Origin of the sequence: Dokdonia ponticola (assembly GCF_042653865.1) — a bacterium.
GTDB lineage: Bacteria > Bacteroidota > Bacteroidia > Flavobacteriales > Flavobacteriaceae > Dokdonia > Dokdonia ponticola.
The window spans coordinates 1-57,671 of the sequence record NZ_JBHSFV010000016.1 but is presented as its reverse complement, the minus strand read 5'-3'; the positions used below and the strand labels follow the sequence as shown (position 1 = coordinate 57,671).

49 protein-coding genes and 1 tRNA gene (1 of these 50 running past the window's edge) are annotated in these 57,671 nt (G+C 36.4%); 18 read left to right on the top strand and 32 right to left on the bottom strand.

Features of this window, described 5'->3' with window-relative positions; all coding sequences use genetic code 11:
• From ACFO3O_RS20120 to ACFO3O_RS20105, 4 genes are all read left to right on the top strand, one after another.
• Positions 1-766, top strand: partial view of a glycosyltransferase family 2 protein gene (locus ACFO3O_RS20120; protein ID WP_379982218.1) — the 3' portion only. The gene continues 86 nt to the left of window position 1, outside the view; 766 of the gene's 852 nt are visible here — the last part of the coding sequence; the start codon falls outside the window, past its left edge; its stop codon occupies positions 764-766.
• A 71-nt stretch (positions 767-837) separates the two neighbouring features.
• Positions 838-1,968: an alkaline phosphatase gene (locus ACFO3O_RS20115; protein ID WP_379982216.1), complete on the top strand. Its 1,131-nt coding sequence runs from the start codon at positions 838-840 to the stop codon at positions 1,966-1,968.
• A gap of 74 nt (positions 1,969-2,042) precedes the next feature.
• Positions 2,043-2,780: an MlaE family ABC transporter permease gene (locus ACFO3O_RS20110; RefSeq protein ID WP_379982214.1), complete on the top strand. Its 738-nt coding sequence runs from the start codon at positions 2,043-2,045 to the stop codon at positions 2,778-2,780.
• Positions 2,780-3,544: an ABC transporter ATP-binding protein gene (locus tag ACFO3O_RS20105; RefSeq protein ID WP_379982212.1), complete on the top strand. Its 765-nt coding sequence runs from the start codon at positions 2,780-2,782 to the stop codon at positions 3,542-3,544. The genes ACFO3O_RS20110 and ACFO3O_RS20105 overlap by 1 nt, the downstream gene beginning before the upstream one ends.
• A gap of 45 nt (positions 3,545-3,589) precedes the next feature.
• Here the strand turns inward: ACFO3O_RS20105 and ACFO3O_RS20100 are convergent, their stop codons facing one another.
• From ACFO3O_RS20100 to porU, 11 genes are all read right to left on the bottom strand, one after another.
• A complete protein-coding gene (locus ACFO3O_RS20100; protein WP_379982210.1) occupies positions 3,590-5,008 on the bottom strand; it encodes a DUF389 domain-containing protein in 1,419 nt (472 codons plus the stop codon).
• Positions 5,009-5,029: 21 nt separating this feature from the next.
• On the bottom strand, positions 5,030-6,118 hold the full coding sequence (locus ACFO3O_RS20095; RefSeq protein ID WP_379982208.1) for a mannose-1-phosphate guanylyltransferase: 1,089 nt from the start codon (positions 6,116-6,118) through the stop codon (positions 5,030-5,032).
• A 12-nt stretch (positions 6,119-6,130) separates the two neighbouring features.
• Positions 6,131-6,727, bottom strand: a complete 597-nt coding sequence (locus ACFO3O_RS20090) for a SprT-like domain-containing protein (protein WP_379982206.1) — start codon at positions 6,725-6,727, stop codon at positions 6,131-6,133.
• Between the two features lie 88 nt (positions 6,728-6,815).
• A complete protein-coding gene (locus tag ACFO3O_RS20085) occupies positions 6,816-7,313 on the bottom strand; it encodes a flavodoxin family protein (RefSeq protein ID WP_379982204.1) in 498 nt (165 codons plus the stop codon).
• Between the two features lie 12 nt (positions 7,314-7,325).
• Complete coding sequence (locus ACFO3O_RS20080; RefSeq protein ID WP_379982202.1) at positions 7,326-8,006, bottom strand: SDR family NAD(P)-dependent oxidoreductase; 681 nt, start codon at positions 8,004-8,006, stop codon at positions 7,326-7,328.
• A gap of 36 nt (positions 8,007-8,042) precedes the next feature.
• Positions 8,043-9,086, bottom strand: a complete 1,044-nt coding sequence (locus ACFO3O_RS20075; protein ID WP_379982200.1) for a M28 family metallopeptidase — start codon at positions 9,084-9,086, stop codon at positions 8,043-8,045.
• Between the two features lie 72 nt (positions 9,087-9,158).
• Positions 9,159-10,856: a pyruvate dehydrogenase complex dihydrolipoamide acetyltransferase gene (locus ACFO3O_RS20070; RefSeq protein ID WP_379982198.1), complete on the bottom strand. Its 1,698-nt coding sequence runs from the start codon at positions 10,854-10,856 to the stop codon at positions 9,159-9,161.
• Between the two features lie 3 nt (positions 10,857-10,859).
• Complete coding sequence (gene pdhA, locus ACFO3O_RS20065; RefSeq protein ID WP_379982196.1) at positions 10,860-11,858, bottom strand: pyruvate dehydrogenase (acetyl-transferring) E1 component subunit alpha; 999 nt, start codon at positions 11,856-11,858, stop codon at positions 10,860-10,862.
• A gap of 215 nt (positions 11,859-12,073) precedes the next feature.
• Positions 12,074-12,556 carry a cytidine deaminase gene (locus ACFO3O_RS20060; RefSeq protein ID WP_379982194.1) on the bottom strand — a complete coding sequence of 161 codons (483 nt, stop codon included), beginning with the start codon at positions 12,554-12,556 and terminating at the stop codon, positions 12,074-12,076.
• A 35-nt stretch (positions 12,557-12,591) separates the two neighbouring features.
• A complete protein-coding gene (gene porV, locus ACFO3O_RS20055) occupies positions 12,592-13,743 on the bottom strand; it encodes a type IX secretion system outer membrane channel protein PorV (RefSeq protein WP_379982192.1) in 1,152 nt (383 codons plus the stop codon).
• Between the two features lie 47 nt (positions 13,744-13,790).
• A complete protein-coding gene (gene porU / locus ACFO3O_RS20050) occupies positions 13,791-17,615 on the bottom strand; it encodes a type IX secretion system sortase PorU (RefSeq protein ID WP_465251767.1) in 3,825 nt (1,274 codons plus the stop codon).
• A gap of 218 nt (positions 17,616-17,833) precedes the next feature.
• Here porU and gldJ point away from each other — a divergent pair, with 218 nt between their 5' ends.
• Both gldJ and ACFO3O_RS20040 read left to right on the top strand, forming a co-directional pair.
• Positions 17,834-19,489, top strand: a complete 1,656-nt coding sequence (gldJ, locus tag ACFO3O_RS20045) for a gliding motility lipoprotein GldJ (RefSeq protein ID WP_379982188.1) — start codon at positions 17,834-17,836, stop codon at positions 19,487-19,489.
• A gap of 65 nt (positions 19,490-19,554) precedes the next feature.
• Entirely contained in the window at positions 19,555-20,835 is a 1,281-nt protein-coding gene (locus tag ACFO3O_RS20040; protein WP_379982186.1) for a UDP-N-acetylmuramoyl-tripeptide--D-alanyl-D-alanine ligase, read from the top strand.
• Here the strand turns inward: ACFO3O_RS20040 and ACFO3O_RS20035 are convergent.
• Positions 20,836-20,913, bottom strand: a tRNA-Val gene (locus tag ACFO3O_RS20035).
• A 199-nt stretch (positions 20,914-21,112) separates the two neighbouring features.
• Here ACFO3O_RS20035 and glpK point away from each other — a divergent pair.
• From glpK to def, 6 genes are all read left to right on the top strand, one after another.
• Positions 21,113-24,295 (top strand): glycerol kinase GlpK, encoded by a 3,183-nt coding sequence (gene glpK / locus ACFO3O_RS20030; protein ID WP_379982184.1) that lies wholly within the window; start codon positions 21,113-21,115, stop codon positions 24,293-24,295.
• A gap of 126 nt (positions 24,296-24,421) precedes the next feature.
• On the top strand, positions 24,422-26,176 hold the full coding sequence (locus tag ACFO3O_RS20025; protein WP_379982182.1) for a solute:sodium symporter family transporter: 1,755 nt from the start codon (positions 24,422-24,424) through the stop codon (positions 26,174-26,176).
• A gap of 222 nt (positions 26,177-26,398) precedes the next feature.
• Positions 26,399-27,418: a UDP-glucose 4-epimerase GalE gene (gene galE / locus ACFO3O_RS20020; RefSeq protein WP_379982180.1), complete on the top strand. Its 1,020-nt coding sequence runs from the start codon at positions 26,399-26,401 to the stop codon at positions 27,416-27,418.
• 187 nt (positions 27,419-27,605) lie between these two features.
• Positions 27,606-28,301, top strand: coding sequence for a hypothetical protein (locus ACFO3O_RS20015; protein ID WP_379982178.1), 696 nt, complete (start codon positions 27,606-27,608; stop codon positions 28,299-28,301).
• A gap of 250 nt (positions 28,302-28,551) precedes the next feature.
• Positions 28,552-29,829, top strand: coding sequence for a carboxypeptidase-like regulatory domain-containing protein (locus ACFO3O_RS20010; RefSeq protein ID WP_379982176.1), 1,278 nt, complete (start codon positions 28,552-28,554; stop codon positions 29,827-29,829).
• Between the two features lie 72 nt (positions 29,830-29,901).
• A complete protein-coding gene (gene def / locus ACFO3O_RS20005) occupies positions 29,902-30,426 on the top strand; it encodes a peptide deformylase (RefSeq protein WP_379982174.1) in 525 nt (174 codons plus the stop codon).
• Between the two features lie 336 nt (positions 30,427-30,762).
• Here def and ACFO3O_RS20000 read toward each other — a convergent pair whose 3' ends face one another.
• The 20 genes from ACFO3O_RS20000 to ACFO3O_RS19905 all read right to left on the bottom strand — a co-directional run bounded on the left by ACFO3O_RS20000 (position 30,763) and on the right by ACFO3O_RS19905 (position 53,195).
• On the bottom strand, positions 30,763-31,017 hold the full coding sequence (locus ACFO3O_RS20000; RefSeq protein ID WP_379982172.1) for a hypothetical protein: 255 nt from the start codon (positions 31,015-31,017) through the stop codon (positions 30,763-30,765).
• 1 nt (position 31,018) lies between these two features.
• Positions 31,019-33,115, bottom strand: a complete 2,097-nt coding sequence (locus tag ACFO3O_RS19995) for a phage tail family protein (RefSeq protein ID WP_379982170.1) — start codon at positions 33,113-33,115, stop codon at positions 31,019-31,021.
• 359 nt (positions 33,116-33,474) lie between these two features.
• Complete coding sequence (locus ACFO3O_RS19990) at positions 33,475-33,819, bottom strand: hypothetical protein (protein WP_379982168.1); 345 nt, start codon at positions 33,817-33,819, stop codon at positions 33,475-33,477.
• 257 nt (positions 33,820-34,076) lie between these two features.
• The gene (locus tag ACFO3O_RS19985; RefSeq protein WP_379982166.1) at positions 34,077-34,502 is read right to left on the bottom strand and encodes a hypothetical protein; all 426 of its coding nucleotides are present in this window, start codon (positions 34,500-34,502) and stop codon (positions 34,077-34,079) included.
• Between the two features lie 47 nt (positions 34,503-34,549).
• Entirely contained in the window at positions 34,550-35,734 is a 1,185-nt protein-coding gene (locus ACFO3O_RS19980) for a DUF2586 family protein (protein WP_379982164.1), read from the bottom strand.
• Between the two features lie 268 nt (positions 35,735-36,002).
• Positions 36,003-36,179 (bottom strand): hypothetical protein, encoded by a 177-nt coding sequence (locus tag ACFO3O_RS19975; RefSeq protein WP_379982162.1) that lies wholly within the window; start codon positions 36,177-36,179, stop codon positions 36,003-36,005.
• Between the two features lie 21 nt (positions 36,180-36,200).
• Positions 36,201-36,815, bottom strand: coding sequence for a hypothetical protein (locus tag ACFO3O_RS19970; RefSeq protein ID WP_379982160.1), 615 nt, complete (start codon positions 36,813-36,815; stop codon positions 36,201-36,203).
• Positions 36,816-37,174: 359 nt separating this feature from the next.
• Positions 37,175-37,597: a TIGR02594 family protein gene (locus tag ACFO3O_RS19965; protein WP_379982158.1), complete on the bottom strand. Its 423-nt coding sequence runs from the start codon at positions 37,595-37,597 to the stop codon at positions 37,175-37,177.
• Positions 37,598-37,899: 302 nt separating this feature from the next.
• Complete coding sequence (locus ACFO3O_RS19960) at positions 37,900-38,295, bottom strand: hypothetical protein (protein ID WP_379982156.1); 396 nt, start codon at positions 38,293-38,295, stop codon at positions 37,900-37,902.
• Positions 38,288-38,650 (bottom strand): hypothetical protein, encoded by a 363-nt coding sequence (locus ACFO3O_RS19955; RefSeq protein WP_379982154.1) that lies wholly within the window; start codon positions 38,648-38,650, stop codon positions 38,288-38,290. The genes ACFO3O_RS19960 and ACFO3O_RS19955 overlap by 8 nt, the downstream gene beginning before the upstream one ends.
• A 108-nt stretch (positions 38,651-38,758) precedes the next feature.
• Positions 38,759-39,226 carry a hypothetical protein gene (locus ACFO3O_RS19950; RefSeq protein WP_379982152.1) on the bottom strand — a complete coding sequence of 156 codons (468 nt, stop codon included), beginning with the start codon at positions 39,224-39,226 and terminating at the stop codon, positions 38,759-38,761.
• A 228-nt stretch (positions 39,227-39,454) separates the two neighbouring features.
• Positions 39,455-42,286, bottom strand: coding sequence for a PKD domain-containing protein (locus tag ACFO3O_RS19945; RefSeq protein ID WP_379982150.1), 2,832 nt, complete (start codon positions 42,284-42,286; stop codon positions 39,455-39,457).
• A gap of 125 nt (positions 42,287-42,411) precedes the next feature.
• Positions 42,412-43,287 carry a hypothetical protein gene (locus ACFO3O_RS19940; RefSeq protein ID WP_379982148.1) on the bottom strand — a complete coding sequence of 292 codons (876 nt, stop codon included), beginning with the start codon at positions 43,285-43,287 and terminating at the stop codon, positions 42,412-42,414.
• 11 nt (positions 43,288-43,298) lie between these two features.
• Positions 43,299-44,291, bottom strand: coding sequence for a hypothetical protein (locus tag ACFO3O_RS19935; RefSeq protein ID WP_379982146.1), 993 nt, complete (start codon positions 44,289-44,291; stop codon positions 43,299-43,301).
• 115 nt (positions 44,292-44,406) lie between these two features.
• Complete coding sequence (locus ACFO3O_RS19930) at positions 44,407-44,709, bottom strand: hypothetical protein (protein WP_379982144.1); 303 nt, start codon at positions 44,707-44,709, stop codon at positions 44,407-44,409.
• Positions 44,696-44,983 (bottom strand): hypothetical protein, encoded by a 288-nt coding sequence (locus ACFO3O_RS19925; protein ID WP_379982142.1) that lies wholly within the window; start codon positions 44,981-44,983, stop codon positions 44,696-44,698. The genes ACFO3O_RS19930 and ACFO3O_RS19925 overlap by 14 nt, the downstream gene beginning before the upstream one ends.
• A gap of 145 nt (positions 44,984-45,128) precedes the next feature.
• Positions 45,129-45,272 (bottom strand): hypothetical protein, encoded by a 144-nt coding sequence (locus ACFO3O_RS19920; protein WP_379982140.1) that lies wholly within the window; start codon positions 45,270-45,272, stop codon positions 45,129-45,131.
• Between the two features lie 8 nt (positions 45,273-45,280).
• Positions 45,281-47,224: a hypothetical protein gene (locus ACFO3O_RS19915; RefSeq protein WP_379982138.1), complete on the bottom strand. Its 1,944-nt coding sequence runs from the start codon at positions 47,222-47,224 to the stop codon at positions 45,281-45,283.
• Between the two features lie 780 nt (positions 47,225-48,004).
• Positions 48,005-49,030: a hypothetical protein gene (locus ACFO3O_RS19910; RefSeq protein ID WP_379982136.1), complete on the bottom strand. Its 1,026-nt coding sequence runs from the start codon at positions 49,028-49,030 to the stop codon at positions 48,005-48,007.
• A 40-nt stretch (positions 49,031-49,070) separates the two neighbouring features.
• Complete coding sequence (locus tag ACFO3O_RS19905) at positions 49,071-53,195, bottom strand: glycoside hydrolase family 108 protein (protein WP_379982134.1); 4,125 nt, start codon at positions 53,193-53,195, stop codon at positions 49,071-49,073.
• A 269-nt stretch (positions 53,196-53,464) separates the two neighbouring features.
• Here ACFO3O_RS19905 and ACFO3O_RS19900 point away from each other — a divergent pair, with 269 nt between their 5' ends.
• From ACFO3O_RS19900 to ACFO3O_RS19875, 6 genes are read left to right on the top strand one after another with little or no spacing between them, the layout of a single operon-like run.
• A complete protein-coding gene (locus ACFO3O_RS19900) occupies positions 53,465-53,674 on the top strand; it encodes a hypothetical protein (protein WP_379982132.1) in 210 nt (69 codons plus the stop codon).
• Positions 53,675-53,676: 2 nt separating this feature from the next.
• Positions 53,677-54,144, top strand: a complete 468-nt coding sequence (locus tag ACFO3O_RS19895) for a hypothetical protein (RefSeq protein WP_379982130.1) — start codon at positions 53,677-53,679, stop codon at positions 54,142-54,144.
• Positions 54,145-54,154: 10 nt separating this feature from the next.
• Positions 54,155-54,730: a DUF6046 domain-containing protein gene (locus ACFO3O_RS19890; RefSeq protein ID WP_379982128.1), complete on the top strand. Its 576-nt coding sequence runs from the start codon at positions 54,155-54,157 to the stop codon at positions 54,728-54,730.
• Positions 54,723-56,036 carry a hypothetical protein gene (locus ACFO3O_RS19885; RefSeq protein ID WP_379982126.1) on the top strand — a complete coding sequence of 438 codons (1,314 nt, stop codon included), beginning with the start codon at positions 54,723-54,725 and terminating at the stop codon, positions 56,034-56,036. The genes ACFO3O_RS19890 and ACFO3O_RS19885 overlap by 8 nt, the downstream gene beginning before the upstream one ends.
• A complete protein-coding gene (locus ACFO3O_RS19880; RefSeq protein ID WP_379982124.1) occupies positions 56,033-57,067 on the top strand; it encodes a hypothetical protein in 1,035 nt (344 codons plus the stop codon). Before ACFO3O_RS19885 ends, ACFO3O_RS19880 begins: the two co-directional genes overlap by 4 nt.
• A gap of 3 nt (positions 57,068-57,070) precedes the next feature.
• Entirely contained in the window at positions 57,071-57,289 is a 219-nt protein-coding gene (locus ACFO3O_RS19875) for a hypothetical protein (RefSeq protein ID WP_379982122.1), read from the top strand.
• Positions 57,290-57,671: the final 382 nt, after the last annotated feature.

The following is a 57,671-nucleotide window of genomic DNA, read 5'->3' as shown; positions in this document are numbered from 1 at the left end:
GCCTAAAAAAATTGTGGTTGTCAATGACCATAGTACTGACACTTCTGAGGAGGTGATATCCGCTTTCGCGAAAGCGTACCCATTCATATCCCTCATAAATTCTTATGCAGAGGCAACCCACCTTCCTGGCAGTAAAGTCATACAAGCCTTTCAAAAAGGATTAGAAACACTCGATGACCAATATGATATTCTATGTAAATTTGATGCGGATCTTATCTTCCCCCCGAATTATATAGCCACGATCATCACACATTTCAAAAAAGATCCAACCGTAGGTATGGTTGGTGGTTTTTGTCATATCAAACAAGGAAACTCTTGGGTTTTGGAGAACCTTACTAACAAAGATCATATAAGAGGGGCTTTGAAAGCCTATCGAAAAGAATGTTTCGTACAAATAGATGGTCTCAAAGCTGCTATGGGTTGGGATACTGTGGATGAGCTTCAAGCTAAATTTTATGGTTGGCAAATTATCACAGATGATCGTCTTGCCGTTAAGCATCTAAAACCAACAGGCAACACTTACACAAAAGCGGCAAAATACAAACAAGGCAATGCTTTTTATGGTATGAGATATGGATTTATGCTTACTGCTATAGCCTCGTTAAAGCTAGCCATACGTAAAAAGAAATTAAGCTTCTTTTTTGATTATATGAGAGGATATTTTCGCGCAAAGCGACATAAACATGCTTATCTTGTTACCAAAGAAGAGGGTGCCTTTATTCGAAAATTAAGATGGAAAGGGATTATTTCTAAAATAACCCCTTAAATTCTTAACAGTATCCTTACACAACAACCTCTTATATATTAGTATTTTTACATTGTTATAAAGCCCATATTATGTCTACATTTAGAACGCTCCTTATAGGAATAGCTACCGTATCGATGTTCTTTTCTTGTGCTACCAAGAAAATCACTGCAACACCGCAACCTCCTGTAGTCCCACAACCTCCTACAAAAACCAAGAAAAACACACCTAAAAATATCATCATTATGATTGCTGATGGCACGGGATTAAGCCAAATATCAGCAACACAATTTTATCACTCTGAGCCTTCTAGCTATGAACGTTTCAAGCATATAGGACTTATTAAAACATCGTCGTCTAGTGACCTCATCACAGATTCGGCTGCAGGTGCAACAGCATTTTCTGCGGGTATCAAGACCTATAATGGAGCGATTGGAGTCACCAACGATACGATTGCCGCACCTACCCTGCTAGAAGACTTGTCAGAACGTGGTTACGCCACAGGAGTTATTGCAACCTCCACCATAACACATGCAACGCCTGCCAGTTTTTACGCACACGTTAGGTACCGAAAAATGGAAGAAGAAATCGCAGAAGCTCTCACCTACTCTTCAGTTGATTTTTTCGCAGGGGGTGGTCGTGAGTTTTTTGTGAATAGAGCTGACAAAAAAAACATGATCAGCGAACTCACAAAAAATGGCTTTGAAATAGACACCGTATCTTTACAAACCAATATGCGTATGGATGAAAATAAAAAATATGGATTTCTCCTTGCCGATGGAGGAATGCCAAAAATGATAGATGGAAGGGGCTCCTTTTTATATGACGCAACAGCATTAGGGCTTTCGTATTTAAAGAAAGATAAAGATGGTTTTTTCTTGATGGTAGAAGGATCACAAATCGATTGGGGAGGGCATTCAAATGACGAAGACTATCTCATCGGAGAAATGATTGACTTTGATATTGTGTTGGGAAGTGTATTAGATTTTGCAAAAAAGGATAAAAACACACTAGTTATTGTTACTGCAGATCATGAAACTGGTGGATTTACACTTGCATCTGACGATGGAGATTACAATAAAATAAAACCTTCATTTTCTACCAAAGGACATTCAGCAACCATGGTTCCTGTATTTGCCTACGGCCCTGGTGCTGAAAAATTTTCTGGCATCTATGAAAACACAGATATCTATAAAAAAATTAAAACGCTATTAGATTTATAGAACTTTCATAAAGCATAGTAAAATAGCTTTACCCGAATTTTATTTTGTTAATTTAGCGCTCTTAAAGCAAGTACATGACATATCTACACGATATAGGGAAATACTTCATCATGATTAAAGAGACCTTTGTCAAGCCGACAAAAGGTAAAGTTTTACGAGTATTAATCTTTAAAGAAATTGATGATTTGATTATTGGTTCTCTAGGAATCGTTGCTTTTATCTCTTTTTTTGTGGGTGGAGTTGTTGCAATACAAACAGCACTTAACCTAACCAATCCTATTATCCCAAAAGAATTAATAGGCTTTGCATCAAGACAATCGGTAATTCTTGAATTTGCACCTACATTTTTATCCATTATTATGGCTGGTAAAGTAGGTTCTTTTATCACTTCTAGTATAGGAACAATGCGTGTCACAGAACAAATCGATGCCCTAGAAGTGATGGGTATTAATTCGTTAAATTACCTCGTATTTCCTAAGATTGTGGCCATGTGTTTTTATCCTTTTGTGATTGCCATCGCCATGTTTTTAGGGATTTTTGGCGCCTATGTTGCTGCTGTTTATGGCGGCTTCACCACTGCAGATCAGTTTGTATCGGGTCTTACAGATGATTTTATCCCTTTTCATATTACCTATGCCTTTTTAAAGACATTTATATTTTCTTTCCTGCTTGCCACCATACCGTCGTTTCATGGCTTTTATATGAAAGGTGGTGCACTAGAAGTAGGAAAGGCAAGTACCACTTCTTTTGTCTGGACAAGTGTCGCTATTATTGTTACGAACTATTTTATCACTCAAATGTTATTAAGCTAATGATAGAAGTACGCGATTTAAGGAAAGGATTTGGAGACGTAGAAGTTCTTAAAGGACTGAATACGACTTTTGAAAAAGGACAAACCAACCTCATTATTGGACAGAGTGGATCTGGAAAAACAGTGTTTATAAAAAGTATGTTAGGGCTGTTTACGCCTGATAGCGGTCAAATATTATATGATGGTGTTTGTTATTCTGATTTAGATTTTGAAGAACAACGTACCATACGCGAAAAAATAGGAATGGTATTTCAAGGCAGTGCACTTTTTGATTCTATGACTGTCGAGGAAAATATCATGTTCCCTCTACAGATGTTTACAAAAATGAAAAAGGCAGAAATGCTTGAACGTGCAAATATTGTCATAGACCGTGTCAATCTTGTTAATGCAAATCATAAATTACCATCAGAAATATCGGGAGGTATGCAAAAACGTGTTGCAATTGCGAGGGCGATCGTAAACAATCCTAAATACCTTTTTTGTGACGAACCAAACTCTGGACTAGATCCGCATACGGCTACCGTCATAGACAACTTGATACAAGAAATCACCATAGAATACGATATTACCACGATCATTAATACCCATGACATGAATTCTGTGATGGAAATTGGCGAGAAAATCATCTTCCTAAAGGAAGGACACCTAGCGTGGGAAGGAGATAAAACGCAAATATTTAAAACAGATAATGAAGAAGTAACCAACTTTGTATACTCTTCAAATCTTTTTAAAATGGTACGTCAAGCTCAGAATGCCAAACAGTAGTAGTCACTAAAACACATTAGCATATAATCATAAAGAAAACAAGGACTAATCGTTTTTCAATACGATAGAATCTGTCTTAATCTGCTTTTTTAACCAATCCTTTAATTGTGTTTCTTTTATTTTAACCACACTATCACTTAAAGCCTTTTTCCACTTTACAGACGCTACGTTGACCGTATCTACCGTTCTAAAATCATTAGAAACGAGCATTTTAGAAAACCCAAAAGATGTGAGATCTTCAAATTCGATTTTGGCATCCTTGGAAACTTCAGAAAAAGAAAATGAGTTGTTCTTGGCATTCATACCCGCAATCTCATTTTTTAAATTTTCTATCTGACTTTGTAAGCCAGCAATAATATTATCCTTTTCATCTAAGTCACTTATGGCTCTATCATAAGCATCAGATATTTTGTCAAAACTTCTATTTTTGTTTCCATTTACAAGTACCTCAAAATCTCCTATATTATCATATCCTTTTACTTCATTTCTTAAGTCAGTAACCGTTGCATCAGCTATTTCTCCATTAAAATATAAGGTGATTATTTTTTTATCCGTATCCAAAATTCCTTTCTGAAACCAAAGATCATTATTAAGTTCTACTTCTTTTTGAATAAAACTATTATAATCACTTTCAAAACCACTGTTTTTCAACACTCTTAAAAAGGTAATGGTAGGATAAATCATTACTATAATAGCTGCCAAAGATGCTAATTGCGAAATACGCTTTCTCTTTTTAGAATTTGCGTATTTAATCATTGGGAAACGCAATACCTTTAACACAATAAAGGTCGCTAATGCAATAAAGATTGTGTTAATCGTAAACAGGTTCATCGCGCCTAAAAAGTATGGAATATTTCCATTAGCTAGTCCGTAGCCTGCAGTACATAAAGGAGGCATTAAAGCCGTCGCAATCGCCACTCCAAAAATCACACTGGCGATCGTTCCTTTTTTGGTTCGGGCGATAATCAATGCTAATCCCCCAAAAAAGGCAATGAGCACATCTCTAATATCAGGTTGGGTTCTTCCTAAAAGCTCAGAGGTTTCTTGATTTCCCAATGGGAAAAACCTGAAAAACAAATAGGCTGTAACCAAACTTAACACGATCATAATCGCCAAGTTGATCAGTGATTTTTTTAAGGTATCAATATCATTAATCGCAATAGACATCCCCATCCCAAGAATAGGTCCCATTAATGGAGAAATAAGCATCGCTCCTATCACCACTGCGGTAGAGTTTGCATTTAACCCTATAGACGCCACAAAAATAGAGCATATTAAAATCCAAGCGGTTGCCCCTTTAAATGGAATATCATTTTTAATATGTTGCATAGTCGCTTCACGGTCGGTATCTGCTCTAAAATCGAGAAGCTCTACCATAAAAATCTTTAAGCTCTGCCAAAGTCCTTTTGCATCCTGCCTAACCGCATCTTTGCTTTGCTGCGTGTCTTTTTCTATTTCGCTCATCTGAATCCCTTATTTTTTGAACTACCCTAAATTACGACCAAATTTTGATTGTACCGCATTGCGTATTTCTTTAATATCCTGTTCCTTAGATTTTGGCACAATAACGAGCACATCGTCCTTTTCAACGATAATATAGTCTTGAAGTCCATCGACTACTACCACTTTATTTCCTTCGGTTCGGATAATAGTACCTGACGTATTTGAGGTGATGACTCTCGCATTGATAATGGCATTTTCATCTTGATCTTTGTCCATTTTTTCATACAAAGAACCCCAAGTCCCTAAATCATTCCAGTCAAAAGTAGCAGGCACCACTTTTACGTGCTTATGCTTCTCCATGATCCCATAATCAATACTTATATTTTCTGCTTGAGGATAATATGTATTAATAAAATCTTGTTCGTCAATAGTATTATACACTGGAATTCCTTTAGCAAATAAGGTGTACATTTCTGGAAGGTGCGCTTTAAATCCGTTTAATACGGTTTGTGCACTCCAAATAAACATACCCGCGTTCCATAGGTATTCTCCGCTATTCACAAATTGTTTTGCTGTGGTATAATCTGGTTTTTCTGTAAAACGTTTCACCGCTTTCGCGAAAGCGGAATCCGTCTGATCATAATTGATATATCCATATCCTGTATTAGGAAACGTAGGCTGAATCCCAATCGTGGTAATCACATTTTCTTCTTGGGAGGCATCAAATGCAATTTGTAAATCGTGCACAAATGCGTCTTCATCTTCAATCCAAGCGTCACTAGGCGCAACAATCATCACCGCATCTGGGTTTTCTTTTTCCACCTTGAGTGCCGAAAGCAAAATGCAAGGTGCTGTATTACGCATCGCTGATTCTAAGACAATGTTTTTTTGTGCAATCTGCGGAATTTGCTCCTTCACCAATGCATTGTACTTACTATTGGTCAAAACGAGTATCTGATCTTCAGGAACTAGTTTTGCCAGCCTATGAAATGTTTTTTGCAAGAGTGTTTCTCCTGTACCCAACATATCGTGAAATTGCTTAGGATATTCCTCGACGCTTACAGGCCAAAAGCGAGAACCCACACCTCCTGCCATTAATAATGCATAATAATTCTTATTTTTTGCGCTCATACTTCTTACTTCTTAATCCAATTGTTCAATCTCAGCATTAGGCTGAAATAAATACACCTTTCCTGTGGATACTTCTACACATTCATAGCGTTTGACACGCTTAGTTCCTTTTCGAAAAATCTTACCATTATAGATTCTAAATCTTGATCCTGTAGGAATCTCAAAGATATAGTTTTTATCAGTGGGCGGATCATACTTTTTGAGCGCTACCGACAGATGTGCATCGGTATCACTACTGGCTTTGGGGTTTTTAAAATGCCGTGCGATATAGGGCAGTACCTCCTGAGGAAAAATATCAGGACGAATGAATGGAAGCATTAATACCTGAAAGGTCTGCTTCCACTCTTTACCGTGTGGTTTTATGTAGCGACCATACTTCTCAAAGGCAACCAGATGTGCAATCTCATGAATAAGTGTCATTAAAAACCGATACTTATTTAGGCTTACATTTACGGTAATTTGATGTTGCCCATTAGGCATTCTTCGGTAATCCCCGTGACGTGTAATGCGTTCATTGACGATTTTCAAATACACACCATGTGTTTTGATCAATTCAAAAGCGGGGTTTGCAGCTCTTTCTGGGACGTATTTTCTGAGGGTTTCTACCATTTATATTCTTTTGTAAAATAAGAATATTCTACTTTTCAAGCAAGAATTAGACATATTTCATTTTTTATATCTCCCTGAAAAATTAGTGCTAGTTACCTACATTCATTTCTTTCACAAATCCCTCTAGTAACTGTTGACAATCAAGCGTATCTACATGAATATTCCCTAGATAAGTCATGCCTAAATAGCCTGCAGTACTTTTAAAGGGATGCCAAAATACATCTTCGACGGTACTATCCAGACTGCAACTCATCGCTCCAAATCCTTTGCCTCTTAATTGTCTTCCTAAATCCTTTTCTATTGTTAAGAGATCAGAAATTCTATCAAAAAATACTTTTAGAATTCCGCTCATGGTATACCAATAAACAGGTGTAGCTACAATGATGTTTTGATACTCTTGGATAATGCGTTTCATTAAAGGGAGGAAATCATCATCCTTATTGGCATGTTTATAATCATAATAACTAATAGCATAGTCATTTAGATCTACCATACTGCAATCTATAAGCTGCTGTAATTGCTGAACTACTTTGGCGGTATTGCCATCAGAACGAGAGCTTCCTAAAATGATAACTGTTTTTTCCAATAGGATGTATATTTAAGGCGTACTCGCAGATACCTGTAACAATTTCCCGTTATAGAACTTGTTCCCCGTGAGTGCGAAATCTGCTAAATACGTTGCCATTTCTTTAGCCGTCAAAGGTGCTTGATAGCCAGGAAAGGCTTCTTCCAGCATTTCGGTTTGCACAGCACCTAGAGCAACCACATTAAAAGCGATCTGTTGTTCTTTATATTCTTCGGCGAGGAGTTCGCTCCATGTAATCACAGCCCCTTTACTAGAACTATAAGCTGCAAGCCCAGGAAATTTCATACTTCCTTGTACACCGCCCATACTACTTACCGTCACTACATGTGCCCCAGAGGTCATGTAAGGAAGTACTACTCGCGTAAGCTCAGCCACACCAAATACATTCACTTTGTACACGGCTTCAAAATCGTCCATGGTCGTTTCGGCAAAAGGTTTATTTAAGAGCGCACCTGCATTGTTAATCAGCACATCTACTCCTTCCCAATCACTTTCGATAAAATCTGTCACTTTTTGGAAATGCGTAGCGTCAGTGATATCAAAAGAGAACGCCGTAATATTTTGCATATTGAGGAGTTTACATGGTGTTTCATTTCGCGAAAGCGCAAGCACTTGATGCCCTTGATTCGCTAGTATCTGTACTAATTCATACCCTATTCCTCTGCTCGTTCCTGTTACAATAATCTTTTTCATATGCGTGTGGACGGATGTCGCAATCCGTTATCATTATTAATTTTGTTCGTTCATTTTAATCTCCTGCGTAGGAGTATTTGCCATACGCTCTAACCCTGGAATGAGTTTCTGAATCACGTTTTCCATAAACGGAATATCCATTTTATCTGCTTCATCTCCTACCCCATGATAGTGATCATAGTTCGTAAAATCAAAAGAAGAAATGGTGTGTGCAGGAATCCCAAATTCTTGATAAAACGGATAGTTATCACTCCGCATAAAAAGATTAAATTCTTTCGCTTTTGGCAAGAATCCTATCACGTTTTCGCCTGCATATTTATTAAATTTTGCAGGCATATTGGAAAGATCGTACCCAGAAATATAGACCAAATGATCTTTTTTTATCATAGGAACCCCGATCATTTCTATATTAAACATCACATACGGCGTGGTCTTTTGGTCTTTAAGACGCTTCGCCAAATGTTTTGATCCTAACAACCCTTTTTCTTCAGCAGAGTATAGTGTAAAAATAAGAGTGCGTTTGTTTGTTTTCGCTTTCGCGAAATGATCTGCAAGTGCTAAAACAGTGGTCGTGCCAGCAGCATTATCATTGGCTCCATTTGCGATCACATCATCCCCTACAGGCTTTCCATTTCCAATATGATCATAGTGCGCTCCAATGATGATAATTTCATTTTTTAGTGCTGGATCATTGCCTTCTACAACACCTACTAAGTTGAAAGCATCCTTTTCTTTTGCTATAAAGTTATCTCTATACGTATCAAAATAAGGTGCTACTCCGGCATTTCTAAAACGGGCTTCTATAAACTGTGCCGCAATTTCTATCCCCATACTTCCTGTATCTCTTCCTTCTAACTCATCTGAAGCTAAAAACTCAATGGTTTTTTTTACAGAAGTCATTTTATTGATGTTAGGAAACACCATGGTCACCTGATTCTTTCTAGCATCAGGCATAGGAACATCTGGCACTGTTACAGGCGGCGGCGGAGGCGGAACATTGGATTGATTTACGGGTTGTAATGATGTAGTACATGACGTTATCATCACAGCCATCACTATATAAAAAATTATTTTTCTCATAGGGTTTAAAGATAAAAAAATCCCACCTGAAAAGATGGGATTTATGAGTTATATGCTTTCGCGAAAGCGAAATTACGCCAGCATCAATACTGGATTTTCGATATACATTTTGAGTGTTTGTAAAAATTGTGCTCCTGTAGCTCCATCTACCGTACGGTGATCACACGCCATGGTTAACTTCATAGTGTTTCCTACCACAATCTGACCATCTTTTACAACGGGCTTTTCTACAATAGCACCAACAGACAGTATCGCAGAATTCGGCTGATTGATAATTGACGTAAAATCTGTGATACCAAACATTCCTAAGTTTGAAATGGTGAAGGTACTCCCTTCCATCTCGTCAAGAGACAATTTTTTATTACGTGCTTTCCCTGCCAATTCTTTTACCTCAGCATTAATTTGTGGTAACGACTTTTCATTAGCAAAATTAACTACCGGCACAACCAATCCATCAGGAACAGCCACTGCTACACCAATGTGAACATGATGATTTAATTTCATTTTATCATCAAACCACTGAGAATTTACTTGTGGGTGCTGTTTTAAGGCTATTGCTGTTGCCTTTACAATCATATCATTGTAGGATATTTTTGTATCTGGAAGTTGATTAAATTGTTTTCTAAAAGCAATAGCGTTCTCCATATTAAACTCCACATTTAAGTAATAATGTGGCGCAGAGAATTTAGATTTTGACAGTGCTTTTGCAATGGCTTTACGCATTTGTGAGTTAGGCACTTCTTCAGAGCTTTCCTCGCCTGTAGCCACAAACGGGGCAGCACCTCCTGCAGTAGCTGCACTTGGTGTAAAGTTTTCTACATCTGCTTTTACAATACGTCCATTTTCTCCAGATCCTTTTACTTGTGCTAGATTGATGCCTTTTTCTTCAGCAATTTTCTTAGCTAGTGGAGATGCAAATATGCGTCCTCCACTTGATGTTGATGTGTTGGTATTTGAAGTTGTTTGCTCAACAGCTTTGGGAGTCTCCTTTTTAGGAGTCTCTTTTTTAGTTTCTTGTTTTGGTGCTTCTTTAGAATCTTCTTTAGGCGCCTCTTTAGAAGTAGCATCAGCATTTGACACATAGGTATCAACCACTCCAGAAACATCTGTTCCCTCAGGGCCTATAACCGCAAGTAATGCATCCACTTTTGCAGTAGCGCCTTCTTCTAATCCTATGTGTAATAAGGTACCTGCATTAAAAGACTCGAACTCCATCGTGGCTTTATCGGTCTCGATTTCTGCAAGGATATCTCCTTCTTCAACTTTGTCTCCTACGGCTTTTAACCATGTTGCCACTGTTCCTTCTTCCATGGTGTCAGAAAGTCGCGGCATCGTAACCACTACGACCCCCTCAGGAATATCTGCTGTTGTGGCTGTTGTTGATTCCTCGCTTGAAGAAGTGTCTTCTGATTCTTCCTTTGTAGCTGTATCTTCTGTCTGTTCAGCTTCCGTGTCCTCTGATGCTTCTGATGTTTCTGATGTTTCTTCAGCAGAGGCATTGTCTCCGTTTAATAAACCAGAAATATCTTCTCCTTCCTCTCCTATGATCGCGAGTAATTTATCAACAAGGGCTGTTTCTCCTTCTTGAATTCCTATGTGAAGTAAAGTTCCTTCATAAAAGGATTCAAACTCCATCGTTGCTTTATCAGTTTCTATTTCGGCTAAAATATCTCCTTCAGAAACGGTATCACCTACTTGTTTTAACCAAGTTGCTACCGTACCTTCTTCCATCGTGTCGCTAAGTCGCGGCATGTTTATTACTTGAGCCATAGGTTATAATTTATGAGGTAAAAATGGGTAATCTTCTTGATCGTATACAACATCATACATCACGTTCTTTTCTGGAAATGGACTTTCCTCTGCAAATTTCTCACATTCAGCAACGCGTTCTTTTACACGTTTATCCATTACTTTGATATCATCTTCGGTAGCGTATCCTTCTTTTAATAGAATATCTTTTACTTGCGTAATAGGATCTATTTTCTGGTACTCAGCAACCTCATCTTTTGTTCTATAATGTTGTGCATCACTCATAGAGTGTCCTCTATAGCGGTATGTCTTTAATTCTAAAAATGTAGGTCCGTCACCTCGACGCGCTCTATCTATTGCTTCATCCATCGCTTCTGCAACGGCTACTGGATTCATGGCATCTACAGGGCCACATGGCATTTCATAACCAAGACCTAATTTCCATATATCTTCATGGTTTGCTGTACGCGCTACCGAAGTACCCATAGCGTATCCATTATTTTCGACACAGAATACGACAGGTAATTTCCAGAGCATCGCCATATTAAACGTTTCATGTAAAGACCCTTGACGTGCAGCACCATCACCAAAGAAACACAAGGTAACGGCTTCTCTTTTGTGATATTTATCTCCAAAAGCCATTCCTGCTCCTAGAGGAATCTGCCCTCCTACAATACCATGACCTCCGTAAAATCCTTTTTCTTTTGAAAAGATGTGCATAGAACCTCCAAGACCTTGAGAGGTCCCTGTTCCTTTTCCGTACAACTCTGCCATGACACGCTTAGGATCTACACCCATACCAATAGGCTGTACGTGATTACGATAGGCTGTAATCATTTTGTCTTTACTTAAGTCCATTACGTGTAAGGATCCTGCTAGGATAGCCTCTTGGCCATTGTAAAGGTGTAAAAAACCTCTTACTTTTTGCTGGATATACACTTGAGCTAGTTTGTCTTCAAACTTGCGCCAAAAGAGCATTTCTTCATACCAATTAAGGTACGTTTCTTTAGTAATTTTCTTCATCTATAACGAGTATAATAATGGCTTTAATAAAAGCGAATAACAAAAATAAGCTATTAGACAGATACCGCAAAAAGGGTTTTGCATAAAAGTTACGAAAACGAAGTAGTAAGCCTCATAATCACTCTTTTTTTTGTTAAGATTATTATAATACATCAGGTATACGCTTTCGCGAAAGCAAACTCCACCTACATATTATTAGAAAAAGGAGTCTTGTCTTAAAGATATTTTGATGTAAAAAGTAGTGGAAGCAAATTTTCTAAGGAATCACTTTTCCAAACTTCCCCCTGATCTCCCATAAAATAAATAGGAATAGCCTCGCCTTGTCTTATTTCATATTCGGCAATGGCTTGTCGACACGATCCACAAGGAGGAATAGGTTGCGAAGTGGCTTTATTTTTTCCTTTTGCACTAATCGTTATTGCCTTAAAAGCGACATTTGGATATTGAGCCGAAGCATAATAAACCGCTGTACGCTCTGCACATAAGCCAGAAGGATAGGCTGCATTTTCTTGATTACTTCCGCGTACAACGACTCCATTTTCAAGTAAAATAGCAGCGCCTACATAAAACTCTGAGTAAGGGGCATAAGCGGTATCTCTAGCAAGAATAGCCTCTTGCATTAAAGAAAAAATCGTTTCTGGAAGCGCATCCATAGATGTATAGACTTCCAGAAACGATTCGATCTTAATTTTTTTCATAGGTATATTTCCTGCAAACGCAAGAATTTACTCAGTTAATACTCATCGTACTCATCTCCAAAGTGGAACGTAAGTCCGAAACGTAATGTATTTTCTAATGGGCTACGTACAGAACCTGTAGAGAATAGGTAAGAAAGGTCAATATCAATGGCATTAAACTCAAAACCTGCGCCTAGAGTTGCAAACTTACGTGCCCCTTTTAAATCACTTTCATTAAAATATCCTGCACGAAGTGAGAATGCATTATCATATACATATTCAGCTCCGAGAGACCACGTAAATTCTTTTAGCTCTTCACTAAATCCGTCAGGCGCATCTCCAAAAGAAGAAAAGATCCCAGAGATAAAACTTTCATTATTGTAATCATCCTGTCTATTAATAACGCCATCACCGTTAGAATCACTTGGGGTAGGAACTAACAATTTATTAACTTCTAATCCTACAAATACTCTATTATAACCATCAAGAATGAAATCAAACCCTCCTCCTAATTTTAAATTAGTAGGAATAAAATCATCATCATTTGTAGCATCACTATACGAAACTTTCGGGCCGATGTTAGAAATATTAAATCCACCTCTCCAACGACCGTCAAAGCTATTGTAGGTAATCTCTTCAGATTGATAGTACCCAGAGATATCCACCCCAAAAGAAGAGGCTGCACTTGCATCTGGGTCTAATTGTTGAATCCTAAGATCACTGCGTAAGTAACGCCCAGAAACTGCCATAGAGAACCGTTCGCTTAATTTAAGCGCATAGGTAGCATCTAATGTAAATTCGTTAGGACGAATATCCAGTCCTGGATCACTAGGACCTGTTGTGGTAGTAATCGTTCCTAAACTAAAATATCTAAGGCTTACCCCAAAAGCACTTCGCTCGTTAAGGCGATTTGCATACGCCGCTTGAAGTATGGCGATGTCATTGACAAGATTTCCCAAGTAGGGAGTATAATTGACCCCAACATTATGTTTTCTATCTAAAAAGGCTAGTTTGGCAGGGTTCCATTGCACACCATACACATCTGGGCTGGTGGCCACTCCTTGCTCTCCTAGTCCTGCAGCACGTGCATCTGCGGCAATAATTAAAAATGGAACTGCTGTTGTAATTGGATTAGGCTCATCTTGGGCTTGTACTGTCGCATTAAAAGCAAAACATGCTCCTAAGCATAGCATCATCATTTTCTTCATAAAGATTTCAAATTTGAACAAATATAGACTTTTTATATATTTATTTTTTATAGAATAACAAGCTTTTCAAACTTTTCCACCTGCTTGTTTGTTAACGTAGATTTTACGGTTATCTTGTATACATATACTCCTTTTCCTATAGCTTCCCCAAAATCATCTAACCCATTCCATACAATATCCCTAGAAAGGAAGCCCTCATTGACTACTGTTTGATTAATCGTTTTCACCACTTTACCGCTTACAGTAAATATTTGAACTTGCACATCTAAAGGCTCAAAAGGTCGGTTATGATTAAACCAAAACTCCGTATAATTTACAAAAGGGTTCGGGTAATTCAGGACATTTTCTAGTTGTAATTCACCATCACCAACAACTACAAATTGAAGCTCAGCTCTTGATGAATTATTATATACATCCCATGCAATAAATGTGAGTGTGTGCAATCCTTCTTCCAGGTCTCTGAGTCTTCTACTCGCTGTTCCTCGTGTAAAATCATCTACTTCTGTCTCGTAAAAATCATTCATCACCAAAGGATTTGTCTCATCGCCATCTAGTATTGCTATCAGATCGTGCCCTATTCCTCCAGCGGTATTAATCCCATTTTCATCCTCTAGTTTAGCCAATATAATAGGGGAATCATCTGTAATACCTCCATTTACAAAACTTTCGTCGTTCATAAATAAACGGATTCGAGGCCCTAAATTATCTATGGGAGCATCTTCATTAAGCCCCCCAATCATAATATCTCTATTCACACCCGCTTGATCTTCTAAAACCCCTGATCGTTCTGAATAAAAATTTAGACGTCCTTGTCCGAGCGGAATCGCTGTATCTCTAGGCATGATAAACTCGAACTCAAATTGACCATTGACCACAGAGGCCTGCCCTCTATAAAGAATGGCACCTAATGTCTTAAAATCGAGTACTACTAAATTCCCGTCATTGTCTGTGGTTCCGTCATTGCCTAATGTTTGACGATCTATATCTTTATCGTAAAGTGTTACGGCTAGTGTTCCTGTATAATTAGAAATAACTTGCCCTAATTCACTAGTTATAACACCATTAATCTTTACGCGATCTAGCGCTCTTAATGTAGGCAACTCTGATCCCACTGGAATATCATTAACCGCCGTAAGACGAATATCTGGTTTTGGAAAAGCAAGCCGCATGGCTGGATCTCCCAAAAAGAAAATCACACGGCGCTGCCCAGCCCCGTCTTGTACATTATTTTTGGCTCTCCGCACATGTTCTGCTGCGCTAAGGATCTCGCTATCATTAAACCCAAAAATTTCTGCAGCAATCTCATCATTAAAATTCACCCCTAAGGAGACAAATATTTCTCGTGTAGTCGCCACCATCGCAACAGCACCTCCGTTGGGACTCCAAATAAACCCTTCCCCTCCCGTAGGTCGTAATGGGTTATCAAATTTTGTAAACTCGCAGGTTACCGTAATCAGTAAAGGTAATCGCTCGTCATTAGAAAGCTCATCAATTTCATTTTGAGTAACAATGGTTTCTGAAGCTAATAGCTCTTCGCCTCCGTGACCTAAATACGTAACCACTAAAGAACCTACCTCAAAAGCATTTGAAATCGTTTCATTTACCTGAGGATATCGATCGCCTCCCGCAGAGGATTCTTGCTGAAAAGCATCACTATATATCTTGATAACATTTGTAGAAGGTCTTTGACTTTCAATCTCATCACTTAGAGCATCCAGATTTACCTGTAAACCAGAGTGACCAGAATTAAACTCATCGGCGTCATCAGAAATCATCACTAAGTTATTACGCCAACGTCCAAAAGATGCTCTTTCATCATAGCTTATAATCTTATCAACCACTGTCGTTGCCAGAGAAGGCGTGTCTGCTATGATACGTCCCACTGCAATGTCTAATTTATCTCCTGCAGTAACTTGACCCTCATTAGGATCCATCAAACCATAAAAATCATCTGACATATATGAAGTTGCCAAACTAAAACTTTGTTCTCTTTGAAAAGTCGGGACTATATTATTATTACCAAATAATCGGTCTTTATAATCAACAGAAGAGTCTCCAAACAAACAGAGGTACTTTATTCTATTTGCATCTGATGAAGCATTATCATATACATATTTTACAAGATTTCGAATAGCCCCTATGTCTTGACTTCCACTTCCAAACTCTTCATAAATTTCATCCAGTGTGACTACTTTTACATTAAGACCTCTAAAAGATCTATTGTGCTGTGCCAATCTTTCTGCTTGTGGTCTTAATAAATCACCAGTAATCATGAGGTAGTCTACATCTTGAAAATCCCCATTGTCATTCAGAAAAATAGTTCCTTTTATATTTTGATTGGCAACTCTGGTATTATTACTTTCTCTCAAAGGTGCAAAATAATCTGAAGGGGTCACCGCTACAAACCTGCGTAGTGTTCCCAACGGACTTTTAAAACGTATTTCTCCTTGACCACCTTCATTCAGTGTGGTGGTAATTGCCGTTTGGTCTGTAACATCCCAAATTTGAGTATAGTCATTAGCATTGCTAAAAACATATTCTCCCAAGCCACTTAGGGTCGCAGCCTCATTTTTCTTAAAATTAATTTGCTCACCCGTACCTTGAAGTAGTCTTGGTACATCCAACGCTATATAATCTAAATACCCAAGGCTAGATGGGTTTCCGCCATTATTATAAGTGATTGTGATCGTAACTTCTGGACTTGAGATGGACACAGGCACCTCAAACTCCGCTCCATCTGCAAGGGTTATATTACCTATGGCTGATAATATCGCAGTTCCTACAGAAGTTCCATTGACAGCAATTTCAAAAGAAGTTTGAGATTCTGAAGCTGCTGCAAGCAAAATTCTCAAGTTTGCCATTTGACCAGGTGCTACATTCGGAAATGTAAACTCAAAAGACTGCTCGTTTTCAATAGTAAACTGTTCCCCAAACCACCTGCGACCTATCAATACAATACTCTCCAGATCTTCTTCATGGAATTGATAATCATCAAAGGTTGTAAATGTTACATCGGCAGTATCGGTTGGCTGACTCATGGGCTGCACTCGTAAACCTGAGTTCCCGCCAGCGGTTATATAATAATACGATCGATCTGAATATGGATTTATATTTGTATTTAACTCTTCGTGAAATTTTCGAGAACTTTCTCCAAAAAATAGAATATGGTCATTCCCATTAAAAGTCCCATCTTCGCCTCCCACTACTTGAATAGGGATTTCTCTTAAATCAAAAACCTCATCTCCATTATCATTATTAATGAGCGGTAATGGGGAGCCTCCTAAACCATATACTTTAATCGTTTGTGGATCAATGCCTTCTAATGACATACCCATGCTTTGAAGAAAATTACGTGTAATTTGATGCACCCCTGTATTTTCTACATAAAACTTGTAATAATCACCCGTTGCTAAGACTGAATTTGTAATAGGTATAGAAGATCTGGCATTGGACGCTTTCGCGAAAGCGTATGAAACCTCAGCACTTGTCACCCGCATGTATTGTCCGTTTACGACAACAAATGGCGTTACTTGTAAAAGCGCATAAAATTGATCTCTAGCCTGCCCCGATTGGAGCACATAGGAAAGTTCTGATGCGACTTTATTTTTTGTAATAGAAGATAGTTGAGAAGCAGGAATCGCTTCATACACTACATTTTTGAGTTGCACACTCCCTTCTAAAACAGGTTGATTTACTTTCCATTGGGTTGTATAAAACCACTGACCGTTGTCATCTTGAGAAAACTGCGAAGCAGTATTTAAGGGAGCTTTTGTGTCTTTTATAATCTCTTTCCAATCTATAGACAAGCGTGTTTCCTGCGAATAGCCGAGAAAACAAATAAAAAACATAAAAAGCGTGTAGCGTATTTTCATCATATATCGTAACGACAAATACCAATCAATAGTATCAATAAAAGAGGATATTTGATTATTTTTTTTTGTTTACAATAATAAAGAATAAATACCTGCGTTACTAATGGGTTGACTAAAACCACTAAAATTAAATTTGAGGAGTGCTTTTAACAAATTAATATTGTCAATTTCGTGTTAATTGTTATATTGCAATCCCAAATCTACTTAAGCAAAAACCAATGAAATTAAATTTTGCCCTAAAAATCTTTGCTGTTGCTGCCGTTTCCCTAACGGTTACTAGCTGTAGCAAATCAAACAACTACAAGGATAGTTCTCGTGGTACCGGATGGAAAATCGACGGAAAAAACGGAGGTTTTAAAGCTAATACAGACTATACTGAACAGGCGACAGGTCCTGGTCTTGTATTTGTTGAAGGAGGAACTTTTACAATGGGAAAAGTTCAAGATGATGTCATGCATGATTGGAATAACTCTCCAAATCAACAGCATGTACAGTCATTCTACATTGATGAAACTGAAGTAACTAATGTCATGTATCTAGAATACTTAGATTGGTTAAAGAAAGTATTTCCTCCAACAGATGAAAATTATCGTAATATATATACAGGTGCCTTACCTGACACTCTTGTTTGGAGAAATCGCTTAGGTTTCAACGAAACAATGACCGAAAATTACCTTCGTCACCCAGCCTTTGCTAATTACCCTGTAGTAGGAGTAAGTTGGCTACAGGCCGTAGAGTTCTCTGATTGGAGATCTAATCGTGTGAATGAACTTATTCTAGAAGAAAAAGGATATACTGCTCGTGGTGCGCGTTTTGACGTAGAAGCAGGTTCTACGTTTGACACCGAGACCTACTTAAACGCACCAACTCTTGCATATGGAGGAAGTGATAGCCTTGCTAGAGGAGGTAGAGCAAGTGAATCTAGAATGAAAAGAAACGACAGTACAGATATTTTTATCCAACAAAAAGATGGAGTACTTCTACCAAAATATAGACTCCCAACTGAAGCAGAATGGGAATATGCAGCCTTAGGACTTACAGAACTAAGAAGTTACAATGTATATAGAGGGCGTAAAAAATATCCTTGGAACGGATCATACACAAGATCATCATCTAGACGCACACGCGGAGATCATTTAGCAAACTTCAAGCAATCTGATGGAGATTATGGAGGAATAGCAGGATGGTCTGACGATAATGCAGATATTACAGCAGAAGTTAAATCATATGAACCTAATGATTTTGGTATTTATGATATGGCTGGTAATGTTTCTGAATGGGTAGCCGATGTATACCGCCCTATCGTAGACGACGAATTTAATGACTTCAATTACTATAGAGGTAACGTTTATACCAAAAATGCTATAGATGAAGAAGGAAAAGTAAAAGTGGTAACGGTAGATTCAATTGTATATGACACACTTGCCAATGGAAAAATAGTTGCTAGAGATTTACCAGGAGAAATTCTTCAGGTACCTGTAGACGAAGATGAAACATACCTACGTACACAATTCTCTCAAAGCGATAACCGTAACTTTAGAGATGGAGATAGAAGATCTACACGTTACTTTGAATCATTTGATGATGAAGATGAAGAAACTGATGGAAAGCAAATGTACAATGCTCCTAAACACAACGTAACTAAAGACAGTACAGGAATGGTTCGTAAATTTGATGAAACTAACAATAGAACAACACTTATCAATGATGAAGTGAGAGTCTACAAAGGAGGTTCATGGAGAGATAGAGCGTATTGGTTAGATCCAGCGCAACGTCGTTTCTTACCACAAGGAATGGCTACAGATGACATCGGATTTAGATGTGCCATGTCACGTGTAGGTTCAAAATCAAAATCAGCAAAAAGTGCTAGATAAATTTTAGCCAAGAATATATATCGTTAAAAAAGCCCTCTTGCAGGGCTTTTTTAATACCACATAATATGAAGATAATACACTTACACCAACTCTTTCTGGATAGTACTGGGGTATGTACAGACACCAGAAAATTAAAAAAAGGGCAGCTTTACTTTGCATTAAAAGGAGCACATTTTAATGGAAATACTTTTGCAAAAAAAGCATTAGAAGAAGGGGCCTCCTATGCTATTCTAGATGAAGATCAAGGAAATCTAGACAACGTAATTCTCGTAGAAGATGTATTACATACACTACAAGAACTTGCTACCTATCACAGAAATTTCTTGAACATCCCAATCATTGGACTTACAGGTAGTAATGGAAAAACAACCACAAAAGAGCTCATCAATAGCGTATTATCTCAAAAATATAAAACCACTGCCACCGCAGGCAATCTTAATAATCATATTGGAGTGCCCCTCACCCTATTATCCATGACTAAGGATACCGAGATAGGCATTGTAGAAATGGGTGCCAATCACCAAGGGGAGATTGCCGCTTTAAGTGAAATCGCAAGACCTAATTTTGGATATATCACAAATTTTGGGAAAGCCCATTTAGAAGGATTTGGAGGGGTAGAAGGTGTCATTAAAGGAAAGAGTGAGTTGTATAAATTCATCTCTAAAACAAATGGTATCGCTTTTGTCAATAAAGAAGACCCCTTACAAATAAAACAATCCTCAGGACTAGAAATTAAAACATTTGGCCCCTCTGATGCCGATTACACCATCACTTTCAAGGGAGCCACTCCTTTTGTGGAATTAGAATATGACAACCTCACCATTAAAACACAACTTACTGGCGATTATAATGCGCTAAATATCTCGGCTGCAATTGCAATAGGCTCTTATTTTTCTGTGGATTCTCAAGCCATAAAAAATGGAATAGAAAGGTATATTCCTGAGAACAACAGATCTCAAATTATAGAAAAAGAAAATAATACTACAATTATCCTAGATGCCTATAATGCCAATCCTACAAGCATGGAAGCTGCGTTAAGTAATCTGAGCAAACAGTCTTCAACACATAAAATAGCATTTCTAGGAGATATGTTTGAAGTCGGTGAAACCACAAAAGAAGAACACCAACATATCCTTAATTATGCAAATTCACTAGGCATCGATCAAGTGTATGCCGTTGGTCCTACTTTTGGGATTTTAGAACCTTCACAAAAAAAGTATGTTGTTTTTGAAACGTATACCGCTTTCGCGAAAGCGTATACAAAAAATATCCCTTCAAACACAACCATCCTCATCAAAGGATCCCGAGGCATGGCCATGGAACGTGTTTTAGAACTTATAAAATAGTGGTGGGTCATACTGGATTCGAACCAGTGACTTCTACCCTGTCAAGGTAACACTCTAAACCAACTGAGTTAATGACCCCTTTTGAGGGTAAATATAAGCAAAAGACTGCTATATTATGATGCCAAATGTGTATAATTACTAGAAATAAAAAGTGGTTTTTTTTTGAATCAACAAAAGAAATCCTGTAAATGAGAACCTTTGTTATTAGATTCTCATACTTCAAATTCTATACAAGAATATGTATCTTTAGAAACGAAGCATTTCTAGTAAATAAAGGATGAATAAAAAATACATTATCGCTTTTGACCAAGGCACTACCAGCACACGCGCTATTATTTTTGACAAAAAAGGAAAAATATGTGGTATCTCTCAAAAAGAACTCACACAACACTATCCAAAATCTGGATGGGTAGAACACGACCCGATGGAGATTGTAAGGCATCAACAAGAAGTTTTTGAAGAGGTTATAGAAAAATCTTCCATCTCTATAAATCAAATTGCAGCCATCGGCATTACCAATCAACGAGAAACAACTGTTGTATGGGATAAAACCACAGGCAAACCTATTTACAATGCTATTGTATGGTTAGACAAAAGAACTTCTGAAATTTGTGAAAACTTAAAAGCACAAGGGCTTGAAACCTATGTCGCCAAAAATACTGGTCTTGTTATCGATTCTTATTTTTCAGGCACAAAAGCGCGATGGATTCTTGATCATGTAGAAGGCGCACGAGAAAAAGCAGCAAAAGGAGATCTTTTATTCGGAACCATAGATACTTGGTTGATTTGGAACTTCACACAAGGAAAACATCACGTTACAGATCATTCCAATGCTTCTCGCACCCTACTTTATAATATCATCACATTAGACTGGGATGAGAAAATGCTTTCAGCCTTAGACATCCCTGAAGCTATGCTTCCTAAAGTGCAGCATTCTTCATCTGACTTTGGACATTTTACGCACAAAGAGCATCAAATTCCGATATATGGAGTTGCCGGCGACCAACAAGCCTCCTTGTTTGGACAAGGTGGTTATAAATCTGGAATGGCAAAAAACACCTATGGTACAGGTTGTTTTATGCTCATGAATACAGGCAAAAAACCATCGCTCTCTAAAAACGGATTACTTACGACACTTTGTGCAAGTATTACCGACGATCCTATAAAATATGCCTTAGAAGGTAGTGTCTTTGTCGCTGGGGCCTCCGTACAATGGTTACGAGACAAACTCCAAGTAATTGAACATGCAAAAGACACTGAAGCCATTTGTCAAGCAACTACCACATCTGACGATGTGTATGTAGTTCCTGCATTTGCAGGACTTGGGGCTCCTCATTGGGATATGAATGCAAAAGGCGCCATTTATGGACTTACCTTAGACTCGGGTAAGAACGAAATTATCAAAGCCACCATAGATGCCCTCGCCTATCAGTCAAGAGATGTGCTTGAAGCCATGGTCGAAGATAGTGGCAAGCAAATGAAATCCCTTAAAGTTGATGGAGGCGCTACTGCCAATAATTATTTGATGCAATTCCAATCTGACATTCTCAACGTAGAAGTAGACCGCCCTAAAATGCTTGAAGTAACCGCACTAGGTGCTGCATTTCTTGCTGGAATACAAGCAGGTATCTGGACAAAAAAAGACATTATCAAACTCCGAGAAGTTGATACGTTATTTACGCCCGAGATCACTGAATACGTTCGTACTAAAAAATACACAGGCTGGCAACATGCCGTAGCCCGCACAAAATCAGCCAATCAAAATATGCTTTCTGTCAAAGAAGAAGGTCCTATTCGTTTTTCAATCTTAGATCGAAATACCCAATTACAAAGAGCCAAAAAAGAACGCTTTGACCTCATTATTATAGGTGGGGGTGTTACCGGAGCAGGTATTGCACTCGATGCTTCCTCTAGAGGCATGAAGGTCTGTTTGGTAGAAAAAAATGACTTTGCCTCTGGCACCAGTAATAAATCAACTAAACTCATCCACGGAGGATTGCGTTATTTAAAACAACTAGAAATAGCACTTGTTAAAGAATCTGGAAGCGAGCGAGCCATGGTCCACAAATTAGCACCACATCTCGTCGTACCCGAAAAAATGCTTCTTCCACTGATAGAAGGAGGTACCTATGGAAAAATGATGACAGCCATAGGACTTAAAGTATATGATTTTCTAGCCAATGTAGAAGGAGATGATAAACGTAAAATGCTTACGGCACAAGAAACAGCAGATAAAGAACCGTTACTAGACAAAGAGCAACTTGTTGGCGGAGGCTATTATGCTGAGTACCGTACCGATGATGCACGCCTTACTATTGAATTACTCAAAAAAGCAGCGTCTTACGGTGCTTGTGTGATTAATTATTGTGAGATGAAATCTTTCAATTATGACGAAGACGGGAAAATTAAAAGCCTGCATTGTTATGATTACAACACCAAAAGTAGTTTTAAGCTAAAAGCCAATCATTATATTTCGGCAGCAGGACCTTGGGTAGATTTAGTAAGAGAAAAAGATCATTCAAAAAACAACAAGCATCTGCATCTCACCAAAGGAGTCCACCTTGTGTTTTCAAGAGAACGTTTTCCACTGACACAATCGATCTATTTTGACGTACCCGATGGGCGAATGATTTTTGCGATCCCAAGAGGCAGGTCTACCTATGTAGGAACTACCGACACCAATTATAATGGAGATTTAAACCGTGTGGTTGCCACCAAAGAAGATGCACAATACCTACTAGATGCTGTCAATAATATGTTTAAAGACCTTCAATTAACTATTGCAGACATTGAATCTAATTGGGCAGGATTGAGACCTCTTATTCATGAAGAAGGAAAAGACCCGTCTGATCTCTCAAGGAAAGATGAAATCTTCGTTTCTAAAACAGGACTCATCTCTATTGCTGGAGGAAAACTTACCGGCTACCGTAAAATGGCCCAACGTGTGATTGACACCGTCTTAAAACAAGTTCCTGAGAAGAATAAAGAACATCTTGTAAAATCCCATACGGATCGGATATCGCTTACTTCTGCCCCTATGACAGATACAAAAGAAGTAAATGCATATGAAAAAGAAATTGCTTCTCAACTCAAAAACCTAGGAATTGAAGACAAGCATCAAAGCCTGTACCTAGCAACGACCTATGGAAAACAAGCAGATGACATTATACAAAAAACGACGTATTTTTTAAATGAATCCCCTGAAGAGCGACTCATTCGCGCAGAAGTATGGTATAGTGTACATCACGAAATGACCAACGGACTTGCCGACTTTTTTGTAAGAAGGACTGGTAGACTTTATTTTGACATACATAGCGTACACAAATACAGACAACTCGTACAGGAAGATCTTGTAAAATACTTAGGCTGGGATGAAAGGCGTGTACTGGATGAGAACAAATGGCTCGATGTGTTACTTAAAGATGCGTCTTACTATTACGATAAAGAAGTGGAGGCTTAAAAAAGAACAACGATAACGTTATAGTAGATGAATAAATATACGCTTTCGCGAAAGCGTACCCAAAAAGCAACCCAATATTCAATGAAATTTCATATTTTCACTGCAACACATTGAACTAAACAACCTATGTTAGGAATCATTTCATTTATCGGATTTACATTATTAGTAGCGGGCTATGCTTGGTGGAAAACTAGAGAAACAGACGAAAAATCTGCAGACGGCTATTATTTAGGGGGCAGGAGCCTTGGAGCACTCACCATTGCAGGATCTTTACTACTGACCAATCTCTCGGCAGAGCAAATCGTGGGACTTAATGGTCAAGCATTTTCAGAAGGTATTTTAGTAATGGCATGGGAAACACTCGCAGCCATTGCCATGGTTATTACGGCTGTATGGTTTCTTCCCAAATATATGAAAGGAGGCATTACAACCATCCCAGAGTTTATCGAAAAACGCTTTGATGAAAATACAAAAGCCATACTTTCTGTATTGTTTTTAATTGCATTTAGTATTGTATTACTACCTACTATACTATACTCTGGATCTCTCGCCTTTAGTACGATGTTTGACTTACCTACAATATTAGGTATGTCTGAAGGTGCCGTTATATGGCTCTGTGTATGGAGTATTGGACTAATAGGTGTTGTATATGCCATTTTTGGAGGCCTTAAAGCCGTTGCCGTCTCTGACCTTATTAACGCTATTGGACTACTCATAGGAGGATTACTGATCCCTTATTTTGGTTTAAAACTCATTGGTGATGGCGATATGTTTACTGGGCTAAATACACTGTGGACTGAAAACCAAGATAAGTTTAATGTAAAAGGAGGCGTTACTTCATCCATACCTGTAGGAACGATTATTACTGGAATGATGATTGCCCAGATGTATTACTGGGGGACTAACCAAGCCATCTTACAACGTGTTTTTGGAGCGAAGAGTTTAAAAGAAGGACAAAAAGGAATGATGCTCGCTGCCTTTGTAAAGTTTTTGATCCCAGTCATTGTGGTGCTTCCTGGTATTATTGCATGGCATCTATTTAATGGAGATCTATCATCTGCTGATAATATTTACCCAGGAGATGACATAGCCTACCCAAGACTTATTAAGGAAGTATTGCCACCAGCTCTGGTAGGATTTTTTGCCGCAGTACTTTTTGGAGCGGTCTTAAGTTCTTTTAATAGTTTACTAAATAGTAGCGCAACCCTTTTTGGGTTTGATTTATATAAAAAGTTTTTCAAACAAGATGCTACAGAACAGCAAACAGTAAAAGCAGGTAAGCTATTTGGGCTTTTAGTAGCGGTTATTTCTATGAGTATTGCTCCTTTTATTGCTAATGCCCCAGCTGGTTTATTTGACTATATCCAACAAGCATTAGGTAGTTTGAGTGTGCCTATTCTAGCGGTTGTTATCATTGGTATAGTAACAAAAAAAGTACCTGCACTGGGAGCAAAAACAGTTATGATTTTAGGTGTAGTATTATATCTTTTCAGTTTACTCTATTTAGGACCCAACATGACAGAATCAGCTCTTGCAGAAAATGGTTTAGAGAGTTCGAAATATATTAATAGTTTAAAAGTTGAAGATGGTATAGACACTAGAAAAGCATTTTTTGAAAGTATAAATGTAACAGATATCGATGCGTATAAAGAAAAAGTAAAACTCGTTGAAGCAGAAGCATACCCACATTTCTTACATATTATGGGGATTCTATTTGTAATAAATATTATTATCATGCTAATTATCGGGCTCATAAAACCAAAAACAGATATCTATATTCCTGAAACCACAGAGGTTATAGACACAACCCCTTGGAAATATGCTTATATAGTGGGAGGACTGATTGTTTTATTAGTATTAAGTACCTATTTAATATTTTAAAAAGAAAACTCCTCGTAAAAGTTTACTTTTGCTTAGGTTTTTGCTTTCGCGAAAGCGAATAAAGAAATAGGCATCTATACTATTTAATTTAGAAAATAAATAAAAACGAAAATGGGCAGGCTCCGCTTACGTCGAAAAGAAATAGATGCATCGCTAAGAAGATTGTGAAATCAATTATTAATTTAGAAAGCGGGATAGGATTCCTGCCTTCGCGAGAATAAGATGAAAATAATTGTTACTGGGGGGTTAGGTTTTATAGGATCTCATACTGTTGTTGAACTCCAAAACAAAGGATACGAAGTTGTCATTATAGACAACTGTTCTAACGCAACAAAAGAGGTTTTAAAAGGAATTACAGCTATTACAGGCATTTCTCCAATTTTTGAAGAATTTGATTTACGAGAGAAATCAAAAGTAAACGACTTTTTTATACGTCATCAAGATATTGCTGGAGTGATTCATTTTGCGGCCTCCAAAGCTGTTGGGGAAAGTGTCAATAACCCCTTACTCTATTATGAAAATAACCTAGTAACATTAATTTACATACTTCAAGAACTACAAAAAAAGGAGCATGCGAGTTTTATCTTCAGCTCCTCCTGTACCGTCTATGGGCAAGCAGATAAGCTACCTATCACAGAGAGTGCCCCTGTAAAACCTGCTGAATCTCCTTATGGAAATACCAAACAAATTGGAGAGGAAATTATAAGAGACACCTGTAAAGTTGCATCACAACTCAATGCTATAGCACTTCGCTATTTTAACCCTATAGGTTCACACCCATCAGCAGAGATTGGAGAACTCCCATTGGGTGTTCCACAAAACCTAGTGCCTTTTATCACACAAACAGCTATTGGTTTGAGAACTGAACTATCTGTTTTTGGAGATACCTATCCTACCCCAGATGGAACTGCTATACGCGACTATATTCACGTAGTTGATCTTGCAAAAGCACATGTGGTTGCTCTAGAACGCTTACTCAACAAAAAAAACAAAGACAATTATGAAGTCTTTAATGTAGGGACTGGTGTAGGAAGTTCTGTACTGGAAGTTATCAAATCTTTTGAAAAAGTAACCAATAAATCACTCAACTATAAAATTGTTGGCAAACGAGAAGGTGATGTTATTGCAGCCTATGCAGATACTCATAAAGCAAATGAAGAATTGCAATGGAAAGCACAAAGTACATTAGATGAAGCCATGAAATCTGCTTGGATTTGGGAGCAAAAAGTACGTGGCAAATAAATAGTGAGTCCCTGTTTCATATCTCGAATATCGACGAACTGATTATTGGAAAGTGTAAATTCCTACAAATAATACGTTAGATGTGTTAAATTTTACGCTTTAACATTATTTAAGGAGAATTCATCTCGTGGTTTATCTAGCTATACATGATATTTTTTTATTTTAGCGCCCTAAAAAAACTACAGATATGTTAAGAATCCTAATCATTGCACTACTTGTTTGTCCTTTTGTAACCTTTGGACAAAGTGAAGATGTAAACCCAAACAATAACGTACTTATCGGACTTGAAAATCTAGGTAAAAACAGAACCTCTTTTGGATTTCCCTCAGTTATTAAAAAAATAAAAAATCCTATAGAGGGCTCTGTATATATCTACGATGAGTGGTCTAACACCGCAATTGTTTCTTCAGAGGAAACAAAATTGCGTTTAAACGACATCAATTTTAATGCAAAACGAAATGCATTCCAATCTAAAATAGGAAATGACTCTATATTCACTTTCCATTTCAGAAATATTAAAGATGTTGTGATCAATAATATTACTTTTAAAAATGTCTTTTCACCAGTCCATAAAAAAAATAGAGTTTTTGAGGTCATAGAGGAAAACAAAGATTTTTCTATTTATAAAGACTACCGAATCGAAATTAAAGTAGGAAGCCCTAATCCTCAAGCTGGATCTCAAAATGACAAATACTTATTACGTGATGACTATTACGTAAAGCAAGGCGAAAATTTTGACAAGTTTTCACTCAAAAAATCAAAGCTTCTTAAATTAATGGGAGATAAAGCTACAGAAGTAGGAGCTTACATAAAAAGCAACAAATTAAAAGTTAAGAATTCTGAAGACTTTTCAAAAATTATGGATTATTACAAGTCGTTATAATACACTCTGAAAATACATTTCAGTCCAACCCTCTATGTTAATTTATAGAGGGTTTTTTATATTATTTACTAAAAGTAGCGTTAAAGTTGTTAAAAAACGAGTCTAAACTCCCTTCTAAGTAAATATGAGATTGGATAAAAAATAAAAAAATCGTATCTTAATACATGGTATTTGTCATTATGATAAATACATCTAATAAGACACCACTATGAATATTCCGTATCTATCACCGAAAAAAATAGGGAAATTAATGTCTGCCAGTTTTTTATTAATTTTTCTTTTCACATCCATCACGACCGTATATGCACAAACCAATGATGATTTAATCGAAATCAATGGTCAAGTTGTAAACATAACCACAGGAGAACCTATTATTGCTGCATCTATCCAAGAAGTAAATGGCAATGCAAGTACCATTAGTAACACTGAAGGCTCCTTTCTCTTAAAAGTAAGTAATGCAGAAACCATTTTTTTAAAAATTGATGCTCTCGGATTTAAAACCAAAACACTTCTTGTTAGTAAAGACAATACAAAAGACCTTCGTGTAACGCTACAAACCTCATCAATTGAGCTTACCGAAGTAAACATCACTGCCTATAAAAATGCTCGTGAATTGGTAAATAAGGTATTTGAGAATAAACGCACCAATTATTTAGAAGACAAAACGCTGATGACTACTTTTTACAGAGAAACCATCAAAAAGAGAAATAAAAATGCATCGTTAGCAGAAGCTGTACTAAATGTATATAAACAACCTTATGCAGATTCTAAAAAAGATGTGATCAAACTTGTAAAGTCACGAAAAAACACAGACTACTCAAAGCTCGACACCATCGCCTTAAAGCTCCAAGGAGGGCCTTTTAGCACCCTATACATCGACTTAATGAAATACCCAGAGTATGTATTCACTCCATACACCATGGAAGGTTACGAATTTGAATTTGGTCCTACTACAGAAATTAATGGCACATCGGTCTACACTGTAAATTTTAAACAAAAAGACAATGTTCTTGATCCGTTGTACAATGGGCAACTCTACATTAACACAAATTCATTAGCATTGGTAAAAGCAGATTTTAGCATGAATCTTTCTAATCAAAGTGAAGTCATCAAACTTTTGGTCAAAAGAAAGCCAGATAACGTACGTATCAAAGCCAAAAACATAGACTACACCGTCGATTACCGTGAGAAAAATGGTAAATGGTATTATGGCTACAGCAAAGCAAACCTCTCTTTTGAAGTAAAAAAACGCCGTAGACTATTTAAGTCTATCTATTCACTAACCTGTGAAATGGCAGTTACCGACTGGGAACTGTTTGACAATACCCAGGACTGGACCGCTACAGACAACATGAGCGCATCCATTATTATGTCTGACGAAGCCTCTGGATTTTCAGATCCAACATTTTGGGGTGAATACAATGTCATAGAACCTGAAAAATCCATAGAATCTGCGATTCGTAAAATACAAAGACGTCTACTAAAAGAAGATGGAAAAACCGAAGCATCGGTTGGTAAAAAACCTTAACCCATAAAAAGAGCGCAAATCACTTTAATACTCCCCAGAGAATAGTATTTTTAAAGTCTAATCACACTAGGCATGGCTGTACTTGATGTATTAAAGATGGGAAATCCTCGTCTAAGAGAGGTTTCCCTCCCCGTTGGAAACGAACTAAAGACACCTGGTTTTCAACAAACCATTGACGACATGATCGCTACCATGCGTTTTCATGACGGCGTTGGTATTGCAGCCCCTCAAGTAGGCCTATTAAAACGGGTGTTTATCATGGAAATGGTGGACAATCCCAGGTATCCAGATAAAAATGCTTTTCCATTATGTATTGTCATCAATCCAGCAATAGAAATTTTGGACACTACTCTTGTGGATAGTTGGGAAGGCTGTCTCTCTATTCCTAACATACGGGGTCAATTAAAGCGTTACAAATCTGTTGTATTAAAAGCCACTGATCGCAACGGAAATCCTTTTCAAGAGACCTTAGAAGGCTTTGCTGCGATTGTTGTGCAACACGAACTTGACCACCTTAACGGTACCTTGTTGATAGACCGTATGGACTCTATGAAAACTCTTACTTTTCAAGAAGAGTATGAAAAGTATTGGTTATAACTGTCGATTATTTTTTAGGGCGTTCCCTTCATCCTGAATTAATTTCAGGATAAAGGGCAGGCTATTCACTCTATCTTTTTTGGGCATAAACGCCACCCAAAAAAGGATGCCGTTGCTATCCTTAACGCGGGAGATTTGTATTTTATACCATTTACCAATTGAATTTACTGTAATAAAACACCCTTTTTTCCTTTCTATTTCACAAGAAAAAAGAAACCGTAGCTTAGGCTATGCTTTAGTTTTCTTTCTCATATAAAGAAAAAAATCATCGTTTTCTTTTCCAGTAAATTCAATTAATAATTGGTATTACTTTAAATTAAACACCTAAAAATCATATTACTCTCCGTAAAACTCCTCTAATATTTCATCATAAAAATCTTTTTCATAATGATTCCATTTCTCCCCCTTTTCTTCAGAAATAATTATTAAAGCTAATAAACGTAAAGGATCTGAAGCAATACATTCATTACCATCCTTAGAAGCTTTCCAATCAAATGATTCTTCCTTATCTACAAGTGCTATTTTATAGTTCTTTTCTTTAATAATCCACAAAGCACTGTTGTAGGTATTCATGGCATCTGTTAAATTCATTTTATATTTTTTTAATTATACTTTCAGGAATTATACCCTCTATTAATATTTCATTATTCTTTTTCATAACTTCAAAGACATTATTAGCATCTTTTCTCAATTTTTTATTTCCGCTATCTAACATTGATTTTTTAACAGAGTTTGGAGTATGAATCTTTATACCTCCTTCTAATTCAATCTTTTTCAAATCATCAAATGAAACTTTGTAAACTTTTCCTTTTTTTGTAAATTTAATAGTATTTTTTTTAACTCCTGAAAAAGAAGTAAATAACGAAGATTCTCCTTTACCAGGTCTTCTTACATGTTCCCAAGGTGTTTTTATATCTGCATCTCCTCCTAATTTAATTCCTATATTACCTCCGTCATAATTATCATCTCCCCTAAAAACACTACTAGGAGTAAAATCATCAACTACTTTTTTAGGTTTACTAGCTTTCATGTAAAGATCAAAAGAGTCCGCTTTTATATCTTCTTTGGGCCAAGTAACTTTTAATTTAGGGTAAAAACTCGCTTGTGTTACTAAAGCACCTAGTAATGCTGCTTCACTAGCCCCATTAGCATCCATTGCTAATGCTGTTGTTCTTGCTTGCTGTAATAGTGCCCATCGTTGCCAGTTCTCGCCATCATTATCATTATCTTTATCATAGTCTCCTTTTTTAAAGCGATCAGGCATTTTCTTTTTTAATGCTTTACGCATATCGTCGCCAAGCTCTGCAATTTTAGTGAGTACCTTTCCGAGTTTTCCTAACTTTCCTGCCCACTTGGCTAATGTGACACTACCTCCTGTAAAAATGGCTACTAGAATCTCTAATAAAATAGCTCCTATCACAATTCCTATGACACGCCCTTTTTCAAACGCAGAAGCTGTTTTCCAGTTTTCAATAATATCTTGTATGGCGGTTCCTATATTTCCTAAAACCGCATACATTACCTTTTTGAGATCTTCATACTCTAAATCTGCAAATCCTATAATAGTTTCGTACAGGCTCTTTATTTTACCAAAGAGTTCTCCTGTAATCAGATCTTTGATCGTACTAATAATGGTGCTGATGAGATCCACAATCCCTTCTAAGGCATCATAAATAGCTCGTAGCAATCCTTCTATAATCCCTACAACAAGACCCGCAGCTCCTGCTAAAATTTCTGTTACAGCATCTACGACATCAATCGTAGCATTCATAAAATCAGAACGTTTAGAGAGATTGCCTAATTCTTGCTGTAATCGTATGTAACTTTCACTAGGAAGGCGTACAATATGATTTTCAGTTAAGAATAATTTCTTATACAAGGATCTTGCTTCGACAAAAGCTGGATCTATACTGGCTTTATAACCTAGTTCTAACGCAGACAATAAACCTTGATCTGCATCTTTAATAACAATTCCTGTTTTATGATCACTTTGTTGGTTTAATAAGTGAAAGGCTTGTGCGATGGTTCGGTAGTCATCACCTGTTTTCACTTTATACTCACTGTATTCTATTGCTGCAATATCCGTTTCAAAAGTATCTCCACTCTTCACATAATAAAACTTCTTAGTATAACTATCTAATAGCGTATCTACAGGTATGATTTGTATAAATTGCTTTTGAATCCAACCAACTTCCTTGGTGTCGACCATCTGGATGCGTAACCATCCCTTTTTATCTTCTTTTCCTCGAAATAAGACTTTTACTTCTACTGCTTGAGACACGCCATAGGGTTCTCCTTTTTTTATTTTACCCCCTATATAGTTTTCATCTCCTCCATATAGATAAATTCCTTTTTCTGCTCTTACAAAACCTCTTGCATTGGTGTAATTTATAGCCTTTGCTGTGACGACAACATCATCTAGCGCCAATCCTCCAAATTCCCACATATCCTCTTCATTTAGAACAAAAGAATACTCTTGTCCTTCAATAACTTTTCTGAGATAAGTGACTTCAGAATCACTTACAGGAAGATTATTTAACCTTTTTACCTCAGCAAAAACAAGATCGTTGACGCGCTTTTCTTTACGCTCTTCCTCCTGCATCCTCGCGATTTTATGAAATAAAAGCGGTAGCTTGATGCGTAAGTCGGCTAGGTTTTCTACATTAAGTTGATGTCTGATAACTCCCATAGGAATGTTCTTTTTTTTATCTTTATTATGCTCTTTATTTTTAAAAACTATTGTTTGTTTTCCTTGGGTTTTTACGTATCTGGACTGCGCCTACCTCTGGTAGACAGGCTCGATTTAACATCGCTGTATCTAAGTGATCAAAATTGCGTTAGGGATGGTAGTGGCATCCTTTTTTGAGTGGCATATATGCTCAAAAAAGATAGAGCGGAGAGCCCGACCTTTTTATGTTTGCATGTGGTTGGGATTTCTAAATTTCTTCTTTCAAAACACTGAAATAGTGACTATATGTTTCTTAAAAAGGGAACGTCCACAACTCTTAAACAGAGACATTGCAAATTCCCATAAAGAGAGTCATGAGGTTATAGGACTTCTACTTTGACAGGTTTGGGTTGTATATGGTCTGAAAAAGCGGTGGTGATATTTAAGCGCAGGTCATCCTCTTGCTCTATGATGCCATCACCTCCTAGGTAACAGTTTTTGAAGAGGACTTCAAGGGCTTTAAACTCGTCCATTTTTGAGGCTTGTAATACGGCAGAGCGGATCCCAATGTCTGGCTTTTTGAAATAGGCAAATAGTGTGTTTGCATCGTCGTCTTCGATTTGCAGTTTTACAACACGGCCAAATTTATTTTTCCAGGTATTGAGCTGTCCTTGGGTAATGTTACCGTCTATAACGTTTGTGATATCTTTTACTTGGGTTTTCATGTGTAGCGTTGTTTTGTAAATTGTTTTGTAAGCTGGTATGAAGAGAAAGGTTGCCTTTAAGGGTATGCAGTGAAGTTGTTCTTAAAAGCAACCTTTTTGCGAGTGATGTGCTGCTCCTGCGAGACGCTACAAACGTTATGTATGATGTTTGTCTTGCCCGTTTAGGGTCTTGCGGAGGACACATTAAAAATAAAAGGAGTTGGATAGGGTGGTATATATGGGTTACATATATCCTACACATCTCCTTTATACCATTTTTAGTTCCACTCAATGTGAGAACAAATAAGGTCAAAAGAAACCTCAATTTTTGTATCTCCTTGGCTAATACCACGTGAGTTTGTATTAAACTCACAGTTACGTACTACGTGCGTGATAATGTCATTTGTATCATCTAAATAGCTTACGACAACATCAAAAGCAGGAACGTCTTGTAAACGTTTTCCTCTTGGTAGTGCTGCAAGAATTGCTTCTACTTCATAGTTATATAATGTGATAGAGGCTTTTGCTTCATATTTACCACGTCCTCTGTGTACTGGAAGATCTCCTGCTCCGTAGTGGTTTTCCTTCATTACTGAATCGTCATAATTAACAGAGGTGATCCCTGTCACGATATTATCTAACATACGTACTTCAATAGAAGACCAGCTATGTTGTTGTCCGTTTATTAATGGTAATGCATTCATATTTTAAATTCTAATTTTCTTTGTGAATAATTGTTTTTTAGTGCTCCTTATGCGTTGAGTCCAAATGGATTTTTGAATCCAAGATCCACGATAATTTTACGTGCTGTTCCTACAGGAGTTACTTCTGCTTTGATGCGTAACTCAGAGGTAGCCAAGATATCCTGTGCAGGATCTACAAAGACATCAAACGCAGATACTTCTTGGTTGGACACCATTCCTTCTAGAGCGGCACGACATAACGTCTCAAATCCTTTGGTTACTGATGGCGCTAATTGTCCAGCTTCATCTACAAGGATAGGAGAGTTAAGTTTTGGCAATAATGCAGTACGTAATAAACGTGTCGCTTTATTGATGGTACGGTTATTCTCTATGTATGCGAAATCTGAAGTTCCTAAGGTTGCTGTATGACTATCATTAAAGTATACCCCTGGTAAACCAGTGTGTGTTCTTGCAAATACATAGCGCTTGCTGTTTAATGTTTCAAGTGCTCCTTGTGTTTTCACTTCTTCTCCACCTACAAATCCTGCTTTTGAGAATCCTGCCCCTGCAAGGTTAAATTGCTCTACCCATGCGATATTTTCTGATACTTTTGCACGAGAAATTGCTCCAAGAGCCATTCCTACGGCTGCTGTATTAGGATAGGTTACTGCTGCTTCTACATCCATCGCTACAACAACAGATACGTTGCTTGCTCCAAAATCTGCAAGATCTTCTGCATCTGATGCACCTGCAGATAATACGGCTGCAAATCCTTTTCCTTCAATCAAGACTTCAAAAGGCATGTAGTCTGCATAAGCGGCATCTGCTTGTACTTGTGCTTCTTGTGCTGCTGCTTTTGCTGCAGCAAAATCTGCAGTTCCAGAATAGATAATTGCCATCTGACGAATTTCTCCATCGGCAGCTTCTTGGAATACTTTTGCTTTTCCTGCTACTTCTGCATACGAAGCACCTGTCGTTGCCATGATGAATAAATCGCCTGATGGATTTAATCTAAAATACTGTTGGATTTGGTAATACGCTGATTGCCCGCTTGCATCATACGCTTCGTTAATTCCTAATGCTTCGGCATCTTCTACAGAAGCTAAACGATACGCCTTATCTTGTTCTAGCGCTCCACCTGGAGTTGTCGCTAATCCGTCAAATAGTAATCCAGACACCATGTCTTGACTAGGATTTCTTCTTCCTAATCCGCCTGAAAGTTTGTTAATTACTACGTCATTTAATGTACCCATAATTTTATTTTAATGTTAAGGTTTTACTTATTTTACTGTTTAATTGTCTTAAAATTTGAGCATAAAAAGGGCTGTATGAAGTAGTTTATTGCTTCATAAAATCTTAGTATTCAAAAATTTTAAGTGGTGATTCTTCTTTAGAACAAAGAAGAATATGTTGAACTTTATGTGATGTAAGGAGCGCGCTTTCTTCCTAGTACAAATATAGAGTCCGTTTCTTTATGATGTTCTTTTTAAACTGTTTAACATCGGTAGTTTCAGTGTCTTTCTAAGAAGCTTGTAATTGTACGGCTTCATTAAGAATAGTATAGATCGTACGTTCTGTGACAAAAAGTTTTTCTGAAAGTTCGCTCACGATTACTTTCATTTGTTTCTCTTGATTTTCTTGTACATACTCCAATACAAATGCTCTTCTTTTTTCTAATAATTTGTTGCTGCGTCTCATAGCTATTGTTGTTTTATGTTATTAATTATTATTGTTTTTTAAGCGTGACTCAATGACCTCATCAATCTCCTTATCCTCAAGGGAGATATATTCTCCTGTAGGTCCTGTTGTAAGCGTATATCCTTGATTTTCTAATTCTTCTACAGTAGCACCGTTATAGACCAACTTATATCGTTTTTTAAGTTCTGTTTCTACGAGTGTTGTTTTGTAAGATATTTCCCAGATAAAATAATCTGTCTTCTCCCAGTTATCTTGCTCATGATTGCAATACTGCTTTTCTTTTATTTTAAAAGTTGAATTAGAATCAATTAAAGGAGTAGCTGTTGCATTTCTAGACAAAATAGCTTTATCAATGTTTTGAGCAATATCAAACACAACTTCATAATTTTGATTAGCGGCCCTTTTCCCTTGTAAAGGGAGTACGATATAAATACAGAAAGTAGCATCTGCTTTATAGGTTTGCTCTGAAGAGGTTTCCCAGTTTATATTTTTATATTTAAATAATATTGTTGGAACCTGAATAGATGTCAAGAAAATATTATCATTATATAGGGTAATCTCTGGTATTGCTCCACTAAAACCTGCTTCGGCTTCAATACGTGCTTTCTTGTCTAAGTAAAATTCTTTTAAAATCATTTGTTTCTTTATTTGTTACAAATATCTAACAATTGTTATAATTATGCAATTAATATTATGTAATAATACAATAGTTTCAGTGAAATTTAACACTTTTGTTTAGTTAATATGTTTAATTTTTTGTGATTTGTTTGTTTGAAGCCCCATAAATCTTCTCAATTAAACATATCACAGTTTAATTGATACTGTATTTTTTTACATATATGTGTTGGTAGAGTTAAATGAATGACAAAATCACATACAGAAAAGCAAAAGAAATAAGTGTCCAGTTTTAACTTCTCAAGGCAAGGTTGATGGAGTGATAAGAGATACACCAAACAGCGGGTCCTTTGTGAATTAATGATCTAGTAGTGATTATTTTAAACAACCACTCTATAGCCTAAAAGTCTTGAAGATGGGTATCCTGAGATTTTTACTTGATTGTCTTGATTTCCTCCCAATACAAAAATTTCGTCATCTACTTGACTGATATAAAACCCTACATGTCCTTTCCAACTGTTTTTACTTTCTCGCCATAACACCACAATATCTCCAGGTTGCGGATTGCTAGTTTCCATTCCTATATCTAACCAGCTTCTTGCGTTTAGTTTTCCTGTGTAAGGCGCATCACACATCTTAAGCACCCAATTCACAAAAGCTGAGCACCAAGCGGTTTCATCTTTTACCATTTTTCCCTTGTATCCTAATTCTTTGAAATACGATGTGATTTGGGGGTTATTTTTATTTCCTTCTAACTCCTTGACCCCATATTGGCTAAAGGCGTATCTTAAATGTTTTTTCATTTCTATTTTATTATAAATACTGCTATGCTGTATTATTTAATTTCTACTTGATTTAAATGTTTGACTCGCTGGTTTTAAGGCAGGGTACGCTTTCGCGAAAGCGTGTAAAACAATATCTCCCAACATTCACATGGTTTATATGATTTTAACCAACAGCTCATTAGACCTGATCATTCAACAGGAATCTACCCTTATAGCCCACCTTATTTTCATGGATGCTTTTCAAAAGCCTTTTAAATAGCTCAACCCGTGAACACCTTCCTTTTTGAATAGAGATTAAAATAGCACAAGACACATAATACTCAATCGCTTTTTGAGATTTTACAGACAAATCGCCAATCCTTAATCACCTTATAGCCATGAACTCTATGTTTTGGCAAAAAAATATTTTTAAGTGGTTTTAAATGAAGAGGGGTCACTGTCTCTATCGCAAGGCCTGAAAGTGTCACTATCTCCTCTACACCATCATGATAATGTTTAGTATATTGAGCTCCAGCCGGAGCAAAACCTTCTAAAACGACACCTATTTGAACCCCTTTATCATCTAGTACTTTCTCTATACATTGAAGCGTTTTCCCATCGTCAAAGTCATCTATAACTATCCCCAATGGAAATGCTTGAATGATATCATCTATCAAAATTTCTTCGACATCTTCTGTAGACAATACGTTTAATATTTTTCTAAATGCATCAATCATTACGATAAGTTTTTAATTCATTTATTTTATCACTGATATCTTTATGTTCTTTAGAAATATGTTTTTCTAGGTATCCCTTGGTAGTAATACTCTGATTCATAATAACCTCTCGTAAGGCACCGACACTTGCAATATATTTTTCTGCATCTTCATTTTTCAATTTCATTAAGCGCTCTAACATTTCTATTCTTTCTTTTTGAAGCTCCTTATTTTCCAAATACAAGTATCTGATAACTATAAGAGCAACTATAAATAAGGATCCTAATAAACCGTACTCAAGAAATGTATCTGTAGGAGTTTTTTGAATAAATGAAATAGCTTTATCCATCAGGGGGCTTATTAATTTAATTTTCATATGTATTTTTTTTAATTGGAGAAGATGATTATCAAATAGAGAACACTATGTTATTTAGCAAGAAAAACCACTACATATAACAGCAATATATCCAACCACCTGTTACTCCTATTTATCTTCAACAATCGACTTTTTTACGTGATTAAAGTCAAAAACGCTTAAAAGGTTTGCTATTCTTTTTCCAAAATTTGTCAGTGTTTGATCTCTTTCATTTTCTCCCAGATTATCACTAATTGTTTCGTGTACAACACCAAACTTATGCACAGAGTCTTTTGTAATAAAATTGTCATTTAAGAGCCCTCCTAAGATTGCGTTTCCTGCAATATCAATACTGAGACTTACTTGCCTGAGGTATCTTTCAAATTCTTTCCACTTTAGTATTTTATATAAAAATCCAAGTGGATATAATCCTATTGCACTAATACAAGCAAAGAAGAATAATATCCATTCTGCATAGTATTTTTTTGAAACACATAAAGATGGAGTTAGTAATACACTTATAGGTATCATGCATATTACAGTGACCAGAAGCCATAGCAATGCCATTGCTGTAAATACACTTTTTATAGTTTTCATATTCATTATTTAAGGGTTGAACGATTATGCGCTACGTACGATTTGGGGTATTCCTATCCTACATTAGGGTATTATGCCACTTTTAACTAGCATCTATTTTTATTAATCGACACTTAGATCTTTAGTGCTGATATTCGTTTTCTCATATTGTATTTGTTTTATATTGCCGAGATAGTGGTTTCTGAATAACTAGTATCCAGAAACCATACATACCTGACTTAGTTTAATTTAACGCACTTGTGGTGATTCAATTTCTTCTGAAATAATCTCCTTATTATGTGCTACAACACCTGCAATGACATAGTTATCTACATCTTCTACATCAATGGTAGCTACTTCTAATGGCTCTGATATCCAAGTGATAGATTGTACCCCTTTAAGAGTTCCTTTTTTGTCTACTAAAGACATGGCTTCATTTATACTTTGAGCTGGCAGCCACTGTACCTGACTCCCATCTCTTGAGGCAAGTAGTGGGTGATCTCCAGTCACTTTAAGCACACGACCGTCTTTGGTCACAATTTCAAAATAACTTGCTACTGTAAGTGTTCTCTTATTGATTACTTTCACTGGAGTTTCTACAGCTTCAGATAATTTTCCTATCCAATTAAAATAGTTTCCTGATGAAGCATCTGTTCTATTTGGGAAGTCAAGCCCTACAAGCATCTCTCCTAATTCAACATTTTTAAGCTTCTTAGCATGTCCTGACGCTAGTGACACATACGTGTTCACATCAAAACAGCCACCTCCACCCCCGCCGATTGGAAAATCATCTATTGGCGTATCATCGATAGGCTCGATATCTATAAGACCCGTAAGTGTAAATGCAAATCTTAGATTTAATCCATTTGATGAATTACTCGCTAATTCAATTCTTGAGTTAAGCGTATATGTTGTCCCGTTATTAATCGTTGTTAATGACGGTATTGTCATTTGGTGCGTAACTCTAATGGTTCTCACTCCTGTTGCATCCAACAACACATTAAATGGCGTGTTAATTGTATTTAACGTAAAGGAAGCTGGTGATGTACCCGTATTAGTTATTGTAATTACACTAGCCACTGCACTTGATAGTAACCTACTAGCCACTAGAGATACTGTTGCGTTTGGTGTTCCTTGAATTCTTACATCAAAGAACTTAGCCTTATCACCAGTAACTGTTGTTAGTGTTGGACCTGTCTGAGAAAGGCTTATACTAGGTTCTATATTGAATGATATCGTATACGATTTTACCGTTTCTGCTCCGCCTTCATCTGTTGCTACAAATTCAAGAATATCAGTTGCCGTTAATCCTAAAATTCTAAAATCAAAGAACCTTACTAACGATTGATCTACACTACTGGAAACGCTTGATGTACTTACATCTTCTATAAGTACTGGCTGAATGACCTGCACAGTTCCATCTGCTCTACGTATTCTTGCAACTACACTTACATTAGGACTAAAAATATTACCATCAGGATCTGAAACACCCACTCTAAAAGCTGCTCGTCCTAGCACTTGCTGTCTTGATACATCTATAATATCTGTATCCGCCTGATCTTGAGAAGCTCTATTTAGTTGTGAATCTATTAGTTCAGAAGAAATATCTTCTTGTAAAATCAGATTTGATGTAAGTTCTATATTCATATCATTTGTCACATTAACACCACTTGTTGTATTCACAATCGAGTTAAATACTGGCGGCATATTACTTTCTCTTATCGTTATGGTTACCTGATCTGTAAACACTGCGCCAAGCGTATCTACTCCACTCACTTGATACACATACGCACCTATGGCTAAGTTCCCTGTGATTGTAGTGTTTTCTGAATTTGGAGTTGTGATTGTAGCTGATGGTGGTCCAGAAACCTGAGTCCATCCCTGTAGTGTTAGATTTTCCAGTGTAGCTTCTAGCTGGAATGGGTTTGCTGTTGCATCAAAAGAGGTTTGACCACTAGAAAGTGTTCTTTCAACAGTCTTACTATTTCTTAATGTATCTACAATCAAAGCATTAATTGTTGGGGTATCTCTTCCTACATAAATAATGTAATCAACTGTGTTTACATCTGCTACTGGAGCATCGACTGTGGTGGGCGTTAACTGATTACTAGATAAATTAGGCACTGTGATATTGCCAATAAGTCCTTCATTTGCAGCGTTACAAAGCACCCATCCTGGAGGAATAGGTTGATTTGCATTGTACCATAATGCGATAAGTCCTAATGGAATATTTTCGGATGCACTCCCTTTACACACATTTCCTTTTGAATCTATTAATAAGGGAGATTTACGCAATGACGTGCTATTCTCTGCAAATTCAGGAAGTATTATTTCTCCACCTATGACCGTTTTTTCCCAATCACTGTTGTAATTAAGATGAAGCGCTGTATCCCTATCTACCTGCATATCTACAGATAAACTTTCATCTACTAAAGCACGCCCTGGCGCTCCCCTTTCTGCAGAAAACCCAAAATTGAAAAACTTAGCTCGTAAGGTTGCTAATGCAGTTTCTAATGTATCTAGATTTGATAGTTGATTGCCTCCCATATCCAAATCTCCTTCCATGGGTTTACTACCATTTATAGGAAGGAAGCCTATTCTTTGGAATCTATCTGGATTGTTAGATAGGTTTGTAATATCATAATACCTAAGTTTTCTTTCATTAGGTAATGCGATACTAAAGTCTTGCAATCCGTTGACTTCAATATTTGAATCGTTAGCAACATCATCAAAATAGCCCACTGGCACCTCATCTCCATTTATATACTCTACTGTATAATCTGTATATGCTGGCTGATATACACCATCTCCAAAACGTAATTTTGTAATGGTTTCTGATGTTTTGATAAAGTTTGTAGGAGCGAATGCCCCTGGCTCCATAAGGTGTAATATTCCATTGATCACGAACCAACCGTTTAAGGTATCTGTAGGCTCAGAGAGGATATAATTTTGATCGTTTGAAATATCAAAATTTCGCTTTAGCATTTCATATAATTCGTCTTTATATGCTGCTTGTAATCGTGCTAGCGTCTCTTGTTCTAGAGGGAATCCACCTGCATTTGTAAAATTTATTTTTTTCATGTTATGTTATTAAAAGTGATGAATACGTTTCTTTTTTTATAAAGGTTATGGCATTAGGAACCTCTCCTTCTATGCTTAGAAAGCGTATTATTTTTAAAGGTTTCCTATGTTATTTGTGTATTTTCTTATAAAGCTGCTACTTGAGATTGGTCAGGCATTACACTGTTAGACATAACATCTGACGTTTCTTCACCATACTTGTAGGTCTCATACGTTTTTCCTGCGAGTTTATAGAAGTTAACCACTTGATGAAATCTTGGCGTTCTTACTTCTACTGCATTTGCAAGTGCTTTGATCGGATCTGGATCTGGTTCAAAATAGATTTCATTAGTTACTCTTTGTATTGCTGCAGCTTTTTGAACTTGACTCAGACCACTTGGTACAGCTCCGCTATTAAGGTCTGCTGGAATCATAATTCTGAAATTAGCATAGTTTACAATCGTATAATCTTCTTCTGTTGCTAAATAGGTATTATACGCTAACCCTCTAGCTGTATTACAAAAACTAGAGCCGTATTCTGGATTAGGGACATCTTCTCCATTTGGACCTACTTGAAAAACGTTTAGACACGCTAACTCAACATGCGTAAACAACTCTATCGGATCTAAAAAACCTAACTCATCTAATACTATTTCTTCATCTACAACTGCGGGTAAAGAAAAATGCTCTCCTTCTGTATGTAAATAATACTCATCATGCCTATACACAAATTTTAATCTAGGCTGCAAGGTTTCATCTATATAGATGAGGTTTGCACTTCTTTTTCCTTCAATAGAAAGGTTAGGATCATACACAACACCTGAGTTAAATATTTCATTTAGTACTTTTTCTAAATAAACAATTTGACCATTATGTTGCATTTGATACAAAGTTGTATCATAGAGTGTCTCCAATGGTTTTAAGAGAGAGAACAGCCATTTAAAATGCCGCTTCTTTCTTAAAATTGGTGGTAGCAACCAGAGTAATAATTTACTCCAGTTTACGATTAAATATTTTCTCATCGTTTCTGGGTTTAAAATATATTCTGATTATTTCTATAAAAAGTATACGGGAAGTATGAAATATTTAATTCTAACACATCATCACTCAAATTAAAATATCCTGCATTTGGAATGTAAAATTCATTATTAATAAGATTTTCATTGCTTAATGTAACCGCACGCCCCCCTGCAAACATATTATCCAGAATAGGTATATTCACACCTTGTGTTCCTTGAATGGCATCTATTAAAAATGTTTTTACTAAGGCTCCATTGAACTCAATATTTTTTAGATACTCTTTAATAGCTGCCTCCACTGGCTTTAAACTTCCATTAGATACTAGTATTCCATTATCAGTATCATTAGGATCGTCTGGATTTACATAAATAAGTAAAGGATCCACATACACTCGTAAGTCTAACTTTAGCTTATCTCCAGGAATAGAACTGATTTGTATCTGATTTCCAGCATCTTTAATGCGACGTATAAACTCTCTTAATCGTGCTTGCTCATCAGCATCAAGAGGAACAATATTATCTTCTCCCTCATTTTTAGCCACTTTCATAAACACAACCCCTACTTGATTATGAAAATAATCTGATAGTAATTGAACACGGTTACTATTCTGATTGATTTCAGTATTTAGTGTCAGATCTCCTTCAGGATTGATAATGGTTTCTAGATCTATTTCACTTACAGCGCAATGCTTTACGATTTTAAGATCTTCGATTTCACTTTCACTTAGCCCTACTGTATCAAATTCAAAAAAGCCATCTCTAAAAATAAGATCCTTTCCATCTATAAAGTCTAAGGCCTGTGAACGATACCAGTCTAAGGTATGTGGGCGAGATATTCTCGCATTTCTCTCTACGATTTGTTCATGTATCCAAATAGCTGTGGCAACAATGTAGGTCCATAACCTCCATATTGCAGTTTTAGATTCAGAGGTTAGACCCGCTAAAACGGACTGTCTCTCCTTTTCATCCAAAATTTCAGTTTGTATTTCGGCAATTGTTCTTGACATATTTAAAATTTTAATATAGTTCCCCCTCTAAGCATTTTGTAAAATGCTTATAATCAAGGTTTTTAATTGTTTTTAGTTAAATGTATTTTATGATTCCGTACTCCTTAAAAAGGGCTTAGGAAATAAAGAAGTCTTCCTCGACAATCATAAAATCAACTCCTGAAAGATCAGCTAATAATAACTCTTCTTCTCTTGTTGAACTTGTCGCAGGTTTTATATTGTTTGCATTATAGTAGGCAACAATATCTTTTTTAAAAGCTTCTCTCCCTACGTGTAAATCCTCATATACAGATAGATCATCTGTAAGGTCAAATCGATTGTTATCTTCCATCACGTCAAAAACAGTCTCTATACTCCCATACTCTTGCAAGGCTATATCGAGAATATTTTGATTTTGTTGCGGTCTAATAGTTCCCATCTATTTTTATGTTTTTCAGATCGTTAACATCTAATGTCCTCACATTAAAGTTATCGTAAATTAATTGTTTGTCTATTTCATTTTCTAAGCGTAAACGAGCTGTAGAATCTGGGCTATTTATGTATCTCGTAAGTCCTACTCCAAGAATAGGATACTCTTTAAAGCTTCCTTTCTGACTTAACAAAATATGTGTTAAGTTCTGCTGACTTGCTTCATCGATACAAAAATCTCCATTCATTATTTCCAGATCGTCCTCTATGATAAAATCGTTCATAAATCATTGTTTTAAATTATTGTCATTGTTGAAGGATTGTATACCTAGTGTCTCAAAACGCAGCATTATCCAACACTGTAAAAATACTGTAACCACACAAGAAAAAAGAAGTTTACACCCTTGACAATCTGTAGTTTCAGTGGGTTTAAGCGTTATCTTCTTCTTTGATTAATAGTGCTAAAAATTCTTCTAATAGTGGCAATCCCAATACCTCCATAGTACATCCTTCAGGGCATCCCTGAATCCTTGCTTTAAGCTCCTGTAATCTTGCTATCTCTTCTGTTGTCATTGTTTTTTTTATTTTGCTCTAGTGAGTAATTCTATTCCTAGTGATCTTGCTACACCTCCATCTCCGAGATCGGTTACATTAGCCTGTCTATACACAAGATCGCCTTCTGCACTATTAAAGATGTATTTTCCTGATAAGTTGGGCATACCTTCGTATAAAAATCCAAAAAGTCCTTTTTGAATATTCTGATCTGATGTATCTATACTTAAGTTGTTTGTAAAAAAGTCTCCCGCATGTTTAAAGGCCGTTAAGAACATAATACTGTCAGAGATTTTAAGATATTGTCCCCTACTATACCCAAACAAACATTTATTGGTGTACACATTATTGAAGACGAGTTTATCTACTCGTTTCCCACCTATCATCGTATTTCTAACCTGACATCCTGAATCAAAACTCACATCTGCATAGGTAACTCCAAAAGGTGTTGCATTTGCTGCCATCCCTCCCATCGTTACGAAGTTTAAATTGCCACTATTTGTAAGTATACAAGTTCCTAATATGATCAAGTCTGAGATACGTCCTTTATTCCCTAACTCTATTACATTATCTATAGCCGTAATTCTAATTAATCCATTTTCGGCATACGGTGATGAAGAAAAAACAGCACCTCCTGCCATAAAACTAGATTGAGAGATTCCATCGGTAATATTTACAGTGATTTTTTGATCTTCAATGTACTGCCCATTATTATTTCTAAATACGGTATTCTCTAATGTATTTACTTTAAAAAGAGTCACAGTATCTTTAGGCTCACCCTGTGCGTCTAATGGAAAAATAAGAAGATCTTTTCCGTTATCTGTAAGTACTGCATTGACAGCTATTTTATAGACATCATCAGCAGCTGTTTCCATACGCTGTCCATACACAATAGAAGATCCATTTGAAATCCCATCTAGAAATACATTGGGTACTGTACCTGTTGTTGTAAAATCTTGATAAAAATCTTTGTTTTCTACTGCTGGTAAAATATACCTATGATCTTCGTTTATATTAACATTAGAAAGTGTAAAGGCGTGATTACTCCCGACATTATACAAGGTACTATCTACTGTATTTTGAAGAATATAATTTATCCAATCACTATCAGATAATTTATAACGTCTGTAACGTTGCACGCGCCAATCTTTATTAACATCTATACGTCTATCTGCAGAGATACGTCTTTTTATCAATCCCTTGCGTTGTCCTATCACTACCTCATCTTCATTTTTGATCTCTGTATCGTTAAAATCATATTCTAAAATTTCTCCAGGATAGGTTGCGCTTTCCGCTTCTTTTGCAAAAGAATTTCCAGAGATAGCTGTCAATACAATTTTTTCAAAAGGAACTGCTTTATTTTCTTCAGCGGTCATTTGCATATAAGGAGTACCGTTATGTACTTCAGTATTGATAACACCATTAGGTTTCATCATCACTTTTGAGTTGCCATCTATAATAACAGCATCTTCATCTATCGTATCAAAACGTTTAATCGAATATTTAAAAGTAGCCCCATCTACTGTATGTAATCCATTGGTAAATTTCATGTAGAAACCAGAAAAGAAACTGGTCACTGTTGCGGTATCTCCTACTTGGATAGCACCCGTATAGTCTGCAGGCAAGCTCACCACCTCTATAGGTGTTCCATTAGATACTTCATCAAGTGGAGGATCAAAAAAGGCAAAACCAGAAACAACCCCTTGACTTGCTGCTTCCCTATTTATGTTTGTTGTATTTGTACCTTCAATATAGTATCGTGTTTGGTAATCAGAGATGGTATACTTTTGTCCTACTACGAGTGCATTATTTGCAATCAAAGTAGTAAGATCTGCATACAAAAACTCAGCAGAAGCTCTCGCCGCTAAATCTCCATCCAGAAGCATACTATCTATAAGATCTGCAAACTCGCCTTCGGTGGGTTTGTCACCACGTTCAAAATACGTTTTTAAAGTACTTCTTGTTTGTTTCATATATCAATATTTAATAATTTGTTTGAATTTTATATATTCTGGTGTTATGATGATATCTTGTGTACTGTATACCATTTTTAAAAATGACACGCCAGATCGCACCTCTGTTTTTATGATACAACGCGCTTCTTTACAGAGTGTAAAAATAACACGAAGCTACTCCCTAAAAAAACTTTAAACCCTTTCATAACAATAGTTTCAGTAGGTTTTAAAAATATAAAACAGATGCAAAATTATTATTATTTTAAGGGTAATCCCCATGGTGATCACTTTTGAGTAGCGATCATCATGGGGCCGGGCTATCCGTTATATCTTTTAAAACCATATATCAAAGTTTTAAAAGGATGCCACTACTATCCTTATTACAATTAAATTATTTTGTAATATGATTAATATCTATAAAAAAGAGGTTGATATGTTAGCGTAGCGTTTTAAAATGGAAAAAGTAGCTCTTGCACCATTGATATAAAAATCCTGCATTAGGGATAGTAGTGGTTAGCTTTTGACGAGCGACCGTTGTCGAGTCAAAACTAAAAACGAAGAGCCCGACCTTGGTATGACTGAAATGTAATGAAGTAATACCAAGGGAATGTCCAAAAGGATAGAACAAAAAAGCCTATACTTTTATGTGTATAGGCTATTATGAATTAGTTAATATTCTATGCGCGAATAAAATTAGTGATGTATTTGCATCTGTCAATTAGCAAACTTTTGACTTATATAATTGTCCAATTTTCTATCAAGTTGTTTTTTTATAGTAGTATTGATATTGAGATCTGTTTACTTTATTAACGGACAATATTGAGGCTTCAGTGTATTAAAATCAAATTCTGGAAAATCTTCTATAGAATATTTAAAAATAGTATCATTCTTTAATTTTAAGATTAAATGATCTTTTTCACTTAATGCTACAGAATCACCTCTTACGAGTATTTCATTAAAGATTTCATCTTCATAAACACTGACATCACAAAAACTTTGTATGATTTCTGGAGTACCATCACGATCTATATCCAGCATCCAACTTTCTATAGATGTATATTCCATATCTCCATTGTTTTTACCTGATAAAACAACGACTCCCATAAATTTATTTGCATTTAAGAGTAACATGTAAAAATCCTGACCTATATCATAAATATTATCTCCTGTATGCTCATGCTTATAGCGTGCAATAGTAATCCCCGTAATTTGAGAACTTAGTTGTTTTTTTGAAACTAAATAATATGCTAATTTTAACTCTGATTCTTCAAGACTGAACAACAGTTCATTCTTATACTCCTCATAATCATTATCAAACAACATAGGGTATTGCTTTGCTTTAATTTTATTGGATAACAATTTAGAGGGTTCCGATAGTGTCTGGAAATTTTGCAAAGAATCTATTTTAGCAAATTCTGCATTTTTAGCAAGTAATACCACTTCTTGATTTACATCATCAAATTCTTTCAAAAATTCAGTGTACACGTATCCTTCACCTAGTCTAGAACTTACTTTAGTCCAACGAGGATCTTTAGTATCTAACGCTATTACTGTAACTCCTTCTAACCAATGCAAAGTTCCTAGATAACTATCATTATTAAAGCCTGGTTGATCTAGAAGGAAAAGACCATTATACGAGGTAATGACATGTGTATTATTTTTCATTTGAAGTAAGCCAGCCACTAGGTATTCACTTCCAAAAAACACACTTTCATTTAATAGTACGTTAGCTTTCTTTTTTTCTTTAACTGTTGTTTCTGTCTTACAAGATAAAAAAGAAAGAGAAAAACAGAAGCCTAGTAAAATTAACTTAATGTTAGTCATCGTATTATAATTAATTTTTAAGCTAATTTACTACTATAATTTAAATATTACTTTTATTCATATATCCTTTTCCGCCAATACCTAATGCAACATGTAAATGGTTAGGGTAATCTGTAATAACCTTCATCACATATCCCTTTTTAACTAATTCTTCAATTTTATCTTTTATCCTTTTACTCTTAATTTTCTTGTATGCCCAATCGTTATTGATTTTTGATACATGATTTCCATATCCTGTAGGAAAGAATTGCCCTTGTGCTGGCAAGCCTATTTCGTATGTGTTTTTAGGTAAATCGCACAATATCTCATAAACCATTTTCTCAGCATCTGAAGTACTAAAATCAATTTTACCTCCATTGTATTTTGACAAGTTTATATCTATTGCTTTTGCCTTCTTTCCATGATTGGTTGTTCTTAGTTGTCCAGAAACTCTATTTTTAGATGCACTTGTAGTATTCCAAACCATAAAACTACCTAGTTTTATTTTATTAGGTTCTTTTGGTTTATAACCATTATCTACCCATTTTTTCACATTAGATTTGATTAAAGAAAGTGTTGTTTCTAAAATAGGAATCTCTATTTTTTGTGGATCAAATATAGACTTAACTCCAATTTTTTTAGCATCTCTGATTTTAACAAATGTATCTCTAGTCCCACCAAATCCAGTTCTAAATCCACTATTACCTTGCCCTTCAGAGTTAAACTCAACTAAATTCAAGGCATGTGCTTCTAGTATAAGATTTGCAAGCGTTGAGTTTTTATCTTTTATAGGTGTCTTCTTAAAATCTTTCTTTAACCAATTTGCTATCTTTTGATTAATTGAATATGCTTCTGGCTTATACTTTAACTTTTTAAGTCTATTTGCCCATCCTTTTTCATACTTAGTTTGCGTGGCGTCTTTTTTAATAATAGCTTCTATAAACTTTTTACGATTAGCATCTAACTTTATATAAAACTCTTTAGAAGGAACACTATTAATAGCATTTAAAGTTCCTTCTCCAAGATTTCCATCTACCGATACACTTTTCTTGAAATCGTTCTTTAATGTTTTCTGCACTTCTTTAACAGCAGCTGGGACACCTGAATGTATTGCAAAATCAAAGATGTATAATGCTACACTAGCATTATAAATTTCATCTGCTTTTACTTTATTCCAAAATTCAATCTTATAAATTTCTTTAGCATCTTTTGTAGATAGTTTCTTATGTTTTGCTATCGTTGGGTTTTTATCGATACCATACTTTTTTGAAACGGCTTCATAGGTTTTATAAGTAACTCCCATGTTTGTTTTACCACCTTTATCATCTTTATCATCTGCATACCCACCTTCAACATCAAAAATATGATTGATATTATCATTAAATCTGCTTTTATAAACACCTGTATAAACATCTCTAACAACTTTCACATGATCCTCCAATACTTCCCCTTCCATATAGCTTCTTAGCATCAGAGAATCTTTTTCTGTAGAAAACCAAGACCAATCCTCTTTTTCTACACCCGCATAAAAATAAGGGTGTTTATTGCCTGTAGACATCCATTTCTTTTCCAATTTAAAAGCAACCACAATCTTTCCATCAGTGTCAACGACAACATTATTTTTGTGTGCTACATAATCCCCTGAGAAATTGTCAATTTTATTAGACTTGTATAACTCAATCTTCATGTTTTCTCCGATCATATTGACTGTTTCTGCAATAAACGTAACCTCAGTATCATAAGGGACCGCTTGATATACTGGAGATATAATATCATTATTATACGTGAAATAGGAACGTATAATTTTTGCATCCTTTACTACTTTTATCCCTGCTAAACTATGTACAGAGGTGTTCTCCGATGATTTTAATGTATACCCCTTTCCTTGAATTTTAAAATAGAGTTTCACCTCATCTTCACTTACATTCGTAATATAATCTGCAAGCGGACCTTCATCAGAAATACAGAAACGATGCTGCACATCTCCTTTATCGTTGGTCATAGACTCAAAACTCGTAATGAGTCTACTATAGCTAGCATCCTTATATAAGGATATAGCTACTTTTCTACTTTCAAAATAGGGAATACTAGCGTGTATTACATTAGTAACACTACTATTAAAACCTGTTTCAATTTTTATACGACCTTCTGTATCTGCCCATTTTACTGCTGTCACTTGCGGATGTATAATTTCAATACTAGTCTTAGCATATTTCTTTCCTAAAATAGGGTCATTCACACATACCTTGATCGTATAGACACCCTCAGCATAGTCTGTGGTTTTAGCTATTTTAAGTGTTTTTCCAGTATTTGTAAAACCTGTTGATTTTCCATCTTTCAGTACAGTCCATTGTATACTTTCCTCAGGAATATCGTCTCCTTTCCCTGATTTATATGTGGCTGGAGTAAATAATAACGGATGGTTCGTAGCGTATAAGAAATAAGGCTTCTTGAAAAGGGTTTCTTTTATAGATGTAATGTAATTACCGCCTACTTTTATAGGTTTTTTCGCAGATCCAAAATACGCCGTTTTATTGTCAGAAATCACTTCGATATAGTGATATCCTTTCTCTTTAAACTCAAAATCTGTGATTTTTCTCTTATCCTTGTAGGTTGTAAGAGCTACCTTAGTATACTCCTTTTCTTCTGGTTTTTTAGTGTAGTGATTCCAAGTTAAAGATGGGTAATTATCTGCTTTTACATCAAACTGAGCCTCTATAGTTGCCTTTTCTCCAAGAACGTATTCCTTGGCTTTACTTGGCTTTATTCCAATGAGTTCTGGCTCTTTTATGGTAAGTGCCATGTAACTCTTTCTATTTTTAGTTTTTAGTTTTGCCAAAGAAGATTTTTTTGCGTCCTCTAATGTTGGGGCACTTGCACTACCTCCATAGGCTTCTACTATAAAATCTCCGTAGGTTGTAAACGTATGGGTAAGTACTTCGCCATAATCTACGTATTTTGCAATCACATCTCCCGAAGCATTATATATTACCCAATTAATATTAGCCTTTCTTCCTCCTCTTGAACTAAATTTATTAGCCTTGAATTTTAATGCTCCTGTTCCAAAAGTGGTCTCTGTTCCTTTGACATTGATAAAGATTTTCAACACTCCTATACCTCTTTCATCTGGAAAACGACGTAAGAATGTATAGATATCGTCAACTCCAATAGCTGCATACATATTTTTTGTTGTAATATCTGTATACACATTAAGTTGCGTTCTTACTGTGATCTTTTCTGGTAAACTTTTAAAATTCTTTAATTGCTGTAATACTAAAAACAACTCTTCATAATCAACAAATAACTGCGCTACATCTGTAGATGGATTTTCAAGCTTTGTGATGATCTCATTCCAATGAGCAATGGTGCCTTTTTCTGCTTTATCCGTTAGAATATTGCTTTTGATCTGATCAATAAGGTCTGTTCGTACTGTCTCCCAATCATAGCTATTTTCTTTTTTAGTAATCTCTTTCGTTTGGCTCTTATACCATGCTGAGAAGAGGGCAAAGCCTTCACCATATTCTTCTCCTTCATCTTTTTTAAGGATTGCCTTTATTTCTTCATTACTCGTAACAGTTGTTAATGTATTGGAAAGCATCGTCCAATATGCTTTCTCCTTACTCCCTTCTTCTGCTCCTGCTAATTGAACTGCTACATATTTCTTTACTTCTTCTAAAGTAGGTGTTGTACCCGTATTCCCTTGAAGGTTGCTTGGCACTGTAATTTGTCGTGTTTGCGTTCCTGCATATATCTGAGATGTAGTGCCTACTGCAGGTGGTAATACTTCTCCTGCTCCAATAAGTGTAGAAGAAGCAATATCAGTTGCTATATCGCCTCCTGTAAATGCTGTTATATCTGAAGTAGATAACTGCTCTTCTCCCGAAGACATAGAAGCGGTTGACAAAGTATTTTGAATTGAGGCAGATGACCCATTCCCAGCGGACACCGAAGGAGTAGTATTACGAGTAGAAGTGATAGCGGTACTCGTAACGCCTCCTCCGGCCGGGACAGTGCTTTGAGCAGTTTCAAAATTTTGGTCTAACTGTTGGACTGCTTGTTTTAATTCAGCTTCTTTTATATAGGTTGCAGCACTTTTTAGAACATCATCTAGAACTTCTCGCTCCGTTTCTTGCGTGGCTAAATGTGCGATGTGTATGTCAATCGTATGTATGATATTGGTATCCATTCAGTGAAAATTTGAGCCTGTAAAAATAGCCTCAAAAAGAGTGATATATTCGTTTTAAATCACAGTAAATCAGTAGCTTCACCAAAATACCTCATTTACTGAAACTACCGAAAACACAACTCCTTTTTCTATTTTTTCATCCCTCTCTTACCTAATTTTACACCCTCAAAACGCAAGAATGGATGCTGCGATCCTTCCCTAGGATTTGCAAATTTCAACGTCATTTACAAGATTTTTTAGCACCTAATTAGTAATTAAAACAACACATTATGAGTAATATCAGTATGCCTAAAAAAGACCTAGGAGAAACTCCAGTAACACCAAACATAAGCATGTTGAATACTGTGAATACACAGGCTTCAAAAATTGGACTTTCTATTGGAGGAATCCATATTACAAATCCTACGAAGAAGGAGAATGAGGACGCTTTCGCGAAAGCAATAAAAAAAGAATATAACGACGCTAATATGTATAAATAATCATGGATAAGAAAAATATACAAAAATTAAAAGCGATACATGGTGAAATAAAAAAGTATAGTGCAGAAGATGATCATCTATACACACTTTGCAAAACACCTAATGCAGCGACTTTTCAAGCCTATCTAGAACGTTATAAGGAGAATGTCTACGAGGCACTCGTCTATCTTTTTGATGCATGTGTCTTAACAGACGAAACCTATGAAAATGATTTTAAGCTCTCTGTGGCTAACAGTATTGTGAAGGATATAAAAGAGGCTAGTAGCTTCTCTATTGACCCTACACCAGAAGAAGATGAATTCAAAAAATCTGCTGCATTGATACGGCATGCATTTCATGTAGACCCTTATGCGCTTTCTATAGCAGAGTATTACAAACTTCTGGAAGAAGCCTTATGGTTACAAAAACATCAAAACAAACAACAAGAGGCAGTGTATGTGAATGCCCTTGCTAAAATATATTCAAATTAAAAAAACAACTATGGGATTTACAATCAATATAGACGACATTTTAGACGGTCGAGACAGTTCCTTTACACAAGGATCACTAGAAAATGCGATTAATTTTAATGACTCCGAAGGACAAGATTTTATAGTCGATACTGGAGGAGAGTTTAACCAACGGGTCTTTGCGCCGTTAATTTTTGAACCGCTTGAACGCCCTGGAATTTCGCTTCCTGAACTGCGTATCGATGCGGTAACGGTTTCTTTAAACCGCTCTAAAAATATAAGCAAGCAAAGTATCGAAGGAAGAGAATTCACGGTAAAAGAGCATATTACCAATGGTGATTTTAGTATTTCTATAGAAGGGCTTATTGCCAGTGATAAGGGAGATACCAATTACCCAAAAGATAAATTATTCCTACTAAAACAGTTTTTAAACGCACCATATACGCTTAGCGTGACACATGCCATTTTAAACCGTTTTGGCGTGTATGAACTGGTCATTGACTCCTATTCGATTCCTTCTATAGAAGGCACAAAGAATATTCAAAAATTTTCGGCTAGCGCCACATCAGATGAAACCGTTGAATTAATTATAAGAGATAATGTTTAGTCTAAATGCAAAAATTATAGTGTACGAGACGGTGGGTTTAATTCCTACGCCTGTTTCGTATGAATTTAATTATGTGAAGGAAGTCACCATACAGTCCTCATATGATACCCTTACAGATACGGCTACGATTATCATGCCTAAAAAGGTGTTTAGCAGATTGGAAGAAGAATTTAATCCGTCTCAATTTAATACCATTAATAACCGCGATCGCATTGTATCGATTCACGACTTTTTTAAGCTAGAGAATTTTGTAGAGATTTTCTTAGGCTATGATGGGGATTACAAACCTGCTTTTAGAGGATATATTACCTCTGTAGAGGGAGATGCACCCGTTACGATCATGTGCCAGGATGCCATGTATGCATGTAAAAAAGTAAAAGCCGTAACAGATAATTCGCCCAATGATGGGAGTGACGCTTTGAATACAATTGCCGAAAATCCATCTATAAACGTAGCATCTTTTAATCCTAGGGAGTTTTTTACAAAACGACTCACAGAATTAGGTTTTCCTTTTAAAATCAATGCGCTTGATGAAGATCTGGGCGCTATGGTCATTCAAAGAGGCCAAAGTGTTTGTCAGTTGCTAGAATCCTTAAAAAAACACGGAATCCATGCGTTCTTTAAGATGGAAGCCGTCGGACCTGTATTGACAATTACCAATAATCCACAAAAGTACGGAGTAGAAGAAATAGGAGGATTTATTGAGCGTAATTTTATTAAAACACCTTTAATCGGCGAACTCGTAAAGCGTCTTTTTAATGAAGGGCTCCAGTTACTAGCACCTGCTTTAAGGGCTATTGATGATGCTTTTGGGAGTAATCAGTTTTTGGGCAGTGCGAGATTTCGCTTTAAGCATAACATCATATCAGATGATTTACGAGTCGTTGAAGAAAAGGTAAAAAACACCCGTATTCGCGTCGAAAAATATTTTAAAAACTCCAATACACCCATTCAAATAGAAATCGGAGACAAAGAGGGTGCTTTAGAAAAAACATATGTGCTTCATGCGCAAGATGAAGACCTCCCAAATGACCCAATCCTTTTCAAAGCTGAAAGTTTAAAAGTAGCCTCACAGCTCGTCCAGTATGCTGCTTTTAGAGCACTAGAGAAAAGAGTGTCAGGACTCGAGGGAAGTTTTACCACCTTTGGAGAACCCTTCATACGCCCTACAGATAGAGTGACGCTAGATAACGCAGAAGACAGAGAAAAGAACGGAACCTTTCAAGTAAAAAAAGTCACTCGTACCTACGGATTAAATGGGTACAGACAAAAAATTGAATTAGGACGAAAAATAGAAATCGTATGATACAGCTTAAAGATTTAATACAAAATATCGCCGAAAAAGGGACGACGATACACACCTATGCTGCCAAAGTCGTAGCTATTAATGCTCCACAAAATGCGATCCACAGTCCAGAGGATGTGTTTACAGTAAACGTACTACGTCCAGATGGTGCGATGATAAAAAATGTGAGACTGAAAGCATCCATTCAAGAAGAAGAACAAGGGGTGATTAGTATTCCAAAATTAGAAAGTTGGGTACTCGTTTCTATCATTGATAATGTGGAGACACGTGCCTTTATCTCTCAGTTTTCTGAAGTAGAACGCACCTTTGTACGCTTTAAAAATGACAGTAATCAATATTTAGAAATTGATAGCAATGCAGATCAATTTCATCTGTTATTTAAAGAAGCGCAACCCACAGCACCAGGACTACCACCCACAGATTTTAAGGCGATTGCCAAAATAGCGTTCAATAGCCTTGAATCTCAAAATACGGGCGATCATCCGAGTATGATCACTACGTTTTACGACAGCGAAGGAAAGTTACTCTCAGAAACACTAGCGACTGGAAATGTGCAAAAAACAGTGCTCAATACCATCAAAAATGGAGAGCCTGTACCACGTATAAGCTTTGATCTCACTACTGCTAGTGATGCTGTAGCCACGCTTCATTTTACAGATGAAGACGGCACCAGCAAACAAAAAATAGACGTTACAGAACTTGGGACTACGATTGCGATTAATGAAGATGTGACCGTGGTTACCCTTTCAGAAAATGAATTCACCATCACTACCGAAAGTGGTGATGGCTACACGGCTTCTATAAAAAATGATGAGGTTTCCTTTAGTAAAGAAGATCATGTGTTAAAGCTAGATGAAGATAAGTTCACCATAAAAAATAATATCACCGATTTACGTGCAGAACTCGATGCTTTACTTACAGCCATCCAAGCGCTTACGGTAACGACACCTGTAGGTCCCTCTGGACCACCTATCAATATCGCAGATTTTATACAGGTACAAAACAATATTAATCAATTATTAAAATCATAGACGATGCCATTAGTAAAAGCAACATTAGAAAATGCGATCAAAGCATTACTTGAAGAAGAAAAAGCTAAAGAAGATGACGGAAGTAGCTCTATAGATAATATTGCAAGTAAGCTAGCAACCGCCATAGACACCTACATCAAATCGGGCACTGTTATGACGACCGTAGCAACCACAGGAAGTGCCTCGGCTCAAACAGGAACAGGCGTAGGTAACATCACATAACTTGGGAAGAGTGTAAGACCAAGGCGTTTCGATAGCACTTCAATACATCGATAAGCATTTTTGTGTGTGGCTTAGAGTGATCATATACTACAACATCACTGAACAACTTGGTCTTACTACTCTTTGTAATCCTTTTATATGGGCGTTCCCTTCATCCTGAATGTATTTCAGGATAAAGGTCAGGCTTTCCGCTATATCTTTTTTGAGCATATATGCCACTTAAAAAAGGATGCCGCTTCTATCCTTAACGCATAAAAGGGATCATTCCTAAAAGTTGTGTGTGAATTAAAATAGAAGTTGGATTTTTGTAAAAAAAATGGAACTGTCCTTAGACTTATTAAAGTTAATTCTACCTGAGTTATTAATTACTCATTTTACAATT

Excerpts from the sequence above, each read along its gene's own strand:
- ACFO3O_RS20115 (WP_379982216.1), top strand. The coding sequence starts at position 838 with ATGTCTACATTTAGAACGCTCCTTATAGGAATAGCTACCGTATCGATG.
- ACFO3O_RS20110 (WP_379982214.1), top strand. The coding sequence starts at position 2,043 with ATGACATATCTACACGATATAGGGAAATACTTCATCATGATTAAAGAG.
- ACFO3O_RS20105 (WP_379982212.1), top strand. The coding sequence starts at position 2,780 with ATGATAGAAGTACGCGATTTAAGGAAAGGATTTGGAGACGTAGAAGTT.
- ACFO3O_RS20100 (WP_379982210.1), bottom strand. The coding sequence starts at position 5,008 with ATGAGCGAAATAGAAAAAGACACGCAGCAAAGCAAAGATGCGGTTAGG.
- ACFO3O_RS20095 (WP_379982208.1), bottom strand. The coding sequence starts at position 6,118 with ATGAGCGCAAAAAATAAGAATTATTATGCATTATTAATGGCAGGAGGT.
- ACFO3O_RS20090 (WP_379982206.1), bottom strand. The coding sequence starts at position 6,727 with ATGGTAGAAACCCTCAGAAAATACGTCCCAGAAAGAGCTGCAAACCCC.
- ACFO3O_RS20080 (WP_379982202.1), bottom strand. The coding sequence starts at position 8,006 with ATGAAAAAGATTATTGTAACAGGAACGAGCAGAGGAATAGGGTATGAA.
- ACFO3O_RS20075 (WP_379982200.1), bottom strand. The coding sequence starts at position 9,086 with ATGAGAAAAATAATTTTTTATATAGTGATGGCTGTGATGATAACGTCA.
- ACFO3O_RS20070 (WP_379982198.1), bottom strand. The coding sequence starts at position 10,856 with ATGGCTCAAGTAATAAACATGCCGCGACTTAGCGACACGATGGAAGAA.
- pdhA (WP_379982196.1), bottom strand. The coding sequence starts at position 11,858 with ATGAAGAAAATTACTAAAGAAACGTACCTTAATTGGTATGAAGAAATG.
- ACFO3O_RS20060 (WP_379982194.1), bottom strand. The coding sequence starts at position 12,556 with ATGAAAAAAATTAAGATCGAATCGTTTCTGGAAGTCTATACATCTATG.
- porV (WP_379982192.1), bottom strand. The coding sequence starts at position 13,743 with ATGAAGAAAATGATGATGCTATGCTTAGGAGCATGTTTTGCTTTTAAT.
- porU (WP_465251767.1), bottom strand. The coding sequence starts at position 17,615 with ATGAAAATACGCTACACGCTTTTTATGTTTTTTATTTGTTTTCTCGGC.
- gldJ (WP_379982188.1), top strand. The coding sequence starts at position 17,834 with ATGAAATTAAATTTTGCCCTAAAAATCTTTGCTGTTGCTGCCGTTTCC.
- ACFO3O_RS20040 (WP_379982186.1), top strand. The coding sequence starts at position 19,555 with ATGAAGATAATACACTTACACCAACTCTTTCTGGATAGTACTGGGGTA.
- glpK (WP_379982184.1), top strand. The coding sequence starts at position 21,113 with ATGAATAAAAAATACATTATCGCTTTTGACCAAGGCACTACCAGCACA.
- ACFO3O_RS20025 (WP_379982182.1), top strand. The coding sequence starts at position 24,422 with ATGTTAGGAATCATTTCATTTATCGGATTTACATTATTAGTAGCGGGC.
- galE (WP_379982180.1), top strand. The coding sequence starts at position 26,399 with ATGAAAATAATTGTTACTGGGGGGTTAGGTTTTATAGGATCTCATACT.
- ACFO3O_RS20015 (WP_379982178.1), top strand. The coding sequence starts at position 27,606 with ATGTTAAGAATCCTAATCATTGCACTACTTGTTTGTCCTTTTGTAACC.
- ACFO3O_RS20010 (WP_379982176.1), top strand. The coding sequence starts at position 28,552 with ATGTCTGCCAGTTTTTTATTAATTTTTCTTTTCACATCCATCACGACC.
- def (WP_379982174.1), top strand. The coding sequence starts at position 29,902 with ATGGCTGTACTTGATGTATTAAAGATGGGAAATCCTCGTCTAAGAGAG.
- ACFO3O_RS20000 (WP_379982172.1), bottom strand. The coding sequence starts at position 31,017 with ATGAATTTAACAGATGCCATGAATACCTACAACAGTGCTTTGTGGATT.
- ACFO3O_RS19995 (WP_379982170.1), bottom strand. The coding sequence starts at position 33,115 with ATGGGAGTTATCAGACATCAACTTAATGTAGAAAACCTAGCCGACTTA.
- ACFO3O_RS19990 (WP_379982168.1), bottom strand. The coding sequence starts at position 33,819 with ATGAAAACCCAAGTAAAAGATATCACAAACGTTATAGACGGTAACATT.
- ACFO3O_RS19985 (WP_379982166.1), bottom strand. The coding sequence starts at position 34,502 with ATGAATGCATTACCATTAATAAACGGACAACAACATAGCTGGTCTTCT.
- ACFO3O_RS19980 (WP_379982164.1), bottom strand. The coding sequence starts at position 35,734 with ATGGGTACATTAAATGACGTAGTAATTAACAAACTTTCAGGCGGATTA.
- ACFO3O_RS19975 (WP_379982162.1), bottom strand. The coding sequence starts at position 36,179 with ATGAGACGCAGCAACAAATTATTAGAAAAAAGAAGAGCATTTGTATTG.
- ACFO3O_RS19970 (WP_379982160.1), bottom strand. The coding sequence starts at position 36,815 with ATGATTTTAAAAGAATTTTACTTAGACAAGAAAGCACGTATTGAAGCC.
- ACFO3O_RS19965 (WP_379982158.1), bottom strand. The coding sequence starts at position 37,597 with ATGAAAAAACATTTAAGATACGCCTTTAGCCAATATGGGGTCAAGGAG.
- ACFO3O_RS19960 (WP_379982156.1), bottom strand. The coding sequence starts at position 38,295 with ATGATTGATGCATTTAGAAAAATATTAAACGTATTGTCTACAGAAGAT.
- ACFO3O_RS19955 (WP_379982154.1), bottom strand. The coding sequence starts at position 38,650 with ATGAAAATTAAATTAATAAGCCCCCTGATGGATAAAGCTATTTCATTT.
- ACFO3O_RS19950 (WP_379982152.1), bottom strand. The coding sequence starts at position 39,226 with ATGAAAACTATAAAAAGTGTATTTACAGCAATGGCATTGCTATGGCTT.
- ACFO3O_RS19945 (WP_379982150.1), bottom strand. The coding sequence starts at position 42,286 with ATGAAAAAAATAAATTTTACAAATGCAGGTGGATTCCCTCTAGAACAA.
- ACFO3O_RS19940 (WP_379982148.1), bottom strand. The coding sequence starts at position 43,287 with ATGAGAAAATATTTAATCGTAAACTGGAGTAAATTATTACTCTGGTTG.
- ACFO3O_RS19935 (WP_379982146.1), bottom strand. The coding sequence starts at position 44,291 with ATGTCAAGAACAATTGCCGAAATACAAACTGAAATTTTGGATGAAAAG.
- ACFO3O_RS19930 (WP_379982144.1), bottom strand. The coding sequence starts at position 44,709 with ATGGGAACTATTAGACCGCAACAAAATCAAAATATTCTCGATATAGCC.
- ACFO3O_RS19925 (WP_379982142.1), bottom strand. The coding sequence starts at position 44,983 with ATGAACGATTTTATCATAGAGGACGATCTGGAAATAATGAATGGAGAT.
- ACFO3O_RS19920 (WP_379982140.1), bottom strand. The coding sequence starts at position 45,272 with ATGACAACAGAAGAGATAGCAAGATTACAGGAGCTTAAAGCAAGGATT.
- ACFO3O_RS19915 (WP_379982138.1), bottom strand. The coding sequence starts at position 47,224 with ATGAAACAAACAAGAAGTACTTTAAAAACGTATTTTGAACGTGGTGAC.
- ACFO3O_RS19910 (WP_379982136.1), bottom strand. The coding sequence starts at position 49,030 with ATGACTAACATTAAGTTAATTTTACTAGGCTTCTGTTTTTCTCTTTCT.
- ACFO3O_RS19905 (WP_379982134.1), bottom strand. The coding sequence starts at position 53,195 with ATGGATACCAATATCATACATACGATTGACATACACATCGCACATTTA.
- ACFO3O_RS19900 (WP_379982132.1), top strand. The coding sequence starts at position 53,465 with ATGAGTAATATCAGTATGCCTAAAAAAGACCTAGGAGAAACTCCAGTA.
- ACFO3O_RS19895 (WP_379982130.1), top strand. The coding sequence starts at position 53,677 with ATGGATAAGAAAAATATACAAAAATTAAAAGCGATACATGGTGAAATA.
- ACFO3O_RS19890 (WP_379982128.1), top strand. The coding sequence starts at position 54,155 with ATGGGATTTACAATCAATATAGACGACATTTTAGACGGTCGAGACAGT.
- ACFO3O_RS19885 (WP_379982126.1), top strand. The coding sequence starts at position 54,723 with ATGTTTAGTCTAAATGCAAAAATTATAGTGTACGAGACGGTGGGTTTA.
- ACFO3O_RS19880 (WP_379982124.1), top strand. The coding sequence starts at position 56,033 with ATGATACAGCTTAAAGATTTAATACAAAATATCGCCGAAAAAGGGACG.
- ACFO3O_RS19875 (WP_379982122.1), top strand. The coding sequence starts at position 57,071 with ATGCCATTAGTAAAAGCAACATTAGAAAATGCGATCAAAGCATTACTT.